This window comes from Natrialba chahannaoensis JCM 10990, assembly GCF_000337135.1.
Lineage (GTDB): Archaea > Halobacteriota > Halobacteria > Halobacteriales > Natrialbaceae > Natrialba > Natrialba chahannaoensis.
The window spans coordinates 1-57,671 of the sequence record NZ_AOIN01000080.1 but is presented as its reverse complement, the minus strand read 5'-3'; the positions used below and the strand labels follow the sequence as shown (position 1 = coordinate 57,671).

Annotated in this window: 49 protein-coding genes and 2 pseudogenes (1 of these 51 running past the window's edge); 33 read left to right on the top strand and 18 right to left on the bottom strand. The window is 59.1% G+C overall.

Features of this window, described 5'->3' with window-relative positions; all coding sequences use genetic code 11:
• Window positions 1-81, top strand: the final stretch of a protein-coding gene (locus tag C482_RS14735; RefSeq protein ID WP_006168510.1) for a sugar phosphate nucleotidyltransferase. It extends 996 nt beyond the left edge of the window; the window shows 81 of its 1,077 coding nt (coding positions 997-1,077); its start codon lies off the left edge, out of view; the stop codon is at window positions 79-81.
• Window positions 82-83: 2 nt separating this feature from the next.
• Complete coding sequence (gene glmS, locus C482_RS14730) at window positions 84-1,898, top strand: glutamine--fructose-6-phosphate transaminase (isomerizing) (protein WP_006168509.1); 1,815 nt, start codon at window positions 84-86, stop codon at window positions 1,896-1,898.
• 76 nt (window positions 1,899-1,974) lie between these two features.
• On the opposite strand, the gene C482_RS14725 is transcribed toward glmS, so the two are convergent.
• Window positions 1,975-3,414, bottom strand: coding sequence for a lipopolysaccharide biosynthesis protein (locus C482_RS14725; RefSeq protein WP_006168508.1), 1,440 nt, complete (start codon window positions 3,412-3,414; stop codon window positions 1,975-1,977).
• A gap of 294 nt (window positions 3,415-3,708) precedes the next feature.
• On the opposite strand from C482_RS14725, the gene C482_RS14720 reads away from it, so the two are divergent.
• Both C482_RS14720 and C482_RS21260 read left to right on the top strand, forming a co-directional pair.
• Complete coding sequence (locus tag C482_RS14720; protein ID WP_006168507.1) at window positions 3,709-4,422, top strand: hypothetical protein; 714 nt, start codon at window positions 3,709-3,711, stop codon at window positions 4,420-4,422.
• A gap of 94 nt (window positions 4,423-4,516) precedes the next feature.
• Window positions 4,517-5,422, top strand: a complete 906-nt coding sequence (locus C482_RS21260) for a hypothetical protein (RefSeq protein ID WP_152422022.1) — start codon at window positions 4,517-4,519, stop codon at window positions 5,420-5,422.
• Here the strand turns inward: C482_RS21260 and C482_RS20575 are convergent.
• Entirely contained in the window at window positions 5,417-6,556 is a 1,140-nt protein-coding gene (locus C482_RS20575) for a glycosyltransferase family 4 protein (protein ID WP_006168506.1), read from the bottom strand. The two genes, C482_RS21260 and C482_RS20575, sit on opposite strands and share 6 nt — an antisense overlap.
• Window positions 6,557-6,669: 113 nt before the next feature.
• Here C482_RS20575 and C482_RS20570 point away from each other — a divergent pair, with 113 nt between their 5' ends.
• The gene (locus C482_RS20570; RefSeq protein ID WP_006168505.1) at window positions 6,670-7,416 is read left to right on the top strand and encodes a class I SAM-dependent methyltransferase; all 747 of its coding nucleotides are present in this window, start codon (window positions 6,670-6,672) and stop codon (window positions 7,414-7,416) included.
• A gap of 6 nt (window positions 7,417-7,422) precedes the next feature.
• Here C482_RS20570 and aglG read toward each other — a convergent pair whose 3' ends face one another.
• A complete protein-coding gene (aglG, locus tag C482_RS14715) occupies window positions 7,423-8,349 on the bottom strand; it encodes a glucosyl-dolichyl phosphate glucuronosyltransferase (RefSeq protein ID WP_006168504.1) in 927 nt (308 codons plus the stop codon).
• Window positions 8,350-8,458: 109 nt separating this feature from the next.
• On the opposite strand from aglG, the gene C482_RS14710 reads away from it, so the two are divergent.
• Window positions 8,459-11,344, top strand: a complete 2,886-nt coding sequence (locus C482_RS14710) for an oligosaccharyl transferase, archaeosortase A system-associated (protein ID WP_006168503.1) — start codon at window positions 8,459-8,461, stop codon at window positions 11,342-11,344.
• A 281-nt stretch (window positions 11,345-11,625) separates the two neighbouring features.
• On the top strand, window positions 11,626-11,760 hold the full coding sequence (locus C482_RS22680; protein WP_275039634.1) for a DUF7503 family protein: 135 nt from the start codon (window positions 11,626-11,628) through the stop codon (window positions 11,758-11,760).
• A gap of 77 nt (window positions 11,761-11,837) precedes the next feature.
• Here C482_RS22680 and C482_RS14705 read toward each other — a convergent pair whose 3' ends face one another.
• The 5 genes from C482_RS14705 to glpA form a co-directional block, all read right to left on the bottom strand.
• Window positions 11,838-14,153: a hypothetical protein gene (locus C482_RS14705; RefSeq protein WP_006168502.1), complete on the bottom strand. Its 2,316-nt coding sequence runs from the start codon at window positions 14,151-14,153 to the stop codon at window positions 11,838-11,840.
• Between the two features lie 82 nt (window positions 14,154-14,235).
• Entirely contained in the window at window positions 14,236-15,594 is a 1,359-nt protein-coding gene (locus C482_RS14700; protein ID WP_049896801.1) for a Cdc6/Cdc18 family protein, read from the bottom strand.
• A complete protein-coding gene (locus C482_RS14695) occupies window positions 15,594-17,042 on the bottom strand; it encodes an anaerobic glycerol-3-phosphate dehydrogenase subunit C (protein ID WP_006168500.1) in 1,449 nt (482 codons plus the stop codon). The genes C482_RS14700 and C482_RS14695 overlap by 1 nt, the downstream gene beginning before the upstream one ends.
• A 144-nt stretch (window positions 17,043-17,186) precedes the next feature.
• Complete coding sequence (glpB, locus tag C482_RS14690; protein WP_006168499.1) at window positions 17,187-18,548, bottom strand: glycerol-3-phosphate dehydrogenase subunit GlpB; 1,362 nt, start codon at window positions 18,546-18,548, stop codon at window positions 17,187-17,189.
• Window positions 18,549-20,219, bottom strand: a complete 1,671-nt coding sequence (gene glpA / locus C482_RS14685; protein ID WP_006168498.1) for an anaerobic glycerol-3-phosphate dehydrogenase subunit GlpA — start codon at window positions 20,217-20,219, stop codon at window positions 18,549-18,551.
• Window positions 20,220-20,520: 301 nt separating this feature from the next.
• Here glpA and glpK point away from each other — a divergent pair, with 301 nt between their 5' ends.
• Both glpK and C482_RS14675 read left to right on the top strand, forming a co-directional pair.
• On the top strand, window positions 20,521-22,104 hold the full coding sequence (glpK, locus tag C482_RS14680; protein ID WP_006168497.1) for a glycerol kinase GlpK: 1,584 nt from the start codon (window positions 20,521-20,523) through the stop codon (window positions 22,102-22,104).
• Window positions 22,101-23,228: a hypothetical protein gene (locus C482_RS14675; RefSeq protein WP_006168496.1), complete on the top strand. Its 1,128-nt coding sequence runs from the start codon at window positions 22,101-22,103 to the stop codon at window positions 23,226-23,228. Before glpK ends, C482_RS14675 begins: the two co-directional genes overlap by 4 nt.
• A 373-nt stretch (window positions 23,229-23,601) precedes the next feature.
• Here C482_RS14675 and C482_RS14670 read toward each other — a convergent pair whose 3' ends face one another.
• The gene (locus C482_RS14670; RefSeq protein WP_006168495.1) at window positions 23,602-23,835 is read right to left on the bottom strand and encodes a MarR family transcriptional regulator; all 234 of its coding nucleotides are present in this window, start codon (window positions 23,833-23,835) and stop codon (window positions 23,602-23,604) included.
• A gap of 181 nt (window positions 23,836-24,016) precedes the next feature.
• On the opposite strand from C482_RS14670, the gene C482_RS14665 reads away from it, so the two are divergent.
• The 4 genes and pseudogenes from C482_RS14665 to C482_RS14650 form a co-directional block, all read left to right on the top strand.
• Window positions 24,017-24,232 (top strand): hypothetical protein, encoded by a 216-nt coding sequence (locus tag C482_RS14665; protein WP_241431935.1) that lies wholly within the window; start codon window positions 24,017-24,019, stop codon window positions 24,230-24,232.
• A complete protein-coding gene (locus C482_RS14660; RefSeq protein WP_006168493.1) occupies window positions 24,229-24,543 on the top strand; it encodes a hypothetical protein in 315 nt (104 codons plus the stop codon). Before C482_RS14665 ends, C482_RS14660 begins: the two co-directional genes overlap by 4 nt.
• A complete protein-coding gene (locus C482_RS14655; protein ID WP_006168492.1) occupies window positions 24,540-25,202 on the top strand; it encodes a zinc ribbon domain-containing protein in 663 nt (220 codons plus the stop codon). Before C482_RS14660 ends, C482_RS14655 begins: the two co-directional genes overlap by 4 nt.
• Window positions 25,195-25,700 (top strand): annotated as a pseudogene (locus C482_RS14650) (hypothetical protein); the annotation flags it as partial. The gene C482_RS14655 and the pseudogene C482_RS14650, both read left to right, overlap by 8 nt.
• Window positions 25,701-25,950: 250 nt before the next feature.
• On the opposite strand, the gene C482_RS14645 reads toward C482_RS14650, so the two are convergent.
• Window positions 25,951-29,148 carry a methyl-accepting chemotaxis protein gene (locus C482_RS14645; protein WP_241431934.1) on the bottom strand — a complete coding sequence of 1,066 codons (3,198 nt, stop codon included), beginning with the start codon at window positions 29,146-29,148 and terminating at the stop codon, window positions 25,951-25,953.
• A 186-nt stretch (window positions 29,149-29,334) separates the two neighbouring features.
• Between C482_RS14645 and C482_RS14640 the strand changes: the two genes are divergently transcribed.
• The 5 genes from C482_RS14640 (at window position 29,335) to ribB (ending at window position 33,091) form a co-directional block, all read left to right on the top strand.
• Window positions 29,335-30,006 (top strand): HAD-IIB family hydrolase, encoded by a 672-nt coding sequence (locus C482_RS14640; protein ID WP_006168489.1) that lies wholly within the window; start codon window positions 29,335-29,337, stop codon window positions 30,004-30,006.
• Window positions 30,007-30,110: 104 nt separating this feature from the next.
• Window positions 30,111-30,437, top strand: a complete 327-nt coding sequence (locus tag C482_RS14635) for a hypothetical protein (protein WP_006168488.1) — start codon at window positions 30,111-30,113, stop codon at window positions 30,435-30,437.
• Window positions 30,438-30,516: 79 nt separating this feature from the next.
• Window positions 30,517-31,563 (top strand): 4-demethylwyosine synthase TYW1, encoded by a 1,047-nt coding sequence (twy1, locus tag C482_RS14630; protein ID WP_006168487.1) that lies wholly within the window; start codon window positions 30,517-30,519, stop codon window positions 31,561-31,563.
• Window positions 31,564-31,661: 98 nt separating this feature from the next.
• Window positions 31,662-32,369, top strand: coding sequence for a DUF120 domain-containing protein (locus C482_RS14625; protein ID WP_006168486.1), 708 nt, complete (start codon window positions 31,662-31,664; stop codon window positions 32,367-32,369).
• Window positions 32,366-33,091, top strand: coding sequence for a 3,4-dihydroxy-2-butanone-4-phosphate synthase (ribB, locus tag C482_RS14620; RefSeq protein ID WP_006168485.1), 726 nt, complete (start codon window positions 32,366-32,368; stop codon window positions 33,089-33,091). Before C482_RS14625 ends, ribB begins: the two co-directional genes overlap by 4 nt.
• A 40-nt stretch (window positions 33,092-33,131) precedes the next feature.
• Here the strand turns inward: ribB and C482_RS14615 are convergent, their stop codons facing one another.
• Window positions 33,132-33,461, bottom strand: coding sequence for a DUF7471 family protein (locus C482_RS14615; RefSeq protein ID WP_006168484.1), 330 nt, complete (start codon window positions 33,459-33,461; stop codon window positions 33,132-33,134).
• Between the two features lie 359 nt (window positions 33,462-33,820).
• On the opposite strand from C482_RS14615, the gene C482_RS14610 reads away from it, so the two are divergent.
• From C482_RS14610 to C482_RS14595, 4 genes are all read left to right on the top strand, one after another.
• Window positions 33,821-34,345, top strand: coding sequence for a winged helix-turn-helix transcriptional regulator (locus C482_RS14610; RefSeq protein WP_006168483.1), 525 nt, complete (start codon window positions 33,821-33,823; stop codon window positions 34,343-34,345).
• Between the two features lie 176 nt (window positions 34,346-34,521).
• Window positions 34,522-35,754, top strand: a complete 1,233-nt coding sequence (locus C482_RS14605; protein WP_049896796.1) for a YncE family protein — start codon at window positions 34,522-34,524, stop codon at window positions 35,752-35,754.
• Between the two features lie 12 nt (window positions 35,755-35,766).
• Window positions 35,767-37,986 carry a copper resistance CopC/CopD family protein gene (locus C482_RS14600; RefSeq protein ID WP_006168481.1) on the top strand — a complete coding sequence of 740 codons (2,220 nt, stop codon included), beginning with the start codon at window positions 35,767-35,769 and terminating at the stop codon, window positions 37,984-37,986.
• A gap of 68 nt (window positions 37,987-38,054) precedes the next feature.
• The gene (locus C482_RS14595; RefSeq protein ID WP_006168480.1) at window positions 38,055-38,984 is read left to right on the top strand and encodes a branched-chain amino acid transaminase; all 930 of its coding nucleotides are present in this window, start codon (window positions 38,055-38,057) and stop codon (window positions 38,982-38,984) included.
• Window positions 38,985-39,211: 227 nt separating this feature from the next.
• Here the strand turns inward: C482_RS14595 and C482_RS14590 are convergent, their stop codons facing one another.
• On the bottom strand, window positions 39,212-39,895 hold the full coding sequence (locus C482_RS14590; protein WP_006168479.1) for a DUF502 domain-containing protein: 684 nt from the start codon (window positions 39,893-39,895) through the stop codon (window positions 39,212-39,214).
• Window positions 39,896-39,954: 59 nt separating this feature from the next.
• On the bottom strand, window positions 39,955-40,842 hold the full coding sequence (locus C482_RS14585; RefSeq protein ID WP_006168478.1) for a proline dehydrogenase family protein: 888 nt from the start codon (window positions 40,840-40,842) through the stop codon (window positions 39,955-39,957).
• A gap of 203 nt (window positions 40,843-41,045) precedes the next feature.
• On the opposite strand from C482_RS14585, the gene C482_RS14580 reads away from it, so the two are divergent.
• Together C482_RS14580 and C482_RS14575 are read left to right on the top strand one after the other, a co-directional pair.
• The gene (locus C482_RS14580; protein WP_006168477.1) at window positions 41,046-42,065 is read left to right on the top strand and encodes a D-2-hydroxyacid dehydrogenase; all 1,020 of its coding nucleotides are present in this window, start codon (window positions 41,046-41,048) and stop codon (window positions 42,063-42,065) included.
• Window positions 42,066-42,163: 98 nt separating this feature from the next.
• Window positions 42,164-42,709: a CDP-2,3-bis-(O-geranylgeranyl)-sn-glycerol synthase gene (locus C482_RS14575; protein ID WP_049896812.1), complete on the top strand. Its 546-nt coding sequence runs from the start codon at window positions 42,164-42,166 to the stop codon at window positions 42,707-42,709.
• Window positions 42,710-42,781: 72 nt separating this feature from the next.
• Here C482_RS14575 and C482_RS14570 read toward each other — a convergent pair whose 3' ends face one another.
• A complete protein-coding gene (locus C482_RS14570; protein ID WP_049896795.1) occupies window positions 42,782-43,306 on the bottom strand; it encodes a response regulator in 525 nt (174 codons plus the stop codon).
• A gap of 328 nt (window positions 43,307-43,634) precedes the next feature.
• Here C482_RS14570 and pyrE point away from each other — a divergent pair, with 328 nt between their 5' ends.
• Window positions 43,635-44,174 (top strand): orotate phosphoribosyltransferase, encoded by a 540-nt coding sequence (pyrE, locus tag C482_RS14565; protein WP_049896794.1) that lies wholly within the window; start codon window positions 43,635-43,637, stop codon window positions 44,172-44,174.
• A gap of 102 nt (window positions 44,175-44,276) precedes the next feature.
• On the opposite strand, the gene C482_RS14560 is transcribed toward pyrE, so the two are convergent.
• Entirely contained in the window at window positions 44,277-44,606 is a 330-nt protein-coding gene (locus C482_RS14560) for a DUF7322 domain-containing protein (RefSeq protein ID WP_049896793.1), read from the bottom strand.
• A 498-nt stretch (window positions 44,607-45,104) separates the two neighbouring features.
• Between C482_RS14560 and thrS the strand changes: the two genes are divergently transcribed.
• From thrS to C482_RS14540, 4 genes are all read left to right on the top strand, one after another.
• Window positions 45,105-47,054, top strand: coding sequence for a threonine--tRNA ligase (gene thrS, locus C482_RS14555; RefSeq protein WP_006168472.1), 1,950 nt, complete (start codon window positions 45,105-45,107; stop codon window positions 47,052-47,054).
• 248 nt (window positions 47,055-47,302) lie between these two features.
• Window positions 47,303-48,643, top strand: a complete 1,341-nt coding sequence (locus C482_RS14550) for an RNA-guided endonuclease InsQ/TnpB family protein (RefSeq protein ID WP_006168471.1) — start codon at window positions 47,303-47,305, stop codon at window positions 48,641-48,643.
• A gap of 198 nt (window positions 48,644-48,841) precedes the next feature.
• Window positions 48,842-49,534, top strand: a complete 693-nt coding sequence (locus C482_RS14545; protein ID WP_006168470.1) for a helix-turn-helix domain-containing protein — start codon at window positions 48,842-48,844, stop codon at window positions 49,532-49,534.
• 121 nt (window positions 49,535-49,655) lie between these two features.
• Window positions 49,656-50,366, top strand: a complete 711-nt coding sequence (locus tag C482_RS14540) for a phosphoribosyltransferase family protein (protein ID WP_006168469.1) — start codon at window positions 49,656-49,658, stop codon at window positions 50,364-50,366.
• Between the two features lie 427 nt (window positions 50,367-50,793).
• On the opposite strand, the gene C482_RS14530 is transcribed toward C482_RS14540, so the two are convergent.
• The 3 genes from C482_RS14530 to C482_RS14520 form a co-directional block, all read right to left on the bottom strand.
• Window positions 50,794-51,228, bottom strand: a complete 435-nt coding sequence (locus C482_RS14530; protein WP_006168467.1) for a universal stress protein — start codon at window positions 51,226-51,228, stop codon at window positions 50,794-50,796.
• Window positions 51,229-51,469: 241 nt separating this feature from the next.
• Window positions 51,470-52,060 (bottom strand): 50S ribosomal protein L15e, encoded by a 591-nt coding sequence (locus C482_RS14525; protein ID WP_006168466.1) that lies wholly within the window; start codon window positions 52,058-52,060, stop codon window positions 51,470-51,472.
• Between the two features lie 202 nt (window positions 52,061-52,262).
• On the bottom strand, window positions 52,263-52,475 hold the full coding sequence (locus C482_RS14520; RefSeq protein ID WP_006168465.1) for a hypothetical protein: 213 nt from the start codon (window positions 52,473-52,475) through the stop codon (window positions 52,263-52,265).
• 872 nt (window positions 52,476-53,347) lie between these two features.
• Here C482_RS14520 and C482_RS14515 point away from each other — a divergent pair.
• From C482_RS14515 to C482_RS14500, 4 genes and pseudogenes are all read left to right on the top strand, one after another.
• A complete protein-coding gene (locus tag C482_RS14515) occupies window positions 53,348-54,310 on the top strand; it encodes a metal ABC transporter substrate-binding protein (RefSeq protein ID WP_049896790.1) in 963 nt (320 codons plus the stop codon).
• A 61-nt stretch (window positions 54,311-54,371) separates the two neighbouring features.
• On the top strand, window positions 54,372-55,124 hold the full coding sequence (locus tag C482_RS14510; RefSeq protein ID WP_006168463.1) for a metal ABC transporter ATP-binding protein: 753 nt from the start codon (window positions 54,372-54,374) through the stop codon (window positions 55,122-55,124).
• Between the two features lies 1 nt (window position 55,125).
• Window positions 55,126-56,199: a metal ABC transporter permease gene (locus C482_RS14505; protein ID WP_049896788.1), complete on the top strand. Its 1,074-nt coding sequence runs from the start codon at window positions 55,126-55,128 to the stop codon at window positions 56,197-56,199.
• Between the two features lie 354 nt (window positions 56,200-56,553).
• A pseudogene (locus C482_RS14500) lies at window positions 56,554-57,595 on the top strand (ISH3 family transposase); the annotation flags it as partial.
• Between the last annotated feature and the right edge of the window lie 76 nt (window positions 57,596-57,671).

Here is a 57,671-nt window from a genome sequence, read left to right as displayed (position 1 = left end):
CTCGGCGACGACGCTGTCGTTGACACCGGCGCGCACGTTGCCGGTCGAATCGAATCCGGTGCAATCGTCAGGAGGGGGTAATCATGTGTGGAATCGTCGGCTACGTCGGTGACGGCCCCGTCGGATCGATCGTCCACAGCGGCCTCGAGAACCTCGACTACCGCGGCTACGACTCTGCAGGCATCGCGCTCGTTGATCATGGCTCCGACGGCCTGGCCATCACCAAACGCGAGGGTGAAGTCAGTGGCCTTGACGTGCCGTCCGTCTCGAGTGCAACCTGTGGCATCGGTCACACACGCTGGTCGACCCACGGCCCGCCAACCGATACGAACGCCCACCCGCACACGGGTATGACAGGCGAGGTCGCCGTCGTCCACAACGGCATCATCGATAACTACGCGGCTCTCAAGGAAGAGCTCATTGCAGACGGCCACGAGTTCACGAGCGACACCGACACCGAGGTCGTCCCCCACCTGCTCGAGCAACGACTCGAGGCAGGCGACGATCTCCAGTCGGCACTCGAGTCCGTCGTCGACGAACTTGAGGGCAGCTACGCGATCGCTGCCGTCGAGGCTGGCTCGAACCGAATCGTCGCGACGCGCCACGAGAGTCCGTTAGTTGTCGGCCACGGCGACGGAACTGCCTTCCTCGCCAGCGACGTCACCGCGTTCCTTGAGCACACGCGCGATGTCACGTACTTGCAGGACGGTGATGTCGTCGTTCTGGAGGACGGCACGGTAACGATCACACAGGATGAAACGCCGGTCGACCGCTCCATTGAAACCGTTGACTGGAATGCCGATGCCGCCGAAAAGGGCGGCTACGACCACTACATGCTCAAGGAGATCCACGAACAGCCCACTGCGCTCCGGCAGGCGCTTTCTGGACGGGTGAATCTCAACGACGGGACCGCCGACCTCGACCTCGGGTTCCCGTCTGGATTTCTGGAGTCACTGGAGGAGATCCAGTTGATCGCCTGCGGAACCTCGTACTACGCAGCCCAGTATGCCGCGGGGCTCCTCGAGCACGTCGCCGACGTGCGCGCGTCGGCCCAACTCGCGAGCGAGTACACGTTCGAGGGCGGTCGCGACCCCTGGCGGACGCTCACCGTTGCCGTCACACAGAGCGGCGAGACCGCCGATACACTCAGCGCGCTGCGCCGCGCCAACGGTGCTGGCGTGCGGACGCTCGCGGTGACGAACACGCTCGGGAGTACGGTGACGCGGGAGGCCGACGACAGTCTCTTCATCCGTGCTGGCCCCGAAATCGGTGTCGCCGCGACCAAGACGTTCGCCTCGCAGGTGACGACGCTAGCGCTGCTCTCGCTGTTCATCGGCCGAGAACGGGGTACGCTCTCGGCGGCCGACGCTCGGAGTGCACTCGAGGACCTTCGCGGTCTCCCCGGCGCGGTCCAGCAGGTCCTCGACGAAGCCGACACCGTCCGCGAGGCGGCCAAAACCTACGTCGACGCCTCGGCATATTTCTTCGTCGGCCGGACCTACGGCTATCCAGTTGCACTCGAAGGCGCGCTCAAATTGAAGGAGATCGCTTACGACCATGCGGAGGGATTCGCTGCAGGCGAGTTGAAACACGGTCCACTTGCGCTCGTGACCGATGAGACGCCGGTTCTCGCCGTCCTGACGGAGGGAACGCGGCCGGCGGAGACGCTCAACAACGTCGCCGAAGCGCAAACCCGCGGCTCACCCGCAATCGGTATCGTCGACGGCACTGTCGAGACGAACGCGCTGGATGTCTCGTTCGAAGTTCCATCGCTTGGGACCGCGACACCACTCGTGGCGAACGTCTACCTGCAACTGTTCGCGTACTACATCGCGGATCTGCAGGGACGATCGATTGACAAGCCGCGAAACCTGGCGAAGAGCGTCACAGTCGAGTAGCGCTCTCACATTCGTTTTGCCGTCTGACTCACCGACAGTCGTTCGTGAGAATCGGGGCCAAGAAGTAAGTGAACTCTCAGGACACGAGCGGAAGCCGAACCGGCGAATTTGCAACGACCGTGGATCGGAACCGTCGCGAAATCGTGAACAGTGTCACAAAGTACGTGCCTGCTCCGACCGCAACGAGGAGGACGAGTATCACCACGTTCTGCTCGAGGATACCGGTCGCTTCGATGGTGTTCTGGCCTCCGAACACGATTACTGCCATTACAACGGCAGCACTGAGCTGTCGGGCAAGCTCACCGTACGGAATGTCGAACGCAACGAGCCGGTGGAGTTCACGAAGCGAGAGCGATAAGCCGATCGTCGCGGACAGGGCAGTTGCGATTGCCGCGCCGAGCCAGCCGAGCCAGAGGATCAGCACGACGTTGAGCACGACGTTCGCAACGATGGCGACTGCGTTGACTCTAAATGCGACGTCTGGTCGGTCGATTCCGTTGAGTACGTTGACGAGCTGTTTCTGGTAGCCGCGAGCTAGTGTCGCGACAATTAGTACGCCGAGGACGGCAGTTCCCTGGACGAACTCTGACCCGTACAGCAGAAGCAATCGATCGCCGAGCAGTATCGCACCGAACAATCCAGGAATGATGACTAACCCGCCGTACGTGAGTGCATCACTGACGAGTGCAGAAACCGTTTCACTGTCTCCTTCGGCGTCGGCAACGCTGAGCTCCGGAAACAGCGTCGCCTTCACCGCCGTGCCGAACACGGTGAGAAACTTCGCGATGCTCCAGGCGACCGAATAGATTCCGACGAGTGCAGGGGAGACTAACGCGCCAAGAATAACGATGTCCACGTCATTGAACGATCTCGACTCGAGATTTCCGAGCCACGAGTACTTCGCGTAGTCGAAGAGGCTACGGAAATGCTCGGTCGATGGTCGTGTGAGCGTAACCGAGACAAATACCAGCGCAACCAGTGACGCGATCAAGACACCGATTCCCTTGCCAACGATCATCCCCGTGAGTCCGAATCCGGCGAACACGAGGCCAATCTGGATGATGGCTCGCGATCCTGTCTTCAACGGATCGAGGAGTCCGTATATATGGACTAGATGCTCTCCCTGCAGAACGGCAGTCAGGAGCGAGTGGATGAGTTTGAGCACGAGCAAAAAGACGACGAACACTGCGGCTTCCACGCCGACGTATTCGTTGACCGCATCTCGAAACACGACGACACCGACGGAAAGCACAGCCGCAAGGATTCCGATAGCGATCACACCTGCGGTAAAGTACGCAGACTGGTCTTCGCCCTCGCTCAGGCGCTTTGTTATTGCTGTTGAGATGCCGATCTTTCCGCCGAGTTCGAGCCACGCGACGAGTGCGAGGATCAACGCATAATAGCCGAGGATCTCAGCGCCGAGTACTCGAGCGAAGTAGATTGTTGCGACGAATCCGAGGGCGGCCTTTGCGAATTTAGAGACAAAGACGATGAAAGAGGTTTGGCCAATTCGCATGATCGGGGTAATTCGTATTGCTATTTGCCCGCTTATAGTTGCATAACAATAGGTGTCTCTACTTCTTCGTCCTGAACTCTCCATCGAATCTTGTGATCACCGAAAAACGGACACCTGTTCTCTTGTTCGCTCCAGTCTGTATCGGTCGTGCTCGAATTGTCGCAATTGAGTCATACAACTATTTATATTGTTCAGAATATTCTTCTCCTAAGAACCGACATCGTCTCCCTGTAACCCATGTCATCCCTCTTGAAGCCACTTACTGTCTCAAGAAGAGTGTATGAAAATAGAGGTATGATAGGTCTCCTTAGTGGTGGAATCAGGTTTACAAAGTGGAGAATCAAAGAACGGAACGAGTATATTGTCCTTCAGTCGAAATCAAACCAGGTAAAAAATCGTATCTCAGGCTACGAAGCACTTACCGACCCCCTTGCGATTATTTGGATTGAACCAGACCAAATTCAGTACTTTGCTGACGTATTTGATAAGTATGGGCACGAAGGTGCCATCTACGATGGTCTCTGGGACCGTCAACGTAAAAAAATCACAGAATCTACCAAATACATCGGTTTGAAAGAAAGATTTCTTGACGGTAAAACGTGGGAGGAGACCAAGATATTCGAGGACTTTCTAGAAATAATTCAAAATGGAGGCCAAAAAGATCAGTGCTACACTCGTGAAGACTTACTGGAGCGCTATCGGGAGATTGATGACTTATATGACAGTATTAAGTCTCATGGAATCTTGACCCAGTCCGAAATTCGAGGAGATGAATATAAATTTGAAAACATCTTGCTCAATATTGGTCGAGATGGTGAATTATTGTTCAATGGAAATGGTTGGCATCGATTGTGTATCTCAAAAATACTTGGTCTAAGCAAAATACCTGTTCGAATCTATGTCCGACACAGAGAGTGGCAGGAGAAAAGGGAAAGTATTGCGAAGAAAGATATTGTTCCCACCCAATATGCAACCCACCCAGATATTGAGTGCACTCTTCCAAAGTAGTTGATAGAGTGGAAAATTGATGTCTACTAATCATAAATGGTTCAAATATGGTACGACAGCAAACCCCTTTGTTTCGAGTTAGATACGATTATTTATGTTTTTAACCGATCATCTGCGCAACTCAATGCGCTACTTAATGGACCGATTCCCGCGTTCAGAACCGCTTTTTCGACGACTTTGGAATACATATGATCATGTGAATTATAGCGTCTCATCATGGAAGAACAACTCGAGTAACACAGGATCGGCAACAATCGATCCATATAGAACGTTCTACATTCCGCCAGAAAAAATAACATATCATTCCGGGAAGGAGTTCGATTTTATATCTGACACCTCGCGTGTTGTTGACGGTGACTGGGATAAGGAGTCTATCTTATTCTCGTCGATGTTAATTCATAATTCTTTTAAATCACATTACGAAGATGGATTAGATTGGGAGGAAACAGATTACTACAAGAAGAAATTACGTGCTGTGCAAGAAGGTCAGTACGCTAGAAGTCGAACACCAACAGGATTAAAACGGCGTTTTCAACGCTTGGATGAATTGTATTCGACTATCGAACAGTATGGATATCAAACTCAGGAGCAACTTCTGAGTAATCAGAATGACCCGATGGGTATTACTTCGACAAGAAGTCTAACCACCTTTCCCACTGACTCGATCTTACGGCACGAAATCACAGTTGATATCGGCCGGACAGGGTCCTTCTATCTCAACGAGGGACGTCATCGGTTATCCATTGCAAAAATACTCGACCTAGATTTAATTCCAGTTCGAATCGCTGTCCGTCACGCTGAGTGGCAAGATCTACGCAATCAAATTGCTGCTTCTCTCGAGGACGAGCTACGAACCAAAAGTCCAGCTAAAGCAGGAGGTGTCATTGGCGATCCACTAAAAGAGAAGATTTCCAACGTTCCTGATGGTTTTTCACATCCAGATATAGCAATCTTATTTCACAGACGGAACATCAGTCTCCCGGGTGAGACTGGTTTATAAATTGCAAAGAATAGTACGGTAGCGGTCAACTGCGCCATCCTTACTATATGTCTTAACAGCCACCTCACGACACGTTTTACTCATCTCAGACAGCGGTTCCGACCGTATGATTCGCTCGATATTTTTTGCTACTTCTTGTGGATGTGATTCTCTCATCAAAAAACCCGTTTCGTCGCCTCTTACGACGTCTGGTACCCCAGAAACGGGAGTTGCATAGACTGGTGTTCCGCATGCGAACGATTCAAGAATGACGGTCGGTAGACCCTCCGTCGGATGAGAAGGCATAACTAGTAACTGAAGTTCGCTTAGTTGCTCTGGTACACCTTCGTGATCAACCCACCCTACGACCTCAACTGAACCATCACGGATCTCTGATTCAAGTTCAGACTCAAGCCACGTTGTGAGATTTCCATCACCAATGAATCGAAATGTAATATCTTCCGGGAGATGCTTAGCAACTGTTGCTAGTTTTCGAATTCCTTTCTCTTCGTCAATTCGTCCCAAAAACCCAACAACTACTTCGCGGTTGTCAAAGGCAGTCCGTGGCTGAAAGTGAGTAACATCGATATATCGTGCACCATTTGGATAGAGTTTGTGAGTATAGGGTCCGAGATCAAGTTGTTCCGCCATCGCTGGTGTGTATGTGACGATTCCATGAGCGAGCTGATACCCTACCCTCTCCAGCAGCCAGACGATCCGTGCAAGTCCAATGGCCATTACCGACGGAACTCGCTCTTTCCACTGAAGTTCTAACGTAAGGGGGACATTCCCTCGAGGTTCAAGTACGACTGTTTTTCCGAATAACCGTGAGAAAGCAATTGGGAGTACATACGATGTCGCACCAAAAAAGAGGATAACTGATTCATCACGCCTAGCTATCACCCAACACATTCGCAGTTGGTTGAGGATAAATCGAATAGCAGCAACTAAAATCGAGTTGCCAACACCTTCGTTGGTTAGTTCAGCAACTTCGTACTCATCACGTAATCTCGAATCATCAGAGAGTCCAGATGTCACTAGCGATACTGTCGTAATTGTTGATAGAATCTCAAGGAGTGTCCTTGTTGCGTTCTCGCTCGCAGGAGCAAGTGGATGCGTGACGACACAAACTTCATCAAAGTCCTCATCATCCATGTCATCACCTTCTGATACAAATATTTAAAACACGTGATGATCACGCCATGTGGCCTATTGTGCGGGTATATAGCGAAATAATAAGTGTCTGGTACACGGTACTCCGGACGAGCATGGAGAGGAGCCATAGACAGAGTTTACCAAAACCATTCCAGAAGCATCTATCTAATACTGAAATACAGAAAACTTCTATTCTTCACTCGTTTGATGCCGTCCGTCAGCAACTCACATTGCTTAAAAAGAATAAATCGTCGATTAATACAATACTTGATGTCGGTTGTAACCGCGGGGGACTCGTAGCAGGACTCGCTGAATACCTTAGCGCTAATGAAGTATATGGAATCGACACTGACCCTACCCTTCGAGATGAAGCATCTAACAGTGGTATAACTGTTTATGACATAAATGCCGAGAACGATACTTTCCCATTTGCCGACTCTTCAATCGACCTCGTCTTATCCTTCGGTTTGCTTGAACACCTTCGCTACTACGATAATCTCTTTTCAGAAGTTAGTCGAGTACTTCGAGACGGCTGGTTTTGGATTGCCACACCAAACCTTGGTAGTTGGATTAATCGCTTCTCCCTACTAACCGGTCACCAACCACGTAACGTTGAGGTATCAAGCGAACGAGCAGTCGGCACGTTACCTGTCTACGATGACAATGAGTTCATCAATCATGTTCACGCACCGACGTACAAGGCACTGCTCGAACTATTTGACCAGTATGAGTTTGACACAGTAAACAGTGTCCCCCTGTCCCCCTATCAACGGTCAAGACTTACGCGGTTGCTGGACTGGATTTTTGAGCATCGAACAAGTTGGGGCCGCCGCGTTGCAGTGCTCGCAAAACAGCGATGAACAATATTACGACCGAATACCTGTTTCGACGAGCTGACGAAGATACCCAACGCCGACGGCAGCCGTAAAAGCAAACACCATCAGGAGTTGTCCTATCGGTTTCAACGACCGAGAACGGATCGCCTTCCCTCCGTATGTTGGAACGCTACGGGTGAACAACTCTTTGAGAAACGCACCCTCTTCTCCACCAGAATCATCGACGGTCGACTCGAGTAGTCGCTTCGAGTATCCCTGCTGAAACGCTCGTCGGAGGAGCCATCTGGGTTGGATCCGATGTTCGAACACTTTGTGCTCGACCACTGCAGTGGAATTGTAGACAACACCGCTACCGTATTGTTCCTGCATGCGAGCACACAGTTCTGCACCTTCGGAGTGGAGGTATCGGTTGCTGGTAGGACCCAACTCGGGATCGAAACCACCGAGCGCGAGGAACACATCACGACGGAATGAAATGTTTGACTCGAATGTATTTCGGACCTCTTCGTGATGTGTTGCGAAGTTGGGATGGGTAACGCCGACGAGCCAGTAGAACTCTGGCGGGAGATACCACGGGTTCCCTGCCTGCCAGTCACCAACGAGTCGCCCTCCTGCCGCGATCGCATCCGTCCGTTCGTAGGTATCTACCAACTGTTCGACCCACCTGGAATCAGCAACTGCATCGTCGTCGAGAAACGCAACAATATCACCAGAGGCGATTTCAGCACCCCTAGTTCGACTGTACGAGACACCGCGATTGTCATCATTGCAGATACAGACGGTTGCTTTGTCGTTACCGAATTCTGTACGAACTCGAGTAAAGACATCTTTATTCCCATCGACGACGAGGACGATTTCGACAGCATCGTACGTCTGCTCTTGGACGCTTTCGACGGCCTCGCAAAATGCATCGAACCGGTCCATCGAATACGTACAAACGACGACGGAGACCTCCATTGAAGCCGTCTTTCGGTGATTGAGAGAAAAGGGTTTCTGTCGATCTCTGCTATCAAACAGTCAGCGTTCCAGAAGGCTTATAGACGCGTTACATCTTCAGTAGGGCAAGATGAGTAACCAAACGCAAGCGGAGCGTTCTACCGAGGTTTCCGACACCTCGGGCGTCTACGCTTTCCTTCGCCGGCAGTACCATATCCCCGGGATCATTGCCGTGGTTGCGTTTATGTTCTACGTTCGCTTCCAGAACTACGACGCATTCTACGGTGAAGACAGCCTCTCCCTCCAGGCTGTCGACTCCTGGTACCACTGGCGAACGACAGAATGGGCGGTCGAGAACTATCCGAACATGATTCTCGTCGATCCGTGGACATCGTTCCCAGAAGGACACCTCTCCGGCCAGTTCGGAACGCTGTTCGACTTTATTATCGCAACGGTCGCGATGATTATCGGACTTGGTGATCCGTCACAGAACCAAATCCTTCTTGCAGCCCTCATCACGGTCCCCGCGATGGCTGCACTCGTCGCCGTCCCGACGTTCTACATCGGTCGTCGTCTCGGTGGAACGGTTGGTGGCCTCGCTGGCATCGCAATCCTCGCACTCGCACCGGGGACCTTCCTCGCACGCACCACTGCGGGACAACTCCAGCATCACGTCGCCGAGGTGCTGTTCATGTCGCTCGCGATTCTCGCGATGATGGTCGCGCTGCGCACGGCAGAACAGGATCGTCCGATCTACGAACTCGTCAAGACGAAAGAGTGGGATCAGCTCAAACGTCCTGCCATCTACAGCGCGTTAGCCGGCTTTGCGACGCTACTCTATATCCTCTCGTGGCCGCCAGGTGTCGTCCTCGTCGGTATCTTCGGCGTCTTCTTCGTAATTCAGCTATCACTGGATTTCCTTAGCGGTCGTTCTCCGGATCACGTTGCATTCGTCGGCGTCGTCAGTATGCTCGTCGTTTCCGCAGGAACAGCGCTTCGGATTCAAGAATCTGGATTCAGTGCAACCGGCTTTGACTACTTCCAGCCGACGTTCCCGCTGCTCGTCGCTGGGGGATGTGTGTTCATGGCGTTTCTGGCGCGGCAGTGGGAAGAACAAGGCCTCGATCGGCGTGGCTACCCTGCTGCGATCGCTGGCTCGATCGTACTTACGATCGTGGCGCTCGCGGTTGTTCTTCCCGATGTTTACAGCACGCTCATCTCGAACATCTCGGGACGACTCGTTCCGTTTGGACACGGTGCCTCGGCACTGACGGTTCAGGAGGTCCAACCGCCGAGCGATCCTGCAGACCACATGTTCTCTGAGTTCGGGCTCGCGTTCTACAGTGCCCTCATTGGGCTTGCGTTGCTCGTTCTCCGACCGCTGTTCGGACGCAAGTTCCGCGCAGAACATCTGCTTGTTACGGTTTGGTCGCTGTTCTTGATCAGCATGGCCTTGACGCAGGTTCGATTCAACTACTACCTCGTCGTGGCGGTTGCCGTGCTCAACGCGTACTTCGTCGCTGTTGCGATGAACTGGCTAACCCTACCGGACAACCTCGATAGTCTCCGTGACATCGAGACGTATCAGGTCATCGCTCTCGGGCTGGTCCTGATGATGTTGTTCGTTCCGTTGCTCCCACCGATGGCAGACTCACACGCGGCTGCAGCAGGCGGCAACACGGGACCACACCCAGAGTCCGTAACGTGGGAGGACTCGAACGAATGGATGGCCGAAAATACGCCTGAGCCGGGTGACTGGGGCGATGCAACCAGTTCCGATCAACTCGACTACAACGGCTACTACGAGTACAGCGAGGATGGGACCTTCGACTATCCTGAAGGCTCCTACGGTGTGCTCTCCTGGTGGGACTACGGCCATCTGATCAACGTCCAGGATGAGCGCATGGCACACTCCAACCCGTTCCAGTCGCATGCTGACTCGTCGTCGGCGTTCCTGACTGCACAATCCGAAGAGCGTGCAGAACTGATCCTCGACGCGATCGCTGCCGGCGAGGAGCCAACTAACGAGACCAACGAGGAACTACAGGACATCGTCGACCAGGCAGCGAACGCTGACAACGAGATCCGATACGTGATGATTGACGACGCGATGGCTGCAGGCAAGTTCCCAGCGATCACTGCGTGGACCGGCCCTGATCACAACCACTACATTACGCCGGAAGACTACGACGGAACCGAACAGATCGACCGTGACGAGGTCGCAGAGGTGTTCAACAACGTACCGTACGACGATACGGTCCTCTCGTCGCTGTACTTCAACAACGCAGTCGGAATGGAGAACTACCGCCTCGTCCACGAAAACGAGGAGCACGCGACGCAGTTCATGAGTTACGCGATCATCAATTCTGACACCGATCAGGTGCTGACGGCGGAGGACGGAACGCCGCAAGTCCGTCTCAACCAGGACTTGTCGAGTCCGAATACGTTCTTGGAGTTGCAACAGATCCAGCAGCATCCAAACCTCGAGTACGAGGAGATCGGACAGCGCGAGACTGCCTCGGTCAAAACCTACGAGCGCGTCGAAGGTGCAACCCTTAGCGGAACCGTCGATGACGAGAACGTCTCTGCAGGCGATGTCGTCACTGCAACGCTCGAACTCGAGACTAACACTGGAACTACGTTCAACTACACCCAGCAGGGTGAAGTCGACGAGAACGGTGCGTTCGAGTTGACGGTTCCATACGCGACGGACGACGAACTCGGCGTCGAAGACGGCTATACGAACAGTGCCGTCGAGGCACTCGAAGACGAGTACGAAATCTCGTTCGCGATGTCCGATGGAGAGGAATTCACCGTGTACCAGGGAGCACAGGAAGTTTCGGAGTCGGCGGTCATCAACGGTGAAACGCTCGACGTCGAACTCGAGGAGATCGAGACTGAAGATGAGGATCCAGCGGACGAAGATGAAGACGGGGCAGCCGATGACGGTGAGGAAGCTGGAGATGACACCGTTGCCGACGAGGAAGCAGCAGATGGCGAGACGGACGACGTCTAAGCGGCCACACTTGACATAGCTGCTGTGTTGTGTTCGCTGACCTGGCGAACTTTTTGGATGCTGTTTGAAAGTGCGAGTTTGTTTGCCGACGCCCATACTGCAGTTGTATCCCTGTAGAACTGGCTAAGGCCTCTTTTTCCGAATTTCCCATCACGAAACGGCATTCTGTTCACGGTAACTAATAACATACTCTATTCAATCTTGTGTCACTTCTTTCTGTAACATTGTGTATGGAAGTATAAGATACATTTATTTCCAATGGTGGTAACCATTGGAGTGTAATGTCCGTACCTGACAGCATGACGGATTACCTCGCCCAGCACCCACGAATGATCGGCGCACTGTTCACCCTGTGCATTCTCCTTAGCCAGGCAGGAACGGTCGTCGCAGGAACTAGTTCGCAGGTTGGCCCATAAAGCTGCGCGTCATCACCACTCCGTTTCTTGCAATACGCTTTGTTCAATCGTTATGAAAAAGGCGTACAGACTTTCTTTTATATGTCGAAAGTGCCGACCCCGTCATTCCAGTAGAGGTCTCCACCTATGAGGACAGGCAACTCATTCCACGACAAATACTCCCGAACAGTGACTTGGTCAATGGTCGAAAATGGCGTATAACCGGGACTAAGGTGCCAGTCTTCAACTGAAGGACAATTCGACTCCGTCGCTGTACCTAATTTAAACTCTTTCGTTGAGTACGATTGGACAGCAAAGTCGTACATTTGTCTATCGCCTGCGTCGAGTTTGACGATAGCAGGGGCACCACCGTCGGACTGCGCAATATCGGCCGACCCATCGCCGACGATGAGATACTGCTCACCGAGTGCTGTATTCTGGCGAGCGATCTCGAGTGCCCCTCGAAGCGGGAAGCCTCGATTGAGCAATCGGGCCATCGTTTCACCTGCTTCGACGGCATCTTCATTGGCGACATCGCCGTACGTGCTGACACCGCCGAACGCACCGCGGCGGATCATCGCGAGTCCCTGCTGGTAGGAGCGACAGGCGTTCAGGAAGAAGACGCCCACGTCGACCGACTCGAGTGTCCGGATGTCTAGGTTGTCGTCGGGACAGCGCAGGCCATCTTCGGTCGCGTGGCCGATGTAGTGGACGAAATCGTACCCGCCTTCGGTGAGGAGAGTTTCGAGGTGGTCGCTGTCGACGCCGAATTCGGAGTCGATCGTGAAGGGGAGTTCCTCCCGGTTTCCGTAGGTATCGTCGAGCAGGTCGTGCTCGTCGAGCATCCGGGCGTCGTTACAAACGAGGAGAATTTCGATTGACTCGTTTCGCGTGTCACGGTCCAGCTGGTTTCGGTAGGCCTCGATGGTCGCCTTCGAGGCGTTCTGGGGGACGTTGTTACCGAACCAGGCGTGTTCGACGGACTCGTCGGTCACGTCGGGGACGACGAACGCGGATTCGTCCGGTGGAGCGCCTGGTGAGGGCGACGGCGATGGAGCGGGTGAGCGGTCGATCGCAGCGGGTGGCACTTCGCTCGTCGACCGAACGAGCTGTGCATCGGCTGCCGGCGTCCCCGGCGGCTCTGGCGGTGCTTCGCCGCGCGAGGGGCGGACAATTCCGAGTTCGTTGACGATGAACGGCAACAGCTCAATGCTCTCCGGCTCCGGTGGAATGTGGGCCGTCAGCGGCCATCGGGGTGCGTGGGTCTCGATCAGATCGAACGGGACCTCAAGATACCGCGCCAGTCGCTCGGGTAACGGCTCGTCGTAGGTCTCCTCGAACTCGAACGGCAACTCGTCTTCGAGTTCCGCGCGCTCGAGAAGGTTGTACTGGAAGATACCCTCCGTTCGGGTGAGACAGTCGAGGAAGAAGAACCGCTTGAGCAGGTCGGCAATCTCGTCGCCGAACGTCTCATCACTCGGGAGCGGGTACTCGAACAGTGGCGTCTCGAGTGCAGGCTCGGTGCCGGGTTGGATCCGAGCGCCGAGGAAGAACGCGAGCGGTGCAGCCTGAAAGAGCGTGAGGTACCGCTCCGGTACGGTGATCGTGATGCTCTCGTTTGCTGGTTTGGTTTTGGCTTTGGATTTGATTTCTGCTTCACCCTCGGCCTCACGTTCGCCAGCGGTTGATGTCGTCGCTAATCCATTTAGCTGATCTGTCTCTGTAACCGCTTTGTTGCCCGTGAGCGTTGTCTCGTCGGCCGGCAGGGTGCCGGTATCTGAGACTGCTCTGATCCTAGCACCCGTTGCAGGTCCGATATCGGATTTCCTGACCGCGTCCGGGATCTCGAGCGTGTCACCCAATTCGATCAGTGGTGGGTGGCCGCGAAGCGTCGGCCACGTCCGTTCAGGTGTGGTACTCTTCAGCGCGGAGGGGAACGCAGAGAGTGCTGCTGCCATCGACTCGATGTCCGGTGGCGTCGTGATCGTCCCTGCGGGTCGGTCGTGCAACGAGCGTGCGCCGATCGTGACCGTCGTCTCGTGCTCGAGATCGATTCGGACAGCGGTGAGACCGATGTCAACCGTCGCCGCGGTATCGATGCGGCAGTAGAGTTTGATCGGGCCGCTAAGCCCGACGAACTGCGGTCGGTCCTCAAGTGTGGTGTGTCCGCCGACACCGACGTTTGATTCGGTTCGGCCCGTTTCGTCGTGGATCGTCACGGAATAGGGTTGGTCGAACCGAATCTCGTCGGTCAGTATTGTGCAGGCTTTATTGACCGGAAAGCGAAACGCCTGCGGATCGACTGTGGTCGGTGACACTGTCTCCGGTGTGCCGACGCGGAGATGTCGCTGCTCGATCGAATCGTGGAACTCGAGCCCTGACGGATCGGTGACTGCCGCAAACTCAATCGTCATGTCTTCTCCGGAATATTCATCTCATTCACGCCGATTGTTAAAAAGAGTACTATCGTTTCATGGGGAAGGGTCGTTTCGCGCGTTAGTTTGTGCTCGTATTCGTGTTGGTGTCTGCCTCCTCGTTTGTGTCCGTCCCCGCGTCTCTATCGGTTATTTCGCCCGTCTCTGTATCGCTTGCCGTATCGGTCACCGCTGAGGTGAGCGCTTCGAAAACGAGCGTCGGAAAGCGAGGTTCGACTGTACTCGGCCGGCGGCCACTGCCGGTCGTGGGAAGCGGGACGCGTTCAATGACGCCCCGGTCTGCGAGTTCGTAGAGGAAGCGCTTGACCGTGCCGTTGGTGAGTGTCGACCGTTCGGCGATGGCGGCCGCGACTTCCCGGATCGGTCGGCTGTCGGTGTCGACGTCGACGAGGTGGACGAGCACTTGCTGGCGCGTCTCAGAGAGTGCAAGCGCGCGATCGACGTGGACACCGTCGTCGGGGACCGCGTTGCGCGCCGCTTCGAGATGGGTGTCCTCGATACGGGTTGTGCTGGTTTCGGTGGCGCGACAGGCCGCGCCGAAGAGCGCGGCGAGTGCGTCGTGGGCGTTGCCGTCGGCCCAGATGGCGAGTTCGCGCACGGACTCGTGGTCAAGGACGCCCGCGGCGAGGCCGGTCGAGGCGCGGTCGGTGATAACGTCGACGAGTTCGTGATGGCGGTACGCCGGAACGGTGACGACCGACCCCCTCAGCTGCGCTCTGTTGTCTCTGGTTGTCGGGTAGTCCTCGTCGGTGTCGGCCTCGTTTTCGGCCCCAATCTGGCCTGCACCGCCGTTGTTCTCGACGTGGGCGGGCTGCCAGTTCTCTGGCGTCGACTGTCCGACCGCCATCGTCGCGACACTGTCACTGACTGGTTCGAGGAGCTCTCTGGCCCGCTCGTATCGAAGCGTTTCGGGTTCGTCGTGGTGATCGATGGCGACGATAGCCCGGCGATCATGGCGCGCGAGGCGTGTAGTCAGCCGGTCGCGGAGATCGTCCGTCCCAATTCCACTCTCAGGCACTGGTTCTGCCGAAATCACCGAGAGAACAGCCTGATAGAACGCGAAGGCACTCTCGACGCGGCGGCCGTCGACGTAGACGAACCAGGTCACCGGACCGGTGCTGCCCGCACGCGTCGTCGTTGCAATTGATCGGCTCGATTCGCCAAGTCGGTCGTTGAGCGCATCGAACAGCGCAGTGACGATCGCAGACGTGCCCGATCCCGGCGGACCGACGACGGCGACCGGCTCCGGTAGATCACCGTCGAAGACGGGCTCAAGTTCGTCGAGTAACTGTTCCAGGACGGGACCGCGGCCGATCGGCTCTGGACGGTGGACGATAGGGCTCAGATGGTCGCGGTCGACCATTACTGTCCGTCCCTGGTGTGCCGATCGTCGGCGAGCGATGCGCTCCTGAAGGTTCATCAGTCTGACTCCGTTCCTGTCTCGGTACTCTTACCCTCTCCCTCAGCCTCACCCAAGCTCGAACTCGCACCAGTCTCCGCGTGCGAGCCACCACCATCACTGACGAGGGCCGCCTCGAGTACCTCGAGCGTGTGCTTGATCTCGTAGCCGGTACCGTGTTCCATCTGCATCGAACAGGTCGGACACTCCGTCAGGCCGGTTTCGGCCTCAGCTTCGTCCATGTGCTCGAACATCTCCTCGCCGATCTTCATCGACGTCTCGTAGTTCTCTTCTTTCCACCCGTAGGTGCCCGAGATACCCGAACAGGAGTCGCCCACGTCGTGTGCGTCGATGCCGTCGATCGCGTCCATCACTTCGATCGTCTGTCCATCGAGTCCCTGGTTACGTGAATGACACGGTGCGTGATACGCCATGTCGTCGAACTCGTCGTCAACGGTCGTGTTCTCGAGTGCACCTGTCAAATCCTCGTGGACGCGGAGATACTCGACGGCGTCCCAGGTGTTCGCGGCGACGGTCTCGGTGTCCTCGAAATCGAACAGTTCGGGGTACTCCTGGCGAATCGACATCGAGCAGGAGCTACACGACGCGATAACGTCTGCGCCGTCCTCAATGGCTGCGGCGAGTTCGCGGACGTTCGTCTCGGCCGCGCGGCGGGCGTCCTCGAGCATGCCGTTTGCGAACATCGGCGTGCCGGAGCAGGACTGTTCGGGGACCATGACCTCGTAGCCGAAGTGTTCGTAAACGCGCACGAGCGCCTTCGCGACCTCGGGGGTGTTGTAGTTCGAGTAGCAGCCGTGGAAGTAGGCGATGCGCTTGTTCTCGTTCTGAACCTTCGCCCCGCCCCTGTCCGTCCACCACTCGCGGAACGTCTCTGTCGCAAACGTGGGCAAGTCACGCTCGCTCGTGATCCCCAGGGTCTTCTCACCGAGCCACTTCGTGACCGAGAGTCCCATCACGAAGTTCGCTGTGCGTGGGAACATCGACGCCAGCGGGGCGAGTCGCCGGTAGTTCGCCAGCATCCGGTTGCGAAGGTACTCGCGCGAGAATTTGCTCATGTTCTCCTCGACGTACTCCGCCCGCGCCGTGTTGTGCATCTGTGAGAGCGGGACACTCGAGGGGCAGGCACTATCACAGCGCATGCAGTTCGAACACTTCATCACCGATTCGTCGATGTCGTGGTCGTCCTGGCGCTTCAGTCGCCACTGTTCTGGCCCCTGGAACTTCGGCCCGGGGAACTCGTCGTCGACTTCGGCGACGGGGCAGTTCGTGTCGCAGGTTGAGCACTTATAACAGTTGTCCGCGCCCGGACGGAGGTCCATCTCCTCGGCCTCCGGGAAGACCTGTACGGGTTCGAACTCGTCATTGCCACTGTCGTCTTCGTCCGCACCGCCAGTGCTCGGTTGCTCGCTCGGTACGCTGTCGTCGATCGGTCGCTGTGCATCACTCATGGCTCAGAATAGGTAGTGGTCGCGTCGAAGTTGGAGTTGGAGTTGGTGCTGGTGTTGGGATTGGAATTGGAGTTGGAGTCGAAGCCGGAGTCGACCTCGACGCCGAACTCGAAGTTACACTCGTGGTCGTGGACAACAACAGAGTCACTGACATCCCTCCCCGGCGCGCGTACCGGCAACGTAGCCCGTCGCGAGCGAGACGCCAGCGCCGGATTTCTCGGCTGCGTAGTCGTAGCCGCCCAGCACAGAACCCGCCGCTCGCAGGTTCGAAAATTCGAGATTGCCGTCCGCATCGAGCGGTCGGAGATCCTCATCCGGAACCACACCGAACCGGGCGTACGGCTGTTCGCCGAAGACATCATCGACGAACCAGTCGTAGCGATCTGTCGCATGCGGGACGTAGCAGTCGAAGATCCCCTCGGTCACTCGTTCCCGGTTCGATTCGACACCCTTCCCGACCAGGCCGCCCGTCGCGAGGACGTACTGGTCGGCCTCGTGTGGAATTTCGGCACCGTTGCGGTCGACCACGACGTGGTCGATGGCTGCCGTTGCGGGCTCGTCCGCTGTCGAATCGGCCACCGCAGTCTCGTAGTCGACCACCGGCACACCCGAGGTCACGCGAACGCCGGCCGACTCGAGTGCGTCGTACAGCAGATCCTCGAGTCGTAATCCAGGCAAACTTGGCGGCCCCATCGGGACTTCGAAGGTGTCTGCGCCGAGCGCGTCCGAGAGCGTCTCCCGGACAGCGGCTGGGTGGTCGTCGCCCAGAACCGCGGGAAAGCCGACGCGCGACTCGCCGTCGAGATGTGGCTCTACAGTCGCAGCGAGCGCCTCTCGTGCGCCGGTTTTGCCGGTCAGCGTCTCGACGCGCTCGTTGTGATCCAGTAGGTGTGCGTACCGCGTTACCTTCGCGTCGTCCCGGACGATACCGGGGAACGACAGCGTCACGCCGCGCGCGTCGAACGGTGCGCCTGCGGCCTCGAGATGGGCCGCCGCGAGCGGTGCATCGAAGTCGGGCAGTGTCTCGAATCCGACAAGCAGGGTGTCGCGGTCGTCGCTCGCTAGCCCCTCGGCTGTCGAGACCGGGTAGCGCGCGGTCGGTTTGACCGTGCCGCCGTGGGTCGGGACGAGCGCGTTCATCTCGGTATGCGAACCAGCGTAGGCGTCGCCGGCAATCTCGTCGAAGAAGGCGAGTGCCTCTCGAACGGCGTCGACTCCGACGCGCTGGTAGGGGTGGCTTTCTGGGAGGGACTCGAGTGCGGTGAACGGATCGGCGACGGGTGTTTGGTTTTGGTTTTGCCCCTGTTCCTGTCCGTTCTCCCCGTCGCTAACGCCCCCCGGCGCGTATCCCAGAACGTCGATCAGGCCGCTCGCGTGACGAAGGGTGCTCTGCTTGTACGTCACGAGGCGGATGCGTGCGTCTTCAGCTGCGTCAGCGGCTGCGAGCGCGGCGGTCGCGCCGGCGAGGCCGCCGCCGATCACGAGCACGTCATCGGTGATCGCCATCTAGGCACCACCGTCGAACTGTGCGTAGTCGATCTGTGTCGCCCCGCTGGCGGGGTCGTTGTCGCGGTTCATCGTCGTCGCGTGCAGCGCGTAGTTGAGCATCGCTTGCGAGAGTTGTTCGCCCCAAAGGGCGTGGCGTTCGCCTTTCCAGCGCTCCTGAAAGAGTTCGTCGAGCGCCTCGCGGACGGTTTCCTCGTCGTATCGCGGGTGGAGTTCGGTCGCCATGTTCTGACAGCAGAAGCCGCCTTGGCAGTTACCCATGGAGGCGCGCGTTCGGATGCGGACGGCGTTCAGATCCGAGCCGGACTGGCCGATAGCATCCTGTACCTCGGCGCGGGTGACGCCCTCGCACTGGCAGACGACTGGGTTCGGCTCGTCCGTCTCCAGCACGTCCGCGGCGCGACTGCCGAGGCGCTGATTGCTTCGGCGGGCGACCGGCGAGCGAAGGCCGAAGTTGTCCATGCCTTCCTCGAGCACCGAGATATCCTCGCTGCCGGGCAGCGGTTCCTCGGCGGTAGCGCAGGTCGCGCTGACGCCGAGTTTCTCGCAGACATGGTCCGTGATCTCCTCGGCCATCGCGCGGTAGGTGGTGAACTTCCCGCCGACGATGCTCGACATGCCGCTGACGCCGTCGCGCTCGTCGTGGTCAAGCAGGAAGAAGTCTCGCGTGATGTCGGTCGGGTCCTGCGTGCCGGTTCCGGGTGGCTCGTACAGCGGACGGACACCCCAGAACGAACGGATGGTGCGGGCCTCTTCGATAATCGGCACGAGTTCCGAGAGCGTGTCGATCATCATGTCGACCTCCCACTGTTCTTCGGGATAGTCGTCGGGGTCTGCGACCTCCTCGTCCGTGGTGCCCAGAATGGCGGTCGTCTCGTGGGGGACGATGATATCGGCGTCGCCCTTCGGTCGACAGCGGTTGATCACGGTGTCGACCTGCCGGACGTTCATAATGGTCATGACGCCCTTCGAGGGGCGGACGGCCACGTCGAGATCGGCCATCGCCCCGATCTGGCCAGCCCATGCACCCGTTGCGTTGACGACGTACTCGGCGGTGATTTCTTCGGTCGTGCCTGGGCTCTTGTGCGTCCGTTTGCCTGGTCCAGAGTCGTGACGGACCTCCACGCCGTAGATATCGTCGCCCTCACGCAGCAGGTCGATCACTTCCGCGTGGGTCTCGACGCGTGCGCCGTGGCGTTCGGCATCAAGCGCGTTCGCGACGCAGAGGCGGAACGGGTCGACCGCGCCGTCGGGAACCTGAATCGCGCGCGAGACATCCTTGGCGAGGTAGGGCTCGACTTCGCGAGCCTCGCGTCCCGAGAGCACTGTCGCGGGAATGCCACAGTCACGACAGCCCTCGAGTTTCTTTTGAAGGTACTCATCCGAGTCCTCGGGTCGCTGGACGAACAGGCCACCGGTTTCCTCGACGCAGTGGCTCGCGATGTCCCGGAGGATCTCGTTCTCTTCGATGCATTCTGTCGCACTGGCCTGGTCCGAAACGGCATAGCGGCCGCCGCTGTGCAAGAGGCCGTGCATTCGGCCAGTGGTTCCGTCCGTCAGATTACCTCGCTCGACGAGAGTGACGTCGACGCCGCGCATCGCCAAGTCGCGGGCAATGCCACAGCCAGTTGAGCCACCCCCGAGGACGAGGACCGCCGTATTGTGTGCCATCCCTTCATTCGAGGCAGTCGGTCGCCGCGACCTTTATTTTATCGCCGGTCTAAAAGCGACCATAACAAAAACAAAACCTGTGAACACACTGCATGAAACTATGTAGGAACGATTTACTTCTCCACCACGGCACCAAAACGCCACATAAAACACTATACGCGTGATTATTCGCCCTTTCCATCAGTGCTGCTTTGCTGGCCCATCGCGAATTTGGGAACATTTATAATGATCCTCGCTATTGTTTATCAATAGCACGTAACCGACGGTAAACTCGGTACGTGAGCGATCCGGGGTGACTACAGTGACAGACACGACATACGTCGGCGCAGTTGACCAGGGAACGACCGGTACCCGCTTCATCGTCTTCGATCACGGTGGGCAGGTCGTTGCGAACGCATACGAAACGCATGAACAGTTCTATCCCGAACCCGGCTGGGTCGAACACGACCCGATGGAGATCTGGGAGAACACGAAGTCCGTCATCACGCAGGCGCTCGGCCAGGCCGGCATCAGTCCCGAGCAACTCGAGACGATCGGCGTCACCAACCAGCGCGAGACGACCGTGCTGTGGAACGCCGATTCGGGCAAGCCGGTCCACAATGCCATCGTCTGGCAGGACCGTCGAACCACCGAGCGCGTGGAGGAACTCGAGGAAAACGGCACGGTCGAGACCATCCGCGAGAAGACCGGTCTCGAACCAGATGCCTACTTCTCGGCGACCAAGGCCGAGTGGCTGCTCGAGGAGGCCGACCCAATCAAGATGGAGCGCGCTCGTCCGGCGGACATCCGCGACCGCGCGGCGGACGGCGACGTGCTCTTCGGAACGATCGACAGCTGGCTGATCTACAACCTCACAGGCGAGCACATCACCGAGGTCACGAACGCCTCGCGGACGATGTTGTACAACATCCATGACCTCGAGTGGGACGACGACCTCCTCGAGGAGTTCTCGATCCCCAAGGCGATGCTCCCCGAGGTTCGTCCCTCCAGCGACGACGAGACCTACGGCACCACCGATCCCGAGGGCTTCCTCGACGCCGAGATTCCCGTCGCGGGCGCACTTGGCGACCAGCAGGCGGCCCTGTTCGGCCAGACCTGTTTCGACGCCGGCGACGCCAAGAACACCTACGGCACGGGTTCGTTCTTCCTGATGAACACCGGCAACGAGGCCGTCAAGAGCGATCACGGTCTGCTGACGACCATCGGCTTCCAGCGTTCGGGTGAGCCAGTCCAGTACGCACTCGAGGGCTCCATCTTCGTCACCGGCGCGGCCATCGAGTGGCTAGAGGACATGTCCTTGATCGACAACCCCTCAGAGACGGCCGAACTCGCCCGCAGTGTCGACACGACCGACGGCGTCTACGTCGTCCCCGCGTTCACCGGCCTCGGCGCGCCCCACTGGGATCAGCGCGCCCGCGGCACCATCGTTGGGATGACTCGTGGCACTCGCAAGGCCCACGTCATCCGCGCGACACTCGAGTCCATCGCGTACCAGACTCGGGATGTCGCGGAAGCGATGGAAGCCGATTCGGGGATTGAGATGAGTAGTTTGCGAGTCGACGGGGGCGCAGTCAAGAACAATTTCCTCTGTCAGCTCCAGTCGGACATCATCGGCTCCGAAATCGTCCGCCCGGTCGTCGACGAGACGACGGCGCTCGGCTCGGCCTATGCGGCCGGTCTGGCGGTCGGTTACTGGGACGACGTTGACAGCCTGCGGGACAACTGGCACGTCGACCGCACCTTTGATTCGACGATGGACGACGAGGTCGCGGACGCGCGCTACGAGCGCTGGCTCGACGCGGTCGACCGGTCACTCGACTGGGCGCGGGACGGTTCGGGCACGGAAACCGGCAGTGACACGGGCGACAGCGGTGATAGCGCATGATCGAGCAACTACTCGACGTCGCCGAAATGATTGCCGCTTTCGCGGGCGGTGCGTTCGGTGCTGCACTCGGTCCGCTGCCGGCGTTCATCTTCACTGGCTTCATGGTGATCGCCGGGGAGGCGGCGGTGCTCGTCGACCCTGATGCCGCCGCAATCACCAATCAAATCGCGTTCGGGCCGCCGTTCTCGCCGGCTATCTCCTTTGCCGGTGGTGTGGCCGCGACGGCCTACGCCGCCCGGAAGGGCTACATCGATACGGACTTCGACTACCACGAGGCGAAGAACATCGCCTACGCGCTCGGAACAAAGCCCGATGTGCTCGCCGTTGGTGGCGCGTTCGGTATCCTCGGCTACTGGCTCGTCGTCGCATCGGCGGAGCTGGGGATGCCCTACGACCCCATCGCGATGGGTGTCGTGCTCTCCGCGCTGTTCCACCGGCTGATTCTCGGCTACAGCATCATTGGCAAGGTTCGCGGGTCGGGAATCCTCGACATGACGCCGTTCGAGCGCGAGGAGCGCCGGACGGCCACCGACGGCGGCCAGAAGCAGGCTCACGCGGACGGTGAAGCACAGGCAGGCACTGACGCCACGACGACGGCGGCGGCGACCCAGCAGGCTCGCTTCTCTGTCGAGCCGTGGCTTCCACACCAGTACCACTGGAGTCACGTCGCCATGATCGGCCTCGTTGCGGGTATCCTCGGCGCGTACGTCGGGATCGCATCCGGCAGTGCCTTCCTCGGCTTCGGGATCAGCGCGGCTTCGTTGGTCTTCCTCAACTGTGGCGTCGAGAAGGTGCCGGTGACTCACCACATCACGTTGCCGGCGGCGACTGCCGGGATGGCGGTCTACATCCCCGCTACTGGCGGAATTGCAGAAAGTGCGCCGGTTGCCTACGACAGCGCCGCACTCCTCGCGAACACGGGACTCGAGGTCGCGCTAATCGTTGGCCTCGTCTTCGGGATCATCTGCGCGCTCTTCGGTGAAGTCTTCCAGCGGACCTTCTACGCCCACGGCGACACCCACGTCGATCCACCTGCTGCGGCGATCGTCTTCGGGACCTTCCTGGTGGCGGTGCTCTACGTCGCCGGCGTCTTCCCGACGACGGTCTGGGTCCCGTGGTTCTGATCTGCTGACCGACGCTGCAGCTGCTTTCTCTATCCTGTTGTGGGGATTGTACTCGAGTAGGGAACTGCTCGACACTACAGGTGTTCCTAGTTCATCATACCGATTCCGTTTTCTGTCCAATTGTAGACCCGGTAGGCGTGTGATTTGATAGTTTCCAACAGCGGCGGCGTGATGTTGTTCGCCGGATCTCGGGTCAGGAGTCCTGTGCACCCCCACGGATCTATTCGGGGATCATCCGGTACCCTTTCCGCCATGTCTCGGTAACGACTTGAGATTTCTGCCTTCTCCTGTCACCGCTCGTGGATTTCACCCTTTGACTCGGGATCTCGGTCGGCATTGTCGTCCTTCTCTTTCGCCATTATCTGTCACCCGCTTACTCTCGTACAACCGACCAGACCAGAGAATTTCCGACCTTCTTCTTCGAGACATGACCCTCATCCAGTAGACGTCGAAGGCGATAATCTGCGCTTTGTCGGGCGATTCCAAGCTCATCAGCCACTTCTTTTGTGCCCGCGGGGTCATGTTCTCGAACCGCATCGAGCACATCATCATCGGTGTGTTCGGGCTCGAATCGCCCACCCTCGTTTCTTTCCCGATCTTCGCTCATTGGTCTGTAAGACGCAAGTATCTCTCTTCAACCTTCTGCTCAGGGGCAGAGGGGACAACACTTATTGCGGTATGCTGCATAGCAGATGGTATACGGAAGCCCGGCCCTTCGGGACGTAACCGTCGCAGGAAACGCCCAGGTGTTGGAGCCACCTGGGCCGGGCTTCTGAGGCCAGAAACCCATGTCAATGGAGATATCTGCCGGACTTCAGACTTCCGGTACCACGGACGAATCGACCAACGAACGCCGAATCGAAGGGCCGATCCCCAAATTCAACAAGTACGGAAACGCGACGGGCTACGACTATTTCCGCCGCATCGGTTGCGGTGCCGAAGCGATGCGCCGTCTCAATCTTCGCGACGGCGGCTGCCACTGTGGCAAGGAGGCACCACGATGAGTCTCCCCGAGTCGGCGGATGTGATCGCGTCCGGTGAGGATGTCCCGTACTGGACGTTCGATTTCATCACACAAATGATGGAAGGCGCGTACCCACATGGTGTCGCTCTCGAGTACCACGATCTGGTGCTGATCAGCCAGGTCGACGACGCCCGAACGACGAAGGTCTGGCACGTCCACGCGGAGGACGGGCCGGTGATCGAGTCACTGAATCTCGACGCCTTCCGGACGGCCACCGAACTCGAGGAGACACTCGACGAGATTGTAACCTCCGATCCAGCTGACCGCGAGGAGTGGGTGAGTAACCGATGAGCAGCACACCGCTCTCCGCAACGACTTGTCGAGATCGAACACTGGAATCCACGCCGGTCGGTGTGGACATCGGAGTGAAAAACCTCGTCGCCGCGGCCCCAGCGGATGCTGCTCCGGAGTCAGCGCTCGTGATCGAAGGCGACCACGTTCGGAAGCGCCACGAAACCCTCGTCGAGGCGATGCAGGCACTTCAAGGCGCGAAGTTTGACACCACCAACGGACAGACTCAGCTGTTCGCGGCACTCTGGCACCAGATCCGTCCACAGGTCTACGATGCCGCTGTCCGCGTCGTTCGCTACGCCCAGGAGTTCCCCGCACCGACGATCACGCTCGAGGACTTGTCGTTCTGTGAGGCGACACTGTGGGAACACCGGACAGTCGACGATATTGGAACGTGGTTGCTCCCAGCCCTCCAGCATGCGGTTGCGGTGAAAGCGCAGGCGGCCGGCATTCCCGTGACGTACGTCAATCCAAAGTATACGACCCAGCAGTGCCACGTCTGTGGCGAGCTTGGTCGCCTCAAGAACGACACGCTGGAGTGTACCACCGAAAACTGCTCCGTCGGCACCGTGTGTCGCGACCGAAGTGCCGCTGTGAGTATTGCCCAGCGAGTCGATCTCGGCAAGACAACCGAACTGGCCCACCATGTAGATGATTGACGATATCGACCGCGACGTGTTCGTGCGAACCCAGACCGACCTGCTGGTGGTCGGCGACTCGATCATGACCGATCGGAATCACGCCAGTAACGGAAACTACGAAGACGACGATCCGCAGAACCAGATCGGCGGGATCATCCCGGCGTTCCCGCTCTTCGGGTGGCTACGTCATGGGATGGAAGAGATTGTGCAGGAGTACGGCGGCACCGCCTGCCACCTAGGAGAGGGAACGCAAACTTCCGCAAGGACGGCGTCTACGACCGCAATCTCGAGGCCGGATACCATGAGAAGGGCGCGCGTACTGACGACCTGAGGGAAGCTGACGGCTGTATTGTTTTCGACCTGTTTGGCGGGTTCGGCGGCGTTCCCAGCAAGGTGATGCGCCATCCGATCAAGTTCAACCCCGTCCACTCAAGCGTGGACTACACGCGTGAGCAGGCCGAAGGCCACTACCGACGGCTGAACCGGAACGTTGTCTCCAGCAACCGTGAGGAGAACGAAATCGTATTTGCAACAACTGATAGCCCTCCACACCGAGCTGTCGGGCACAGGCTTCTCCAATACCGCTTCCCGCCAGTGTCACGATTGCGATCTGCGTTTCAGCCATACAATCGCTACCAGAGCCGCGTTCATAGCGTTTCTCGCAGCCTACACGCACTTTCGCAGCACACATTTCTGCAACACACGCGGAAACAACCACTCGAGAACCATCGGCAAAAATCCTGTAACAACCGGAGGGTAAGTCCAGCTACGTACTCGAGTCGGTGTTGTCTGCTCTGTCGTCGACTTTGGTTTCCTCTGCGTCTGCGTCTCCGTCCCCGTCCACTTCGGTTTCGTTCACTTCACCTTCTGCTTCGGTTGCATCACCCTCGTCGTCTGTGCTGGTTACGTCGAGTGTGTTATCCGCGTCGTCTGCGCCATCTGCTTCATCCGTGTGGTTTGCGCCGTCCGCATCGTCCGCGTCGCCTACTTCGTCCGTATCGTTCGTATCGTCGAATTCGGTGCTCGACTGGGAGTCACTGTTTTCACCATCCTCCTCAGCGGTAGCGCCGTCAGCGGTAGGCTCTTCGGTGTCAGGGTCCGTTGCAGTATCCGCTGACTCGTTGCTCTCGTTCTTACTGCCGTCCTCAGCCGGTCGTTCGTCGTCGGTGGTGTCTGCGGACTGCTCTTCACCCTCGCTCTCGGTTTCGTCCACATCGTCGTTTTCGGCACTGTCTGCACCCTTTTCGTCGTCGCTTTCGCCGTCACCATCCTCATCACTCCCAGCACTCTCTTCGTCGTCTTCGAGCCCGGACTCGAGTGCACTCGGTGTCGGCGCATCCTCGCCGGCGGGGAGCGCGTGGGGGTCATCGTTTGCCTCGTCGGCCGGCAGTGTCTCGGGTTCGTCTGGGTCGACGTACGCGAGTTCGGTGCCGGGCTGGTCGTTGGCTGTGGAGTCGTCGAGGACAATGTCGGTACTGGTTTCGGAGTCTGTGTCGTTATCGACCGCATCACCGTCTCCGAAGTCGACAGCAGTCCCGTCGACATCCGTCGTGAACGCGGCGAGCGAGTCCTGCAGCGTCACCGACTGCTCGGAAAGGTCGTCCGCGTTCTCGCTCACGGTCGAAATTGCGGCCGTCTGCTGCTCGACGGCAGCGGCGACATCGCTCGCCTCGCTCGCAGTCTCGGTACTGATTTCGGTCACGTCGTCGACCATCGTGACCAGGTCCTGCGTCGACGTGGCGATTCCGTCGGTCGCGTCGCTGATCTCCTGGACGCCGTGGTCGGCTTCGGTCACTTCGGTCTCGATTTCGCGGAACGCCGTCGCGGACTGCTCGACCGTTTCGGTGCCCGCAACGACGTGTTCGCGCATCGCCACCATCTCGTCGACCGTCTCGTCGGTCTGAGACTGGACGGTGTCGATGAGTTGGTCGATTTCCGCGGCAGAGTCTTTGGTCTCCTCTGCGAGCTGTTTGACCTCGTTGGCGACGACGGCGAAGCCGTTGCCGGCACGAGTGCTGTCGGTTCTGCCACTGCCGGCGTTACTGGCATGTGCCGCCTCGATGGAGGCGTTCAGCGCCAGAATGTTCGTCTGATCCGCGATGTCCGTGATGACGTCGATGATCTCGTCGATCTCGGTCATCGATTCGTCGAGGTCGCGGATCGCCTCGAGTGTCGCCTCAGTTCGCTCCTCGATGTCTTCCATCTCGCTGACGAGGTCGCCGGCCGATTCGCGGCCGTCGTTTGCGCGCTCTGCAGCGTGCTGTGACGTTTCTGCGAGGGTGTCGGCGGTCGCTGCAATCTCCTCGATGTTTGCGGAGATGCCCTGCACCTCCCCAGAGATGGTCTCCATGCGCTCGTGTTGTTGGTCCGCGTAGCCCGTAATCTGCTGGACGGACTCACTGACCGTCTCGCTCGTGGACTCGAGTTCGGTCGCGCGAGCCTGGACGTCGTCAGTCGCCTCGGAGACGTCGCCAGCGAACGTCGAGACGGTGCCGACGGTGCGCTCGAGGTCCTCAAGCATTTCGTTGAACGTGACGGCGATCTCGGCCATCGGCTCGCTTTCGGTGTCCGGATCGAGACGCTGGGTCAGGTCGCCGTCGGCGCAGGTCTGCATGACGGCGCAGTACTCGGTCGCGGTCTGTTCGAGCTGCTCGTTCATTTCTTGGGCGTCCTGGCGGGCGCGTTCTGCGCGTTCTTTCGCCAGTTCTGCCTCTTCGCGAGCCTCATCGGCCTGCTCTCTGGCCTGTTCTGACTCCTCTCGGGCCTGTTCGGCCTGTGTTCGGGCCTGCTCGGACTCTTCGATCTGGTTGACCAACGAGATACGCATGTCGTCGATCGAGTTGTAGAGGCCACCGATTTCGTCAATACGATCGGATTCGACGGCGGTGTCGTACTCGCCGTCTTCAATCGCCGCTGCACTGCCGGACAGATCGCTGAGCGACCGGGCCGTGTTTCGTCCCAGAACGGTGCCGAACACGCCGATGACAGCGACGCCGACGAACGTGATCAACAGGCCAAACTGGGTCGCGGTGTTGGCAAAGCCGAGCGCATCCGCCTCTGTCGTGTGCACGAGCACGGTCCAGTCCTCGCTCGTCGTGTAGTAACCAACGACGTAGCCGTCAGGATCGAAGTTGTACGGCTCGTTCTGGAGGGTTTCACTCGGCGCACCATCGACGCGAACCGAGCCGCGGTTCTCGAGTTGGGCTGCTTCGAGGACACCGTTTTGATCCTCATACGTGTCGAGGAACGACAGCGTTTCCTCGTCCCCTTCGCCGTCGTTACCCAGGTAGGCGTCGTCACCGACAATCTCTCCATCTTCGTTGACGATCGTCACGACGGTTCCCGAATCCGCAGTGGAGACCATCTCAGTCGAGCGCTCGGAGAGATCGAACGTGAACACGAGCGCCCCCTCACCGTCGTTGACACCAACGTAGTACGAAATGACAGGGTGTGTATCCGTCGAGAGTCCTAGCTGATCCGGCATCATGTACGGCTCGGTCTGCTGTACCAGGTTCGTCGAGATGTCATCATCGAGGTCCGCAGTGTCGGGGAACTCGAGTGCATCCAGATTGTCGACATCGACACCGATGCCCGTGATGATGTCGCCGGATTCGGTGTCGACGTAGAGCGCGTTTATGCGCTCTTCGGGCATGTCGTAGTATATTTCCTGGAGGTAGTCGTCGACCTGTTCCGAATCACCGCTGTCGGTTACAGGTGCATCTGCCGTCGCGGCGACGAGATTGTGATTCTGTTCGAGCCAGTTTTCTATGGCAATGCCTTCCTGATAGGCTGCGTCCTGCCGTTCGTCGAGGGCGGTTTCCTCGACGTTTTCGGAGAGCAGCGTCGTCGAAACGAGCCCGAGGCCACCGATCGTGAGCCCGAGAACGAGGAAGACAACACCAAACTTCAATGCGTAACTTCGTCTGATGAACGACGGTATGAGACGCCGCCCCTTCCACACCATAGGTGCTAACGCCCAGCACTGCTCTTAGTTCTTATCGCCACACAGGACATATTAGAGATAGTATAACTAGTACCACAGCTGTATCAATCGGTACAACCGTTGTGAATTACTTGTGGTGTGGAAAGTCCGATTGCAACTGGCGACGACAGTCAGATGGTTTTAGGTGCTGGTCCGCTAGCTGCTCGTATGTCCACGCCACCGCTGGTTCTCGATATCGACGGGACGCTGACCCGGTCCGATGGGTGGGGCATCGATCCGCGCGTGTTCGACCCGCTTCGTGAGTGGGATGCGCCGGTCGTGCTCGCCACCGGGAAGGCGTTCCCCTATCCGATCGCACTTTGTCACTTTATCGGCGTTCCGGAACTCGTTGTCGCTGAAAACGGCGGTATCGTCTACACCGGTGATGCGGTCCACGTCACGGCCGACGCCGACGCTGCACGGACGGTCGCCGCAGAGTACCGCGCCGCCGGCTACGGCCTCGGCTGGGGTGACGACGATACCGTCAACCGCTGGCGCGAGGCGGAGGTTGCTGTCAGTCGCGACCAACCGCTCGAGCCGTTGCGCGAACTCGCCGCCGCGGCCGGACTCGAGGTGATCGACACCGGCTACGCCTATCACGTGAAAGACACCGACCAGAACAAGGGCGACGGTATCAGCATCATCGCGGACAACGTCGGGTTCGATCTCGCCGACTGTGTCGCGATCGGCGACTCGATCAACGACGTCTCGACGTTCGAGGCCGTCGGCCGCAGTTTTGCCGTCGCGAACGCCGACGACGCAGCACGAGCGGTAGCCGACGAGGTGCTCGCAGAGGCACACGCCGACGGGACGCTCTCGGTTCTCGATCGAGTTCGATAAGCGCGTGTTCGAACGGATTCGATGAGTGTCTCTGTAAGACGGGCGTGCCAGCAGCAGCCGACGCCACGCAGAACGCTTTTGCGTATCCCGTCGAAGAGCCACGTATGGATGCAGTCGACGCGGCGGTCGCGCTGTTTGGGGTCGTCGGGACGGTGCTGATATTCGTCTATATCGGTCGTGACGCGGCGCGAAACGAGGTTTCGCGCTCACAACTCTGGGCTGCAATCGCGGCGGTCCCCTTCCTGCTCGGGGTCGGCCTCTATCTGTTTGCGTCAGTTCCGACGACGGGCGTCATTATGACGGCGAACACCGGACTCGTCCTGTACACGTTCGAACGCGAAATTGCGAACGAGGAGGACGAACCAGCAGAACCGGGAGAGTTGCCACCCGGCCCGGACGTTGGCAGTAGCTCCGAGGAACGGACAGAGTAGCTTCCATACTCCTGCGTCCTTCGAAGCCAGCGCGCGACACCACACCGCTTTTGGTGACCCCTCTCCAAGCGAGAGCAACATGAGCGATTCCGCCGACGCAGGCGTCGACGTCGAGGTGGGGGCCGACGCCGACACAGAGACAGACGACGGCGACCGCGACGGTGGACCGGCACAGGTCTCGAGTCCGAACTACCATAGCGAGAACCACACCGCCGCCCAGACCTGCGGCTGGACGGCGAACGCCCTGCGCGGTGAGGGCCGCTGTTACAAGAACATCTACTACGGTATCGAGTCCCACCGCTGTATCCAGATGACGCCGGTCGTGAAGTGCAACGAGCGCTGTGTCTTCTGCTGGCGCGACCACCAGGGCCACGCCTACGAGATGGACGGCGTCGAGTGGGACGACCCCGAGGCCGTCGTCGACGCCTCGATCGACCTGCAAAAGAGGCTCCTGTCGGGTTTCGGCGGGAACGACGAGGTCCCGCGGGAAGTCTTCGACGAGGCGATGGAACCCCGGCACGTCGCCATTTCGCTCGACGGCGAACCGACGCTGTACCCGTACCTGCCGGAACTGCTCGAGGCGTTCCACGACCGGGACATCACCACCTTCCTCGTCTCGAACGGCACTCGTCCCGAGGTGCTTCGGGAGTGTGACCCCACCCAGTTGTACGTCAGCGTCGACGCCGCCGAGCGCCACACCTTCGATCAGGTCGTCAAGGCTGTCGAAGACGACGCCTGGGACCGCCTGCTCGAGACGATGGACGTCCTGCGAGCAAAAGAGGAGACGCGGACGGTCTTGCGAACAACGCTGGTCAAGGGCGAAAACATGCACCACCCCGACTGGTACGCCGGCTTCTACCAGCAGGCAGATCCCGACTTCATCGAACTCAAGGCGTACATGCACGTCGGTCACTCCCAGGGACGACTCGATCGGTCGTCGATGCCCGACCACGAGGAGGTCGTCGAGTTCGCCGAATCCGTCGCCGAGTACATGCCCGAATTCACCGAGTGCAAGGGTGTTCCCTCCTCGCGCGTCGCGCTTCTTTCGAAGACGAGCGATACGTGGGTGCCCAAACTGAAGAAGGGAAGCGAGTTCTGGGCGCGCGATCCGATAACTGGCGACTGAAGCGGTAGTGGTCGATAAACACTCGACAACACCATAACAGTTCTGAGACGCATACCACATTCGGTACGCTTTTGACTGGTGCTGACAAAGCCTCCTCTATGTCAACGACAGCGGAACCTGCCGTCGGCCACGACGAACTCGCCGTCCTGAAGCTTCTTGCACTCGAGGGCGGGCTCGCTGGCGACGTCAAAATTTCCTGTTCTCACCTCGCAGACCGCCTCGACGCCTCCAACCAGACCGCCTCCCGTCGCCTCCAGCGCCTCGAAAGCGCTGCCCTCCTCGAACGCGATACGGTCAGCGACGGCCAGTGGGTCGCCATCACCGACGACGGTGAGCGCGCTCTCCACGCCGAGTACGAGGACTACCGTCGCATCTTCGAGGCAGACTCGGAGGTCGAACTCGAGGGCACCGTCACCAGCGGCATGGGCGAGGGTCGCCACTACATCTCGCTGTCCGGCTACCAGCGCCAGTTCGAAGACCGCCTCGGCTACGAGCCGTTCCCTGGCACGCTCAACGTCGAACTTCGAGACGAGAGTGTTCGCCGTCGGAGCGCCGTTTCCTCACTCGACCCCGTCCCGATCGACGGCTGGGAAGACGACGATCGCACCTACGGCCCTGCGGTTTGTTATGCTGCAACGATCGAGACCGCTGACGGACAAAGCTACGAAACCGCCCACACCATCGCCCCCGAACGAACCCACCATGACGAGGACCAACTCGAGGTCATCGCCCCCGAGAAGCTACGGGACGAACTCGAGTTGGCCGACGACGATCACGTCACTGTTTGGGTGGGTGATCGCGAATGACGGGTCAGCACGCGGGAACGACATCGAGCGATGCGGGTGGCTCGGGCGATGCGAACACGAGTCTCGACACCGGTGGTGACGCCTCGGTGGACGACGCGCTGGTGGCGTTGCAGGCAGGCGAACCGATTCTCGTCCACGACGCGGCGGATCGGGAGGGCGAGACCGACCTGATCTATCACGCCGATGCCGTCACGCCAGATGCCGTCGCTCGACTTCGGAACGACGCCGGCGGACTGGTCTGTGTTGCGCTCGGTCACGAAACGGCTGAGGCGTTTGATCTGCCGTTTTACGGCGAGGAGGTCGACCATCCGGCGACCGCCGACCACCAGCTCGGCTACGACGAGCGGTCGTCGTTTTCGCTGACGGTCAACCACCGCGACACCTACACCGGGATCACGGACAACGACCGTTCGACGACGATTCAGGCGCTCGGTGAGGCTGCAGCAGATCCCGACGCGACCGCGTTCGCCGAGGAGTTTCGGGTGCCTGGTCACGTCCACCTGCTGAAGGGTGCACCAGAACTGCTGGCACAGCGTGAGGGACACACTGAACTCGGCCTCGCGCTCGCCGCGGAAGCCACCCTTTCGCCCGCCGTCGTTGTCTGTGAGATGCTGGACGACGAAACAGGTGAAGCACTCTCGCCGGCAGATGCACGCGCATACGCTGCTGATCACGAGTTCGCGTATCTCGAGGGACGCGAGGTCATCGACCAGCTTGCCTGAGGATCAGATCCCCGAGAAACTCTGAAAAGACGACGATCTCTTATTCGGTCGCCGCTGCCGTTCCGCTGCGGTAGACGGCGTACAGGACGAGGACAGCGATCGCGAAGTCGCTGCTGTGTTCGACGAGGTGGTGAATCGTCATCGGAACGAGACCGAACACGGTCCCGAGTCCGACCAGCGACCGCGCGACGAGCAACCCGAGTACGACCGTAATCAACAGATAACGGGTCGTTCGCCGCCGCGAGTAGGCAACGATCGCTGCGCCAAAGAGGATTGTCGTGCCAGCGACCGCGAGACAAATCACGGTGAGTAGTATGGGCGCAAATTCGGGTGCAAGCCACTCGGCTTCGAACGGATTCGTATGGTTCATCGACGCGAAACTACGTGCGATGGTGCGCAACGAACCGACGTATGTGCTTCGGTCATCGATTTGCCAGTGTGAGTCAGGTCGTTCTCACCAGACACCCACACACCTGCGGGCACGACTCTCACGATTGACACAGTTCCCGGTAACCGGGAACGAACAAAACTCGTTATGAGGGTCACGACCATAGGCGATAGTACCCGACTGCCGGTCTTCACCCCGCCCCGATCGGTTGCCCTATCACCAATCACCACGGCCACACACGCCCGTACTCCACCAATGACACCGTCTCCCCGTTCACTCTGCCACCGCCGTTCTCCATCCAACACATTGTCACCGCCGAACGCACCACTCTCGCTTACACCATGACCACAACCCGACGACAGATCCGAACGCACGTGCAGCGCAACGCCGGCATCCACTTCAACGAACTCGTCCGCGAATCCGAGTTTGCTCCAGGACAGGTTCAGTACCATATCCGACAACTCCTCGCCGCGGATGAACTCGTCCGCAGCGAGTTCTACGGTCGAACCCACTACTACCCCCCCGAGTACGACGAGTGGGAACGCGCTACCCTCGCGCTCTTCCGGCGCGAAACCGCCCGCAACGTCGTCGTCCATCTCATTGAGCACGAACCCACCACTCCCGCCGCCGTCGCTGACACGCTCGACATCGCACGGAGTACACTCGAGTACCACCTCGACCGACTCGTCGAACAGGGTGTTGTCGAGAAGACCTACGACGAGCGCAACCGTGTGACGCTTCGACTGGCGAACGCGGAGGGGACCGGACGGTTGCTGTCGACAGTCGAGCCGACGGTGCCGGATCGGCTGGTCGACCGGTTTACGCGGCTGGTGGATGGGTTGCTCGAGGAGCCCGCAAACCGATAACGCTCGCCGGAGCCCGCCGTTGACTCCTACTTTTTGCTCGTGGAGTCACCGGTTGGAGGACGCTGCCGTAGTAATGGGGTACTCGAGTCCAGCGCAGATGTGGTATTCGAGAACTGAACCACGTTTTCGACAGCCGTACCATAACTACGAATAATATAGGGTTGCGAGAGACGAGTATGGATCCCTCTACAGATCGACGACGATTCGTGCAGGCAATGGGCGGTGGGTTTGTGGTTGCGCTCGCTGGCTGTCTGAGCGACGACGATGAAAACGGTGGGGAGAACGGTGACGAGACCGGGAACGGCGACGAAAACGGCGATGCCAATGGTGATGGCAGTGAGGGCCTCGCCTACGCCTTCGCACCGAACCAGATCGCGATCATCGACCCCGCAGAGGGCGAGGTCGTTGATGAGATCACTGACGGGATCGAGGACAACGAGTGGGGCGATCCACAGCTCACCCACGACTACTCGCAGATCTTCGCACTCGAGGGGAGTCGGAATCAGGTGCTCGTCATCGACACCGAGTCCCGCGAGGTGGTCTCCGAGGTCGATATTGGCCCTGGTGCAACGCACATCTACCACCCCAGCGACGACGAAATCTGGGCACACGCCGACGACGAAGGCCGGTTCTACGTCATCGATACCGAGTCACACGAGGTTATCGAGACCGTCACGGCTGGGCTCGACAACGAAGGCCACGGCAAGTTGCTCTATCACGAGGACTTCGGCTCGATGGGCTATGCGACGAACGTTAACGATCCCGTCGCACACGTTATCGACCTCGACGACTACGACCGACCCGACTCGATCGAACTCGGTGAAGAGGGCGGGACCCACTACAAGGCCTACGGGCCGCAAAACGGCCTCGCATACTTCGAGTACGGCGACGTGACTGCTGTTGTCGACACTGAGACCGACGAGGTCGTCGACGAACTCGACGTTTCGGGCGGCATGTACCTCACCCCGGACGAGGAACTGATGGGCGTGCTCGACGGCGACCTCATCCGCTTCCTCGACGTAACCAACGAGGACAGCGAGGAGGTCGGCTCCGTCGAAATCGATGGGGGGCCGGACGCGCTGCGCTACTACGAGGCCGACGGGACGCTCTACGGCTTCACGGCCAACACGATGACCGACGAGGCCGTCGTGATTAACGTAGACGAGTTCGAAGAGGTCACACGACTCGACGCTGGCGCGATCGAACGCCCTGAGGACGCACACCACCTCCACCGCTCGGGCGTGGCGGGCGACGAATTCTTCTTCACGCCGGCGGAGGCTGATGGTACGGTCGCGGTGATCGACATGGCCGAACAGGAACTGATCACACAGGTGGATGTCGAGGACGGTGTCGACACGGTTCAGTATATCGGCGACACCGGCACTGGCTACACCGGCGGCATTCGGTAACTGATCCAACGCATGCGCGTGACCGGACACTTCACTAGCGACGCTCGCTCGGGGACGCGATCAACAGCCGAGCGACTCGCACTCATCGTCGCCGTGCTCACCGTCACCTCGCTCGTCCTGGCGAGCGTCGCGACGCCGGTCGTTGCGCACGCGTCCCTGAGTGAGACGGACCCAGGCAACGGTGAGCAGGTCGACGAGTTACCCGACGAGGTGACGCTCACCTTCGCCGGTGACGGCGTGCAGGTCGCCGACGTGACAGTCACCGGACCGGACAGCGAGGACGTAAGCGGCGGGGCCGAAATCGATCCCGACGATTCGCAACTCGTCCATGTACCACTCGAGGGCGATGCGAACGGAGCGGACGCCGCAGACGGCATGTACACCGTCGACTGGGAGGTGCTGGCCGACGACGGCCACACCACCTCGGGCTCGTTCTTCTTCAGCGTCGGCGACGAACCGCTCGATCGGGACGCCGTCCTCGAGGCGTACGAAGACGAGGACAGTCCGGATGATGATGCCTCCGCAGTCGAAGCGGGCGCGAAAGGGCTCCTGCTGGTCGCACTCATTGGACTCGTCGGCGCACCGATCACGGCGGCCGTCGCAGTCTATCCGGCGGTCACCCGCTCGCGTGCCACGCCTAGGGCGCGATCAGTCGTCGACCACCGCCTCCTTCGTCTCCTTGGCGCTGCCGGTGCCCTTCTGGTCGCGTCGGTCGTTGTGCTCGGTTTGACTCGTGCCTCCTCGCTCGGTTCGCTCTCTGTCGAGACGGTGGTAGCGTTCGTCGAGACGCCGCTCGGACAGGCGTGGCTCGTCCAACTCGCGCTCGCAATCATCCTCTGTGTGGTTCTCGCTGCCGGACTCGCCGGTGTGCTCTCACGACGAAGCTGGCTCGCTGGCACCGTCGCGGGGGCCGTTCTCGTCGGCGGAACCGTCAGCTGGACAAGCCACTCGGCAACGGCCATCGACCGGCTCCAGGGTACCGCCGTTGACTTCGCCCACATCGGCGGTGCAGGCCTCTGGGTGGGCGGGCTACTCGTCCTGGCACTCGTCGTCCCACCCGCCCTCCGCCAGATTGACGCTGACAGTGCCGGTGACGCTGGCGCTGGCACTGGCGCTGGCGCTGACCGCCAGGCCGACGCTGACACGGACCTGCCTAGCGCACTCGCCGCCGCGACGATCCGGCGCTACTCCCTGCTTGCCCTCGCCGGCGTCACCCTCGCCGGCGCGACCGGTCTCATCCTCGCGGCCTGGCACGTTCCCTCGCTCTCGGCCCTTTCCGAGTCCGTCTACGGCCTTTCGCTCTCCGCGAAGACCCTGCTGGTCCTGCTGGCGCTCGGCCTCGGCGGTCTCACCCGCTTCGTTCTGCTGCGCCAACTCGAGTCCACCGTCGAATCGACGGGTGGACTCACCGACAGATTCCTCGGCGGCTCCGAGCGGCCGGTTCGTGAAGACGGCGGTCAGGTGTCTGGTTCGCCGGCATCGACCGCGTTCGTCCGCGCCGTCCGATTCGAGGTGGCCGTCCTGGTCGTCGTCCTTCTCATTTCGGGACTTCTGACATCCGTCCCGACGGCTGCGGTCGTCGGCATGGACGACGACGAACTTGAGACGGCGACGATCGAACGCGAGGGACCGGCGGATCTCGAGATGGAACTGCTGGTCGCGCCTGCAGCGGTGCAGGGTGATGATGGAGATAGCGAAGCTGACGAGGCTACTGCGTCGGCGCAGACACTCACTGTCCAGCCCGACGACCCCCTCGTGTTCGACGTTGCGTTTGTGAGTCACGACGAAGATGGCAGCACAGCTGAGAGTGACGAGGCCACCACCGTCAAGTCGGACGGCCCGGTTCGCCTGCTCGCAGACGCCGTCGACGCCGACACGACGATCGACATCGCACTCGAGCGCACCGAGGATGGCAGCTACGCCACGGTGCAGACACTGCCCGATGAGGGTGCGTGGGAGGTGCGGATTACCGGCGCGCCGAACGGGGAGTTCGTCAGCGAGTGGTACGACGTGACCGTCGAACCGGCCGTCGGCGAGGACGGTGGTGGTCACGCTGGTCACGATCACGGCGAGCACGGTGGTGATGAGAACGAGCACGACGGCACCACCGTTGACGACACCAACACCACCGGCGCTGACGCCTTCGCGATCGCACTCCAGTTCGGTGCCGTCGCTATCGCCATCGTCGGCTCAGTTGCTGTCGCGATCGAGGCGACCCGCCTCCGCGAGTAATCGTCGCAGGCAGGGCTTGCCTCAGAAATCGCGAACACTTAGTACGGTGGCTTGCAACAGACTCCATCATGGGATTCGACGACATGGACGTCGACACGATCTGGATGGACGGCGAATTCGTCGACTGGAACGATGCGCAGGTCCACGTTCTCACACACGGTCTCCACTACGGTAGCGGCATCTTCGAAGGCGCACGCTGTTACGAGACCGAAAACGGCCCCGCAATTTTCCGCTGGGAGGAACACCTCGACCGCCTCTTCCAGTCCGCACAACCCTACGAGATGGAGATCGACCACTCGCGAGAGGAACTCACCGAGGCGACACTCGAGCTTATCCGCCGACAGGATCTCTCCTCGTGTTACATTCGCCCAGTGGCCTTCTACGGCTACAACTCACTTGGTGTCAGCCCCGACGACTGCCCGACCCGCACCGCCATCGCCGCCTGGCCCTGGGGCACCTACCTCGGCGAGGAGGCACTCGAGAAGGGTATCGATGTGATGGTTTCTTCCTGGCGCAAGCACGCCTCGAGTCAGGTGCCGACGAACGCCAAGACGACGGGGCTGTACGCGAACAGTCTGCTCGCGGGCGAAGAGGCACGCCGGAACGGCTACGCCGAGGCGCTCGTCCTCAACAAAGAGGGTAACGTTGCCGAGGGGCCGGGAGAGAACATCTTCCTCGTGCGTGACGGTGAGATTTTCACGCCGGGACTCTCCGAGTCTATCCTAGATGGCATCACCCGCAACACGGTGATTACGCTCGCCAAGGATCTGGGGTATACGGTCCACGACAACGTCTCCATCTCGCGAGGCGAACTCAACACGGCAGACGAACTGTTCTTCACCGGCTCTGCGGCAGAGGTGACGCCGATTCGAAAGATCGACAACGTTACCATCGGTGACGGCTCGCGCGGTCCTGTGACCGAAGATATTCAGTCACGCTTCTTCGATGTCGTCGAGCGGACGACCGACGAGTACGACGAGTGGTTCCAGTACGTCTGAGGGGGTCACGTTCCGTTTGCTGATGTCTGCAACCCAACTTTGCAACTTTGGAACGGTTCATCGACTCACGGACGGCCCCACATAAACACGCAAGAGTGGGTTTGCTTCGTTCGGTCAATTCTTCGTAACTCTTGCTAGAAACGACTGGTGTACTGAATGCCAATGGTCTGCAACAGGTATCGAAGGAGAGAACGGAAACGAAAACCGGAACGAGAACGGAAAACTGCTCAGTCGTCGTCGGATCGTGTCTTCTTCGCGTTGCTCTCGTCGATCACGTCGATCGGAACACCCGCATCCATGCCACGCGTTCGGTCTGCATCACCGAAACCTGCGCTCAACACCCGCGTAAGCGCATCCTCTACGTCCTCATCTAACTCAGTGATGCGCTCTGACCGAACTTCGATGACAAACCCGGTTGTAATGTTCGGGGACGTCGGCAGGAAGAGCACCTCTCTGCCGTCTTCGGTTACTTTCCCTGTCTTGAACGCCGTCATTCGAAGCCCGTCCCATACCTCGAGTTTGACTGGCGTCTGAAGTGAGTCCTGCGTGCCGAAGGCCGTCTCAGCGGCCATCTTCGATGCGTTGTAGACGACACGCATAACCGGCACCCGATTTGCGACGTTATCGACGAGCCGCTCGACCAGACTGCCGACCGTCGTCCGCATAAGATAGCCGACGGAGAACGTCAAAATAATGAGGACCGTCAGTGCGACGACGACACGAAGGAACTGTGCGAGCTGCTCGCGCGTCTGCTCGCCGCCAATCACTGGTTCCAGTGCCTCCGCCTCGAGAATGATGCCGGGCGTAATGCCGGCGATAAGGCCGTAGAGCCAGTAGATGACGTAGAGCGTAATGAGGACGGGCCCAAGGACGATCAGGCCACTCGCAAAGTCCCGCTTCCACGAAGCCATGTCGACTCCCTCTCACTACGGGCTAATGAGCCCTTCCCTTTAGGTCCCGCTTGCACTCGTTACCGGCCGATGATCGCACGCAGCGCGAACCAGAGGTTCTCCTTTCGCTCCATGACGCGCCGATAGAAGTACGACTTCCAGCGCCCGCCGTAGGGAACGTACTGCCAGACCTCATACTCCTCAGCGAGGTCGTACTGTGCGTCCTCCCGCACACCCATCAGCATCTGGATCTCGAAGTCCGTCCCGTACTCCTCGTGCAACTCGATTGCCCGCTCGATCATCTCAGGATCGTGACTGCCGACCGCGACACCGTTCTCGAAGTGTTCGAAGGCGTACTCGAGTAACGCCTCGTATTCTTCGTTGACCCGCTGGGTGTCCGTGTAGGCTACGTCGGCTGGTTCGTCGTAAGCGCCTTTGACGAAGCGAACCTTGCCCGGCACGTCGGCGAGTCGTTCGACATCCTCGCGCGTACGTTTGAGGTTTGCCTGGACGCAGACGCCGATGCCGCCGTCGGCCCACGTATCTGACGAAGATTGCGATTCGTCAGAGTTCTCATCGCCGTAGTACTCCCGGGCGAGTTCTTCGTAGGCGTCGAGGGTCGCATCAGTTGTCGTGTGGTCTTCCATGTCCACCCAGACGAAGACGCCGCGGTCGGCCGCCGTGGCGACGATGTCCTCGAGTTCCTCCCGGAAGACGTCCGCTCCGAGGTCGAGGCCGAGTTGGGACGGTTTGACCGAGATACAGGCCCCGAGATCGGCGTTTGCAATGTCTTCGACGAGTGAACGATACTCCGCGGCATCGTCGCTCGCGGGCGCGCGGTCGTCATAGTGTTCGCCGAGGAGATTAACAATAACGTTGACATTCCGTTGATTAACGGTTCGAACGTGATCGAGAGCCTCGGCAGGAGACTCCCCGGCGACGAACCGATTTGCGATCGGCGGGATCATACTGCTGACCTCGTCGGCCAGTCATAAGGAGTTTAATATCTCGCACTGGCTGCTTCTCTCTGCTGGTGAACACTTACCGATCAGTGAACGAACGGGCGCTCGTGCGTCGTATTTGTGTCGAACCGGTCATCTTTCGAAACTCCAGCCGGCACCAGCGCCGGTCACAACCGGTAAGAGCAGGCTTTCACTACTCCTGCACAGCAATGGACGCTCCCGATATCGTCGTCCTTCGTGAGGGAACCGAAGGACTCTCGATGGCCTCGTATGCCGAGCGACTGCGCGAGCGGCTTCCGGACCACACTGTCGCACTCGCCCGAACGCCTGCTGACGAACGCGACCTCGTCCCGCAGGCTCGGGTCGTCACTGGGATCAGTCTCGGTGAAGACCTGTTAGCGCGTGCCGACCAACTCGAATTGTTCGCCTGCGTCTTCGCGGGTACTGACCACCTTCCGTCGGCGACGTTCCGAGAGCAAGGCGTCACCGTGACGAACGCGGGCGGGATTCATGCACCCGGCATCGCCGAGCAAGCCATCGGCAACATGCTAGTGTTCGCGCGGGATCTCCACGAGGGATGGCGACGCAAGCAGCGAAACGAGTGGCGTCACTTCCAGTCCCACGAGTTCACTGACAGCACCGTCACGGTCGTCGGACTGGGTTCGATCGGCCAGGAAATCATCACCCGACTCGAGGGCTTCGATGTCGACACGATCGGCGTCAGGTACACGCCGTCGAAGGGCGGGCCGACCGATGAGGTCATCGGCTTCGATGAGGCAGAGATCCACAACGCGTTCGCCCGTAGCGACTACGTCGTGCTCGCCTGCCCACTGAACGATCTGACTCGCGACCTCGTCGGTGAGGCGGAACTCGCGACGCTGCCACCGAGCGCAGTCGTCATCAACGTCGCTCGCGGCGGAGTCGTAGACACCGACGCGCTGGTGTCTGCGCTCCAGTCGAACGCGATTCGCGGCGCTGCGCTGGACGTGACCGAACCCGAACCGCTGCCAGCCGACCACCCGCTGTGGGACCTCGAGAACTGTCTCATCACTCCGCATACGGGCGGTCACACACCGAAGCACTGGGATCGGCTGGCTGCTATTGTTGCGAGCAACGTCCGAACGCTCGAAACCGCTGGCGAGGACAGTGCGAGCGAAGCGACAGCAGGAAAACAGTCCGGTGAGGGTCCCGAATTCGAGAACGTCGTCGTTCGTCCCGATCCGTCGTAACGTCCATCGGCCCGTCGTGTGCTGTGTGTAACACGACCGTCCCCGAACACGAGACCGAATCACTGCTGGTTAAGGCATCTCGGCGCATCGCGGCGAATATGGCAGTACTCGAGACAGTCGTGATCGCGTTCTGGGCGATGTTGCCGGCCTACGTTCCAAACAACGCGGCGGTACTCGGCGGTGGCGGTAGACCGATCGACGGTGGTCGGACGCTGGGCGACGCGCGGTTGCTTGGCGACGGCAAGACCTGGCGTGGAACGGCGGCGGGAATCACGGCAGGACTCGTCCTCGCGGGCGTGCTGACCTTTTTTGCCGACGACGTGAGCAGCGTGCTCGGCTTTGCCGTGCCAGCGTTCGAGCCACTTGCAGCGCTTGGACTCGCTGCCGGTGCGATGCTCGGTGATATTCTCGCCTCGTTCCTCAAGCGCCGCACTGGCCGCCAGCGCGGCGCGATGTTCCCTGGGCTCGATCAACTCGACTTTGTCGTCGTCTCGCTTCCGCTGACGGCGCTCCTCGCGACGCAGTGGTTCTTCACGTGGTTTACGTGGGACGTCATCCTCGTCGTCGTCGTGCTGACGCCGATTCTCCACGTGACGACGAACATGATCGCGTACAAACTTGGACTGAAAAACGAGCCCTGGTAACGGTCGGTCACCGGACTGACCATCGTCTCGAGCGGTCAACAACTGAGCGTCGTATCGAGCGCCACACACCCGCTACGACGGTGCCGGCGGCAACATCGCCTCGTCCATCCAGAACGACTCGACAGCCTTTCCGAGCGAGGCGAACTCGCCCGGTCCGTCCGGTTTCGTGAGGTACGCGTTCGCGCACAGATCGTAGCTTCTGGCGATATCTTCCGTCGCTTCCGAACTCGTCAACACGAGAACTGGCAATGACGCGAGATCGGGATCGCTTCGGACCTCCTCGAGTACCTCGAAGCCACTCGTCCGAGGGAGGTTCAGATCGAGCAAGACGAGGTCGATATCCGGGTTCGAGTTCGAGTCCGAGTCCGAGTCCGAGTTCGAACGTGAGTCTGTGTCTGATGCTGACTCAGCCCCAGCCGACACCTGTTCCCGCAGGAACGACAGTGCCTTGTCGCCGTCACGGGCGGTGTGAAACGTTGTGTCGATATCGACGGTCCGGAACGCTTCCTGTGCGAGTCGAACGTCGCCCGGGTTGTCCTCGACCAACAGGATCTGTACCGACTCGTTCGTCGATGGAGAGGGTGATGGAGTACTCACGGGTTACTAGTACAAAACCGGACTAGTCGGATAAGGCTGCGTACAAATAGCCTTGGTATGTGGTCGATACCGGGACGGACGATATGGTATCGACGATAGCCTAAGTCGGCCGGAACTGGTCGGAGTTGGGTCCTCTCTGGCGCAGTTGGCTGGACACGACTCAGTCATTGTCGAACCGATGGGAACCGCCGAGGATAGATTTGTGGTTCGGCTGTGCGCACGGTGTCAGCGGAGCTACAGTGTGATCCACGAAAAAGAGACGCCACAGTCCGGACGTGGCGACTCGGTTCCACACCGCTTATTTCGGTTCGTCTCGCCACTTCGACCAATGACGACCGACACCCAGACTCAGTCACTGATTGATGCACTTCAAGACGCCGACGCCGTCCAGTTCGGTGAGTTCGAACTCGCCCACGGCGGCACCAGCGAGTACTACGTTGACAAGTACCGCTTCGAAACCGACCCCGACTGTCTCGAAACCGTCGCCAAGGCCTTCGCGGACCGCATCGACCCCGACGACAAACTCGCCGGTGTTGCCCTCGGTGCCGTCCCGCTCGCCGCCGCGACCAGTGTCGTCGCCGGCGCACCCTACGTGATCGCGCGCAAGCAGCGCAAGGAGTACGGCACGGCCAACCTAATCGAGGGCGAACTCGAGGAGGGCGAGGAAGTAGTGGTACTCGAGGACATCGTGACGACGGGGACGAGTCTGGTCGACGCGATTGAGTCGCTTCGGGAGGCGGGTGCGACGGTCAACCGCGCGCTGGTGGTCGTCGACCGCGAGGAGGGTGGGCGTGAGAACGTCGAAGACGCAGATGTCGAGATGGAAGCGCTGGTGACGGCGAGTGAGTTGCTCGCCGACCGTGACTGATCGCGAGGGCGGGATAGCGAGGGGGCGAGACCGGAACTCGCCGAACTGTTTGTGGGCCTGTGGAACTGACGTGGTGCCACCGTACGACGTGCTGCAAACGGGCTACGCGTCCTGTTTGGCCTTGTATCGACGATATATCCCCACCGAGAGGACCAACGCACCTACTCCCGCGGCTGTGAGTGTTCCGCCGACGACCCACTGCCCACGGAATCCAACCAGCATCGCACCGAGACTCGCTGCGAAGAGACCACCGTGGACGAGAATCCCGACAGTGATGAACGCGAGCAGTGTTGCCCGATCGATCGACTCGAACGTACTCGCGATGTCCTCGTCGGCTTCACCCTCTCCGGCGGAGCCGTCGCCGAAGGGATCGTCGAGTGGGTCATCCCCAAACGGGTCCTCGAACGGATCGTCGTCGGATGGGTCCAACACGGTGACTGGTTAGCGAGGTGGACTCAAAACCGTTCGGTCGTCGTGTTTCCTCTTGCTGTCCTGCCTGTCTTGCCCTCTCTCGTTCTGGTCCGTCCTTGCCGTCTTGTTCTGCCCCATCCTTGCCGTCTTGTCCCGATCCGTCCTGCCATTTTGTCCCACCCCGTTCCATCTCGTTCTGCCTCACTCTGTTCTGCCCTGTTCCGTCCTGTCTGTCCTGTTTCGTTCAGGACCCATACCTGCTGGAGCCCCCTCATCACAATGTTTTTATCCTGCACCGGACAAACCGTAGCTACGATGGTAGGTGTCCGCTTTACAGGGGCTTTCGCCCGCTTCTAACCCTCACCTACCGCTCGCTGTGTCGGCCGCGACCCACAGCAGAGCGGCATACGTGCACGCCGCACACGATCGCGACCACGACCACGACCACGCGGACGCCGATCCGAACTTCTCGCAGGGTCACCACCAACAGAAGTTCACCAGTCACAACCAGCCAGAGCCATGTCAGAATCCGATTCACAATCAGAGGTAGCACAGCTAACGGTCGTCCTCCCGGACGGCTCAGAACTCCACGTCGACGAGGGCGCAACGGTCGAAGACTGCGCCTACGAAATCGGTCCCGGTCTCGGCCGCGACACCGTTGCCGGCAAACTCGACGGCGACCTCGTCGCCAAGGAGGAACCCGCCTACGACGGTGCTGAACTCGAGATCATCACGGATCAGTCCGAAGAGTATCTGGCTGTCATGCGCCACTCGGCCTCCCACTGCCTCGCACAGGCAGTCGAGCGCCACTACGACGACGTCGACCTCGCCATCGGCCCGCCGACGGACGAGGGCTTCTACTACGACTTCGACAATCTCGACATCGACGAGGAAGACCTCACCGCACTCGAGTCCGAAATCGCAGACATCGTCGACGAGGACTACGAGATCGAACGCGAGGAAGTCTCAATCGAGGAGGCCGAGGAACGCCTTGCTGACGAGCCCTACAAGCTCGAACTCCTCTCCGAGTTCGCCGACGAGAACGAGCAGGTCACCTTCTACAAACAGGGCGACTGGGAGGACCTCTGTGCGGGTCCACACGTCGATTCCACGGGTGAAATCGGCCCTGTCAAACTCTTGGAGATCGCCGGTGCCTACTGGCGCGGCGATGAGGAGAACCCGATGCAGACCCGAATTTATGGCACCGCGTTCGAAGACGAGAGTGACCTCGAGGACTTCCTTGAGCGAAAGCAGGAGGCCGAAAAGCGCGACCATCGCCGCATCGGCAACGAGATGAACCTGTTCTCGATTCAGGACGTAACCGGTCCCGGCCTCCCGCTGTACCACCCGCCGGGCAAGACGGTCTTGAAGGAACTCGAGGACTTCGTCGAGGACTTGAACACGGATGCGGGCTACGACTACGTCGAGACGCCCCACGTCTTCAAGACGGATCTCTGGCACCGCTCTGGCCACTACGAGAACTACGCCGACGACATGTTCATCTTCGACGTCGGTGACGACGAGTTCGGCCTGAAACCGATGAACTGCCCCGGTCACGCCGCCATCTTCCAGGACCAGTCCTGGAGCTATCGCGACCTTCCGATCCGCTACGCCGAGAACGGCAAGGTCTACCGCAAGGAGCAGCGCGGCGAACTCTCGGGCCTCTCGCGCGTCTGGGCCTTTACGATCGACGACGGCCACCTGTTCATCCGCCCCGACCAGATCGAACAGGAAGTCGAGGAGATCATGGACATGATCATCGACGTGCTCGAGACGTTCGATCTCGAGTACGAGATGGCACTCGCCACGCGCCCTGAGAAGTCCGTCGGCAGTGATGAGATCTGGGAGCACGCAGAGGAGCAACTCGAGAACGTCCTCGAAAAGCGCAACCTCGACTACGAGGTAGAGGAGGGAGACGGCGCGTTCTACGGGCCGAAGATCGACTTTGCGTTCGAGGACGCCATCGGCCGTGCGTGGGACGGCCCAACGGTTCAGCTCGACTTCAACATGCCAGATCGCTTTGACCTCTCGTATGTCGGCGAGGACAACGAAGAGCACGAGCCGGTGATGATCCACCGTGCGCTCTACGGCAGCTACGAGCGATTCTTTATGATGCTCATCGAGCATTACGAAGGCAAGTTCCCACTCTGGCTCGCGCCGGAACAGGTCCGTGTCCTCCCGATTTCGGACGCGAACCTCGGCTACGCCTATCAGGTCGCAAACGAGTTCGACGACTTCCGCGTCGAGGTCGACGACCGTGACAGCACCCTCGAGCGGAAGATCCGCGCGGCCCACGACGACCGGGTACCGTACCAGATCATCGTCGGCGACAACGAGGAAGAAGACGGGAACATCTCGGTCCGTGACCGCTTCGAGGACCAAGAGTATGATGTCGAAATTGCGGAATTCCGGAGTCATCTCGAGCGCGAAGTCGACGAACAGCGCTCTGAACCGGATTTCCTGCAGTAAGAAGTTATATGCGGAGCAGGCGCAATACCACGTCGTTTACGGCGTGGATACGCGCCGTCACGGGATGACGTGAACCACTGATAACAGCCCGGCTGGNTTATATGCGGAGCAGGCGCAATACCACGTCGTTTACGGCGTGGATACGCGCCGTCACGGGATGACGTGAACCACTGATAACAGCCCGGCTGGATATTCAACGCTCTCGTAAAATGATTAGGATTATATAATCTTGTCAACATAGGTTATGTATGGCGTTAGAGGTCGTAGATAGAACACTCGTCGCTTCCATTCGGAATCAGCGAGAGGTTCAACCCGACCTCGATGCGCTCGGATTCGCCGCCAGTAAACTCTGGAACGTCGGTCGCTGGACCTGTGACCGCGTGTGGAGCGACACTGGCCTCATCCCCGAAGAAAGCGACTTGAAAGCCCACCTCAAAACCCACGAACGTTACGCCGACTTACATTCTCAATCGAGTCAGCGCGTTCTCGAAGAACTCGCTGAAGCGTTCGACTCATGGAAAGGCAAGCGCCGAAACGGGGACTCGAAGGCGAATCCGCCCAGCTACCGCAAACACAACGACGACCACCCGCGCTCAACGGTCACGTTCAAAGCCGCAGGATTCAAAGTTGATACCAAATTCGGTAGGGTCCGCCTCTCGAAAGGCAAAAACCTGAAAGAACACTGGTCCGACTTCATCCTCTGCGACATCGAAACACGAGCAGACGTAGACTTGGACGACGTGAAGAGTGTCCAGCAAGTCCGCGCTGTCTGGAACGCGTCCAGCAGCAAATGGGAAGCCCACCTCGTCTGCAAAGTCGAAGTCGAAATTCCCGAAACGCCCGGCGAGAATACCGTTGGGGTAGACCTCGGCGTCAACAACTTCGCCGCACTCGCGTACGAGGGCGGTCACGCGGAGTTGTACCCGTTGAACTGTCTGAAGCAGGACGACTACTACCACAGCAAGCACATCGCCCACTGTGATGATTCCACTTCGGACCGAGCAACGCGGTTGAACGCGAAGAAAGCCAATCGTCGAACCCACTACTTCCACGCACTTTCGAAGCACATCGTCGAACGCTGCGTCGAAGGGAACGTTGGAACGATTGCTATCGGCGACCTCGGTGGAATCCGCGAGAACGAAGATGGCGACGTGAAGGACTGGGGCAAGCACGGCAACTTGGACCTGCACTCGTGGGCGTTCGACCGATTCACTCGGATGTTAGAGTACAAGGCCGAATCCGAGGGAATCGCGGTTGAACGCGTCTCAGAGCGTGACACGTCTAAGTCGTGTTCGTGCTGTGGACGCAAGCGCAAAGCGAATCGCGTCGAGCGTGGGCTGTACGTGTGCGACGAGTGTGGGATGGTGGCTAACGCGGACGTGAACGGGGCGGAGAACATTCGGCAGAAAGTAACTCCGAATCTCGCTACAGATGGCGTTGACGAGACGCAAAGCGTCTCGTCCGCACATCAGAACGCGAAGCGTTCTGAGGACGGTGATAGGAGTAACGGCTGGTTGGCACAGCCATCGACCTTCGTGTTCGATTCCGAGAGTGGATGCTTTGCACCGCGAGAACGCGTAGGCTCGTAGACCAGAAATATCCCAAACGCGGTCGGGATTCCCGCGTCTTCAGGCGCGGGAGGATGTCAAANAGAGTGGATGCTTTGCACCGCGAGAACGCGTAGGCTCGTAGACCAGAAATATCCCAAACGCGGTCGGGATTCCCGCGTCTTCAGGCGCGGGAGGATGTCAAAAGTGGACTGTCCCCGCAAAACCGAACGACGACCGATGAAGCACCTCGATGTCCGCCTCTCACAGCCCGACTGGATGCTCCATCCGATGCAGCGATTCATCCGCGAAACTGATGTGGTTCGCTACGAGGAACTCCTGACATGGAACGTCGTCGGTCCCGAGGGCGGACTCGAGTACGAACTGTTCTATGTCGACGCCGATCGCAGCCCCTACGAGGAGAGGATCGAGGCCGTCGACTCGGTTCGTTGGTACGATCTCACGCCGATCGACGACGAGACGTTCTACGTCTACATCTGTCAGGAGACGCGTTCGGAGGACATCCGCTGGCGTAAGGCGTTCGCCGCGCTTGAGCTCGTGGTCGTGCCACCAATCGTCTACGATTCCGCGGCCGATTTCTACATGACGCTCGTCGGCGCTGGCGACGATCTACAGGCGCTACTCGAGGGATTGCCCAACGAGATTGGTGTCGACGTTCGTGCGATCGGTGAGTACGACCGCCGTCACGTCCCACTCAGCGGCGATCTGACGGATCGACAGTTCGAGGCGCTCGAGGCAGCTGTCGACGTCGGCTACTTCGAAATTCCTCGCGAACACGGCGTCAACGCCGTCGCCGACGAACTGGGGTGTGCCTCGAGTACGGCTACCCGGCTCTTACAGCGAGCGCAAGCGCAGATCGCGCGACGAGTCGTCGAATACGGCGGGCGGGACATAGAAGTCGACGGTCGATAGCGCCTGCGATCGCCTGTCGCCGGGTCGCCACCCACCGTATGAGTGCAACTCACGTTCGTGGTGATTTCACCGCGAGGCTACGATCGAAATACCCATACTTGCGGGATCATGCGTATACGGTATGAACAGAGCAGAGAAGGCTGCCCTCCAGTTGCGGGCAGTCGACGTCTTGCGGATGCTGAAAGAGACGCGAACCTACGACGAACTCGCCGAGACGACGGGCCTACCGGCGGGTGATCTCAACCGCTACGTCAACGGCCACGTCCTCCCCGGCACCGAACGCGCCCGTGAAGTCGTCGAAGATGTCGGACGCGAGGCGATCGCAGACGAACTTGATGCCCGCATCCGTGTCGACGACGAGGGGTACGTCGATAACTCCGGTACCGTCTTCGATCAGTCCTTCCTCGACCTCGTTGCCCCGGTCGTCGCCAACGGCTTCGAGTTCAACCGTCCGGATGTCGTTCTCACCGCTGCGACGGATGGGATCACGCTTGCCGCCTCGCTTGCGAGTTACTACGGGACACGCTGTGCCTACGCGAAGAAGAGCAAGGAAACCGCCGTCGAAGAGTTCATCGAGGCCCGCCAACGGCTCCAGTCCGGCATCGAACTCACCTACTACCTGCCCGCCTCCGCTGTCGACGCTGGCGACTCTGTCCTCGTCGTGGACGACCTCATCCGTTCAGGTGAGACCCAGGAGCTTCTGCTCGATATCGTCGAAACCTCCGAAGCAGCGGTCGCCGGCGTCTTCGCGCTCATCGCTGCCGGTGACGACGGGATTGAACGCGCCCGTGAACGAACCGACGCACCGGTTGGCGCGCTGACGACTGTCTGATCGTTGTTTGTCTCTTCACTCGACATCCTCGTCAACGCTGCCTATCTGTCCGCCCGACTCACCGACACTCAGTTCTCGAGTCCCTCCCCGAACTCATCGAAAAGCGCCGACACACGCTCCTCGATTTCGTCGCGAATCTCGCGCACCCGATATTCGAATAGTTCTGTCCGGCACGGCAGTAACAACGTAGTCGTTGGACTCGAGTACCCCATCCGAAATCTCGAGTGGGGTCCGATCCGCGATTCGATCTCGGTGGCTTCCAGCACGGGTATATCATCGTCGCGGACGCTTTCTGTGGGGCTGGTGGCCAGTGTGGATTTCGAACTACGCTCTCGTATGAGAATTATCGGCACGGAAGCAGTTACTCGGAGTGGCTGGCTCCGAGCGATTGCCCTGTGTCTGAGTCGCCGTGAACTGATGGGGCGGCTTACCGAACGATCGTCACCGGCACCGGCGACCGCCGTGCGACGTTCTCTGCCACGCTCCCCAGCAGAATCCGACTCGCACCAGTCCGGCCGTGGCTGCCGATCGTAATGTGGTCGACATCGTTCTCTTCGGTGTAGTTCACGATCGAGCGCGAGATACCGCCAACGACGCGGTCAGTCTGGATCTCGACGCCGAACGTGTCGGCCTGTTTGCGAGCCGACTCGAGTAGCTCGTCGGCACGGCTCTCGTGGTGTTTCTGAATTTCTTCGTAGTTCGCCATCGCACCGCCTTCGATCCCCGTTGCGGCGTAGAAATCACCCGGGTCGATGACGTGCAGTGCCGTGATCGTCGCGTCGGGGTACTCCTGGCAGGCGAACTCGAGTGCGTCGGCCGAGCGATCGGAGTCGTCGATCGGGACGAGGACGTGGTCTGACATAGTCGTCACTACGTCGGACTGCAGTTTAAACTCCGGGCCGTCCTCTCGGCTGTTGGGATTCCCCGGTAGTTCTGTTTCTGTGGCGTTGAGTGACTGTGCAGGCCACTGCCTGCGATCTGGTCCCAGACCGCTTGAAGCGACCATCGCCATCGCTGTTGCTGTTGCTTTGTCGCGTTAAAAATCGAAGAATCGGAACTCGAGTCCACTCGAGTTGGTGTAGGTGTGGTCGTTGCGACCGAGTTTACTTCGCGCGACCCTGGCCGCCCGTGTTGGACGGTCGGACCTTCTCTGCGCCCTTGCCACGGTTGTTGAGACCGCGGTTTGCCTTGCCGGCGTTGGTGAGCCCACGGAACGCGCGGTTCGTGTGGGCGTCGTCGCAGATCCAGTTCAGGTCGTCGTCGTTCTGGATCGCAGGATGTTCGGGATCCACGAGGATCACTTCGAACCACTTCTGGCTGCCGTCCTCGCCGACCCAGTAGCTGTTGAGGGCGCGCAGGTTGGGGTACTTCCGGGAGACGCGCTCCTCACCGATGCGCTGGATGTTCTTGCGCCGCCCGATGCGGTTGACACCCTGGCGCTTGGTTCGGCGACCGGCCGTGAAGCGCTGCTTGCGTGCAGTCCCCTTGCGGACCGACACGCGGGTCACGATGATGCCCTGCTTTGCCTTGTAGCCGAGTTCGCGCGCCTTGTCGAGGCGGGTTGGACGGTCGATGCGCTCGATTGCGCCCTGCTTTCGCCATTCCTGCTTTCGCTGCCACTGCAGTTCCCCGAGCTTGCCGTCGTCGGGGTCCTTCCATGCCTCCTTGATGTGGGAGTAGAAGCTTTTTGCCATTGATTATCACCGCGGGCGTTTCCTGGTTCAATCCGAGTGTCGGATCACATCCCGTCCTGTGGCGGCGTCGCGTGCCGAACAGGTGCCCGCTGGTGCCCGCGATCCAGCGAGTCAGTTTCACCTATTCAACTCCCGAGTATAAGGGCTTCGAAGCAGGCGGAGCGTGTTGCCCAGTGACGGTCACCCTCGAACCGCTCGCGGGTCAGGCCTCGTCGGCTTCGAGTTCGACTTCAAGTACCTCGTATTCCCGCGAGAGATCGTCCCACAGCTGATCGACCGACTGCATCGACTCGACATCTCCGAGTCGGTCGTGTAACTGTTCGGCCTCCGCTTCCGAAGCCGTCCCGACGTACACTGCCTCGTTGATTACCGTTGCGAGCACATGCTTCTGGTACTCGAGTGCTGTCTCTGACATCCCGAGTGAACAGATGGCACAGTGACTGATAGCTATACACAGCACTAGATCGTTTCTACACGACTAACAGGCAGCTAAGTGTCGACGATGGCGGTCAGTCAGTCGGAATTACAGTTCGTCGCGTCGTCCGCCAAAGATTGGTAGACGAGACACTGGTATCCTATCCACTGGAACGGTTCGGTATCAGACGTGGGTACGGTTTTCGCTTGCAGGACTGTTCTGTGAGAGGACAGCCCTTTTCCCTCTCTGAGTTCGGCTCTGCCCTGTGCTTTGTCACTTCAATGTTTAACCATTATCTAAACCGATCCGACCCTTCCCTCGGATAAGTGAACGAAGTAGTGTGACTCCACTCCTCCTTTGCACTCTCAATATCGGTTATTAGCCCCATCTAAGGTCCAGTATGGTTAGTGTCATAATGGATGTCAATCACAAGGCGATCTACCATCTCCGGTGGTATAGCAATAGGCCGAGAGTGCGAACCTCAGAGCTAGCTGCTCACCCTGACGTTATCCCACCTCCTGTCTCGAGTCTGTGCACGAACCTATCGGAGAGGGACTACTCGATCACGAAAATACAACGGTGCGGTTCTGACGGCAGAAGGCGAGCAGATCGCGTTGCAAGTCATTCGAAACAATTGGCACAGTCAACTCCCCCACTCTAGACGTCAGAGACGCTTTGAACTGCATCACCGAACGTCATAGTCTGCTCTTCTGTGTGAGGTACTCTGTTGGTACTATTATCGTCAGTTTGCGTGGAACTATTATTGATTGAGTTCGGTTTCCCAGCAACTCCCGCCCCACTACTGGTTTAGACATGTCTAATCTAGAGATTTGATACGCAACTTATTTGAATGAGTGGTTGCGAATGACGTCATGGTCGATGATACGACTATGTCGAATCAGGATGGATTGACGCGGCGAACAGCACTTGCTAGCGCTAGCGGGCTGCTTGTCGGGGTTGCAGGCTGTCTTAGTGGAGACGACGACGAAGTGAACGGTGGCGACGCTGGGTCGGAGTACACTGTCTCTACTGGGTTCTTGGCTCTCTGGGATTTCACCCGGCAGGTCGCAGGTGAGCACATGAACGTCGTCGATCTAGTGCCTATTGGCGAACATGGGCACGATTTCGATCCGGATCCAAGCGTGGTTGCAGATGTCGAGGATTCTGATGCGTTCGTGTATCTCCGTGATTTCGCGAGTTGGCAAGACGACACGGCAGCCGAACTCGAAGCCGCGGATGACGTACATGTCATCGAAGCTGCGGAAGGCATCGAGTTCTTTGACAGTCCGGCCGAGGACGACGACGAACACTTCTGGATGGATCCGGTGACCTGCCAGGAAGGCGTCGACAATATCGCAGACGCTCTCTCTGATATTGACCCCGATAACGCCGACGCGTATGCAGAAAACGCAGCAGCGTTCAACGAGGAACTTCAGAGCGTCCACGAAGAGTTCGAGGATATCGTCAATCGTGCACAGGCAAGTGACCTGATCGTCGCAACCCATGACTCTTTCCAGTGGTGGCACGATCGATACGACCTCGATATCTATTCTCCGATCGGTACCTCGCCGGACAATGAAGCGACACCGCAGGATATCGAAGAGATCGAGCGCGTCATGGAAGAGAACGATATCGGATATGTGCTCTATGACGTCGGCGAACCAGATGATCTCGCAAACTCTCTCGCTGACGAAACCAACGCCGAAGTGCTCCCAATCTCACCGGTCGAAACACAGTTGCCGGAGTACCACGAGGCCGACTGGGGATACGTCGATCACTATCGCGAAGTAAACTTCCCGACGCTCGAAGAAGCCCTCGAAGCGGACCCGAATTAGCGGGACAAGAGCAGAACAGAGGACACAGAGACCAAAGTATGCCGTTATTGGATCCAAAATCATGAGTTCCGTAATTCACGCCGAGAACGTTAGTTTCGCCTACGACGATCAGGTTGTCGTAGATGATATTACCCTCTCTGTCTCCAAAGGAGACTTCCTGGGGTTAATCGGTCCGAATGGATCGGGTAAAACGACGCTCCTGAAGATCATGCTTGGGCTGCGACAGCCGGATACTGGCTCAGTTGAACTCTTTGGGACTCCCGCATCGGAGTTCACTGACGGTACCCGGCTCGGTTACGTTTCCCAGCAGTCTTCAGAAGCAGATTCGATGATGCCAGTTACCGTCCGTGAAGTGGTCGAGATGGGACGGTATCCGCACGTCGGAATCCGCCGACTGACAGAAGAAGATCAGGAAATTATCGACAATGCACTTGCGAAGGTCGAGATTTCGGATCTCGCCGACCGACGGATCAGTCGCCTCTCTGGTGGGCAGAAACAACGAGCATACATTGCTCGTGCCCTCGCCTCCGAGGCTGATCTGTTGGCTCTCGACGAGCCGACAGTCGGAGTTGACGCCGAGTCTGTCGATCAGTTCTACACTCTCCTCGACGACCTCAACGAGAGCGGAATTACGATCGTGCTGATCGAGCACGATCTTGGAATCGTCACCGAGCATGCCGATATGATGGCCTGCCTCGACTGCGAATTGTACGAACACTGTGAGACGGGCAAGTTCTTAGAGAGCGATGCGCTCGAACGAGCGTACAGTTCGGCTCGCGTGCTCAAATCAGCCGGCTTCGCAACGGGTGACTGAGATGTCGACCGAATGGGTCAAAAACTGGAATCCGGCCGTTGGACTACTCGCTGGTATTCCCTTCCTGCTGGTTGGCTTTTATATTTTTGTCTACGTTCTCTTCCCACCGCTCTTCGAGAGTTTTTGGGGAGCAACCTGTGGAACCGTCGATACGTGGCTGGTTTGCAGCGGCTTCCTCCAACGAGGATTCACCGCTGGTATCCTCATCGGGATCACCGCTCCGATCGTCGGTACCTACCTGGTTAACCGGCAGATGGCGCTGATCGGCGAGGCGCTGGCACACATGGCGTTCGGAGGCGTGGCGATTGGATTGTTCGTCGGTGCTGCGGTCCCGAGTATGGATTATCCGCTCCTCTTTGCGCTGATTTCAGCGACGCTCGCTGCGCTCGTGATGCAGTACATCGCGATCAAAACTGATGGCTACGCCGATATTCCGATCGCAATTATGCTCACCGGTGGGTTCGCACTCGGTGTTGCAGTAATCTCCTACGGGGTGACGTTTCACTCAACCGTCGATAGTTATCTCTTCGGCGACATCCTCTTCGTCCCGTTCGAGAACGTCCAGCTGATGGTCGGACTCACGCTGTTGGTAATCGGGGCGATTGCACTGACGCACAAGCAGATGCTGTTCATCACGTTCGACCGCGAAGCTGCGCGTCTGGCACGAATCAACGTTCGATTCTACGACACACTGTTGATCATTCTGACCGCGCTCGTCGTCGTCGCCGCAATGCAAATCATCGGCGCGATTCTCGTTGCCGGAATGCTTGTTATCCCCGTCGCAGCAGCGATGCAGGTTACGAATAGCTTTAATCGTGGCCTCCTCCTTTCGATTCTTCTCGGGCAGGTCGCGGTCTTCGTGGGTATCTTTCTCTCGGCTGAATGGAACATCGCGACCGGTGCGATGATTATCCTCGTGGCAATCGCACTTTATCTCTGGACGTTCAATGTCACGCTCGGTTCGGTCGTTATCCTCGCTGCAATCTTCGCCTCTCTTGTGAGTTGGAACCTTGCAGTTGGTGTTTCCTTCCTTCTTGCCGTCATCGCTATCTTCAGTCTGGTCCGGCTCCGTTAATTGCAATTATCAGCATATTTCTGATCAGTTTCTCACCGCTAGTTGTCACTCAAACCGCTGCGTATGACACGAGGAGATACCCTTGACCATGTAATCGCCGTCAAATCTCTGCTTCTGGCTGAATGGGTGGGAAGGAGACTGTTTCTGGAGGATGGGACTCTGAGTCATATTTGAAAGTCACAGAAGTTGAGACTACGTCGCCCAATGCATATGGGGTTAGCACTCGCTTCGTCACTTCGTTTCGGAGAGTCTTCACTGGAAGGGGCGATACAGAGAAAGTGCGGATGCTACAGACAGGACGTAGACTCAGTACTTCACAAAGCCGCTTAGTTAGAACGTCTGCTTGCTGTGAATGTGCCTAGCAAACAGCAGCAAGCAGACAGTGAAATCCACGAGGACCAGCTCCTTAACTTTCTCGTCAACGTTCTCACCGGCGCATTTACCCTGAACCTCGGAGAGAACGCTGAAATCGACCCAGAGGACCTCGATCTCTTCACTCTGCGAGAAGAGCGAAGACGCACCCTCTGGCAACGATGTTCTCTACCACCTGCGCACCAAGTTCGACCTCGAAACTGTCGAATCAACCGGGAGCATGCTTCTCCAGCAAGATGTCCTCGAAACGCTCCCCCAGCAGGTGGAGGTCGTCGCGGACCTCCACCTGCGGCCCTACTACGGTAACGAAGACGAGACTGACGGCCTCTACTACAGCGAGGCCAAAGCAGGAACGACTGCGTTCCACGCTTACGCCACACTCTACGCCCGCGTGAACAACAAGCGATACACCTTGGCGGTGCGCCGTCTTACTGACGGCGACACCGCCAGCGATGTCCTCGCTGAGTTCCTTGGATTGCTCGAAAACTTCGAGTTCGACGTCAAAGCGGTCTATCTCGACAGCGGTTTCTACGACGGCACGTGTCTCACGTTGCTCCAGGCCCACAATTTCGCGTACATCGTTCCAGTGATCAAGTGGGGCAGCAAGATCAAGAACGAACTCAGCACCGGTTGGAGTCGTGAGGTCACTCACGATCTCACGACGACCTACGGCGAGAACGAGTGGACCGTCGAGTTTCCAGTGATGATCGACTGTACCTACAAGAACGGTCAATACGGTGAGCACGGGGTGGCGCGTCACGGCTACGCCGTCGACGCGCCGTTCGTCGATGAACCTCGACAAGCCCGATCCCACTACAGCAAACGGTTCAGGATCGAAGCGAGCTATCGGCTCTCCGAGTCAACGATCATCTCAACGACGACGCAAGATCCAACGAGACGGCTGTTGTTCGTCGTGCTCAGCCTGCTGATTCAGAACGTCTGGCGGTACTTGCACTGGGAGTATGTGGCGACGCCCCGCCGAGGCGGGCGTCGCCTCTGGTGGTGGCCCTTCGACGCTCTTGTGTAGCACTTTGTTGATTTCACAGTGTGGCTTTGATAGCGTGTTTGAGCGCTTCTCTCCCTGGTTTCCGCAGTAGCTT

Bases quoted from the DNA above. Each gene is read 5' to 3' on its own strand.
- glmS (WP_006168509.1), top strand. From the start codon at position 84: ATGTGTGGAATCGTCGGCTACGTCGGTGACGGCCCCGTCGGATCGATC.
- C482_RS14725 (WP_006168508.1), bottom strand. From the start codon at position 3,414: ATGCGAATTGGCCAAACCTCTTTCATCGTCTTTGTCTCTAAATTCGCA.
- C482_RS14720 (WP_006168507.1), top strand. From the start codon at position 3,709: ATGATAGGTCTCCTTAGTGGTGGAATCAGGTTTACAAAGTGGAGAATC.
- C482_RS21260 (WP_152422022.1), top strand. From the start codon at position 4,517: ATGTTTTTAACCGATCATCTGCGCAACTCAATGCGCTACTTAATGGAC.
- C482_RS20575 (WP_006168506.1), bottom strand. From the start codon at position 6,556: ATGGATGATGAGGACTTTGATGAAGTTTGTGTCGTCACGCATCCACTT.
- C482_RS20570 (WP_006168505.1), top strand. From the start codon at position 6,670: ATGGAGAGGAGCCATAGACAGAGTTTACCAAAACCATTCCAGAAGCAT.
- aglG (WP_006168504.1), bottom strand. From the start codon at position 8,349: ATGGAGGTCTCCGTCGTCGTTTGTACGTATTCGATGGACCGGTTCGAT.
- C482_RS14710 (WP_006168503.1), top strand. From the start codon at position 8,459: ATGAGTAACCAAACGCAAGCGGAGCGTTCTACCGAGGTTTCCGACACC.
- C482_RS22680 (WP_275039634.1), top strand. From the start codon at position 11,626: ATGTCCGTACCTGACAGCATGACGGATTACCTCGCCCAGCACCCACGA.
- C482_RS14705 (WP_006168502.1), bottom strand. From the start codon at position 14,153: ATGACGATTGAGTTTGCGGCAGTCACCGATCCGTCAGGGCTCGAGTTC.
- C482_RS14700 (WP_049896801.1), bottom strand. From the start codon at position 15,594: ATGAACCTTCAGGAGCGCATCGCTCGCCGACGATCGGCACACCAGGGA.
- C482_RS14695 (WP_006168500.1), bottom strand. From the start codon at position 17,042: ATGAGTGATGCACAGCGACCGATCGACGACAGCGTACCGAGCGAGCAA.
- glpB (WP_006168499.1), bottom strand. From the start codon at position 18,548: ATGGCGATCACCGATGACGTGCTCGTGATCGGCGGCGGCCTCGCCGGC.
- glpA (WP_006168498.1), bottom strand. From the start codon at position 20,219: ATGGCACACAATACGGCGGTCCTCGTCCTCGGGGGTGGCTCAACTGGC.
- C482_RS14675 (WP_006168496.1), top strand. From the start codon at position 22,101: ATGATCGAGCAACTACTCGACGTCGCCGAAATGATTGCCGCTTTCGCG.
- C482_RS14670 (WP_006168495.1), bottom strand. From the start codon at position 23,835: ATGAGCGAAGATCGGGAAAGAAACGAGGGTGGGCGATTCGAGCCCGAA.
- C482_RS14665 (WP_241431935.1), top strand. From the start codon at position 24,017: ATGTCAATGGAGATATCTGCCGGACTTCAGACTTCCGGTACCACGGAC.
- C482_RS14660 (WP_006168493.1), top strand. From the start codon at position 24,229: ATGAGTCTCCCCGAGTCGGCGGATGTGATCGCGTCCGGTGAGGATGTC.
- C482_RS14655 (WP_006168492.1), top strand. From the start codon at position 24,540: ATGAGCAGCACACCGCTCTCCGCAACGACTTGTCGAGATCGAACACTG.
- C482_RS14645 (WP_241431934.1), bottom strand. From the start codon at position 29,148: ATGGTGTGGAAGGGGCGGCGTCTCATACCGTCGTTCATCAGACGAAGT.
- C482_RS14640 (WP_006168489.1), top strand. From the start codon at position 29,335: ATGTCCACGCCACCGCTGGTTCTCGATATCGACGGGACGCTGACCCGG.
- C482_RS14635 (WP_006168488.1), top strand. From the start codon at position 30,111: ATGGATGCAGTCGACGCGGCGGTCGCGCTGTTTGGGGTCGTCGGGACG.
- twy1 (WP_006168487.1), top strand. From the start codon at position 30,517: ATGAGCGATTCCGCCGACGCAGGCGTCGACGTCGAGGTGGGGGCCGAC.
- C482_RS14625 (WP_006168486.1), top strand. From the start codon at position 31,662: ATGTCAACGACAGCGGAACCTGCCGTCGGCCACGACGAACTCGCCGTC.
- ribB (WP_006168485.1), top strand. From the start codon at position 32,366: ATGACGGGTCAGCACGCGGGAACGACATCGAGCGATGCGGGTGGCTCG.
- C482_RS14615 (WP_006168484.1), bottom strand. From the start codon at position 33,461: ATGAACCATACGAATCCGTTCGAAGCCGAGTGGCTTGCACCCGAATTT.
- C482_RS14610 (WP_006168483.1), top strand. From the start codon at position 33,821: ATGACCACAACCCGACGACAGATCCGAACGCACGTGCAGCGCAACGCC.
- C482_RS14605 (WP_049896796.1), top strand. From the start codon at position 34,522: ATGGATCCCTCTACAGATCGACGACGATTCGTGCAGGCAATGGGCGGT.
- C482_RS14600 (WP_006168481.1), top strand. From the start codon at position 35,767: ATGCGCGTGACCGGACACTTCACTAGCGACGCTCGCTCGGGGACGCGA.
- C482_RS14595 (WP_006168480.1), top strand. From the start codon at position 38,055: ATGGGATTCGACGACATGGACGTCGACACGATCTGGATGGACGGCGAA.
- C482_RS14590 (WP_006168479.1), bottom strand. From the start codon at position 39,895: ATGGCTTCGTGGAAGCGGGACTTTGCGAGTGGCCTGATCGTCCTTGGG.
- C482_RS14585 (WP_006168478.1), bottom strand. From the start codon at position 40,842: ATGATCCCGCCGATCGCAAATCGGTTCGTCGCCGGGGAGTCTCCTGCC.
- C482_RS14580 (WP_006168477.1), top strand. From the start codon at position 41,046: ATGGACGCTCCCGATATCGTCGTCCTTCGTGAGGGAACCGAAGGACTC.
- C482_RS14575 (WP_049896812.1), top strand. From the start codon at position 42,164: ATGGCAGTACTCGAGACAGTCGTGATCGCGTTCTGGGCGATGTTGCCG.
- pyrE (WP_049896794.1), top strand. From the start codon at position 43,635: ATGACGACCGACACCCAGACTCAGTCACTGATTGATGCACTTCAAGAC.
- thrS (WP_006168472.1), top strand. From the start codon at position 45,105: ATGTCAGAATCCGATTCACAATCAGAGGTAGCACAGCTAACGGTCGTC.
- C482_RS14550 (WP_006168471.1), top strand. From the start codon at position 47,303: ATGGCGTTAGAGGTCGTAGATAGAACACTCGTCGCTTCCATTCGGAAT.
- C482_RS14545 (WP_006168470.1), top strand. From the start codon at position 48,842: ATGAAGCACCTCGATGTCCGCCTCTCACAGCCCGACTGGATGCTCCAT.
- C482_RS14540 (WP_006168469.1), top strand. From the start codon at position 49,656: ATGAACAGAGCAGAGAAGGCTGCCCTCCAGTTGCGGGCAGTCGACGTC.
- C482_RS14530 (WP_006168467.1), bottom strand. From the start codon at position 51,228: ATGTCAGACCACGTCCTCGTCCCGATCGACGACTCCGATCGCTCGGCC.
- C482_RS14525 (WP_006168466.1), bottom strand. From the start codon at position 52,060: ATGGCAAAAAGCTTCTACTCCCACATCAAGGAGGCATGGAAGGACCCC.
- C482_RS14520 (WP_006168465.1), bottom strand. From the start codon at position 52,475: ATGTCAGAGACAGCACTCGAGTACCAGAAGCATGTGCTCGCAACGGTA.
- C482_RS14515 (WP_049896790.1), top strand. From the start codon at position 53,348: ATGGTCGATGATACGACTATGTCGAATCAGGATGGATTGACGCGGCGA.
- C482_RS14510 (WP_006168463.1), top strand. From the start codon at position 54,372: ATGAGTTCCGTAATTCACGCCGAGAACGTTAGTTTCGCCTACGACGAT.
- C482_RS14505 (WP_049896788.1), top strand. From the start codon at position 55,126: ATGTCGACCGAATGGGTCAAAAACTGGAATCCGGCCGTTGGACTACTC.